General features: G+C 74.8%; 31 protein-coding genes, 2 tRNA genes and 2 pseudogenes. 21 read left to right on the plus strand and 14 right to left on the minus strand.

Annotated elements, in window-relative coordinates; genetic code table 11:
- Nucleotides 1-197 precede the first annotated feature (197 nt).
- The 4 genes from ACFXPX_RS29400 to ACFXPX_RS29415 form a co-directional block, all read right to left on the minus strand.
- On the minus strand, nt 198-872 hold the full coding sequence (locus ACFXPX_RS29400; protein WP_380527219.1) for a nucleoside/nucleotide kinase family protein: 675 nt from the start codon (nt 870-872) through the stop codon (nt 198-200).
- Between the two features lie 39 nt (nt 873-911).
- Nucleotides 912-1,898 (minus strand): LD-carboxypeptidase, encoded by a 987-nt coding sequence (locus ACFXPX_RS29405; RefSeq protein ID WP_375883437.1) that lies wholly within the window; start codon nt 1,896-1,898, stop codon nt 912-914.
- 144 nt (nt 1,899-2,042) lie between these two features.
- Complete coding sequence (trpS, locus tag ACFXPX_RS29410; protein ID WP_380644053.1) at nt 2,043-3,083, minus strand: tryptophan--tRNA ligase; 1,041 nt, start codon at nt 3,081-3,083, stop codon at nt 2,043-2,045.
- A gap of 325 nt (nt 3,084-3,408) precedes the next feature.
- Nucleotides 3,409-4,872, minus strand: a complete 1,464-nt coding sequence (locus ACFXPX_RS29415) for an APC family permease (protein WP_380644039.1) — start codon at nt 4,870-4,872, stop codon at nt 3,409-3,411.
- Between the two features lie 433 nt (nt 4,873-5,305).
- On the opposite strand from ACFXPX_RS29415, the gene ACFXPX_RS29420 reads away from it, so the two are divergent.
- Nucleotides 5,306-6,355, plus strand: a complete 1,050-nt coding sequence (locus ACFXPX_RS29420) for an ABC transporter substrate-binding protein (RefSeq protein WP_380644054.1) — start codon at nt 5,306-5,308, stop codon at nt 6,353-6,355.
- A 138-nt stretch (nt 6,356-6,493) separates the two neighbouring features.
- Nucleotides 6,494-8,050 carry a hypothetical protein gene (locus ACFXPX_RS29425; protein ID WP_380644040.1) on the plus strand — a complete coding sequence of 519 codons (1,557 nt, stop codon included), beginning with the start codon at nt 6,494-6,496 and terminating at the stop codon, nt 8,048-8,050.
- Here the strand turns inward: ACFXPX_RS29425 and ACFXPX_RS29430 are convergent.
- Nucleotides 7,958-8,479 carry an NUDIX hydrolase gene (locus tag ACFXPX_RS29430; RefSeq protein ID WP_380644041.1) on the minus strand — a complete coding sequence of 174 codons (522 nt, stop codon included), beginning with the start codon at nt 8,477-8,479 and terminating at the stop codon, nt 7,958-7,960. The genes ACFXPX_RS29425 and ACFXPX_RS29430 overlap by 93 nt on opposite strands.
- A 135-nt stretch (nt 8,480-8,614) precedes the next feature.
- On the opposite strand from ACFXPX_RS29430, the gene ACFXPX_RS29435 reads away from it, so the two are divergent.
- Nucleotides 8,615-9,673: an ATP-grasp domain-containing protein gene (locus tag ACFXPX_RS29435; RefSeq protein WP_380644042.1), complete on the plus strand. Its 1,059-nt coding sequence runs from the start codon at nt 8,615-8,617 to the stop codon at nt 9,671-9,673.
- Nucleotides 9,674-9,751: 78 nt separating this feature from the next.
- Here ACFXPX_RS29435 and ACFXPX_RS29440 read toward each other — a convergent pair whose 3' ends face one another.
- Both ACFXPX_RS29440 and ACFXPX_RS29445 read right to left on the minus strand, forming a co-directional pair.
- Nucleotides 9,752-13,831 (minus strand): ABC transporter ATP-binding protein, encoded by a 4,080-nt coding sequence (locus tag ACFXPX_RS29440; protein WP_380644043.1) that lies wholly within the window; start codon nt 13,829-13,831, stop codon nt 9,752-9,754.
- A gap of 318 nt (nt 13,832-14,149) precedes the next feature.
- Entirely contained in the window at nt 14,150-14,824 is a 675-nt protein-coding gene (locus ACFXPX_RS29445) for a TetR/AcrR family transcriptional regulator (protein ID WP_380527208.1), read from the minus strand.
- Nucleotides 14,825-14,957: 133 nt separating this feature from the next.
- On the opposite strand from ACFXPX_RS29445, the gene ACFXPX_RS29450 reads away from it, so the two are divergent.
- The 4 genes from ACFXPX_RS29450 (at nt 14,958) to ACFXPX_RS29465 (ending at nt 21,512) form a co-directional block, all read left to right on the plus strand.
- Nucleotides 14,958-16,685 (plus strand): carboxyl transferase domain-containing protein, encoded by a 1,728-nt coding sequence (locus tag ACFXPX_RS29450; RefSeq protein WP_380644044.1) that lies wholly within the window; start codon nt 14,958-14,960, stop codon nt 16,683-16,685.
- Nucleotides 16,686-16,869: 184 nt separating this feature from the next.
- A complete protein-coding gene (locus ACFXPX_RS29455) occupies nt 16,870-19,134 on the plus strand; it encodes a biotin carboxylase N-terminal domain-containing protein (protein WP_380644045.1) in 2,265 nt (754 codons plus the stop codon).
- A gap of 71 nt (nt 19,135-19,205) precedes the next feature.
- Nucleotides 19,206-20,156 (plus strand): hydroxymethylglutaryl-CoA lyase, encoded by a 951-nt coding sequence (locus ACFXPX_RS29460; RefSeq protein ID WP_380527220.1) that lies wholly within the window; start codon nt 19,206-19,208, stop codon nt 20,154-20,156.
- Nucleotides 20,157-20,321: 165 nt separating this feature from the next.
- On the plus strand, nt 20,322-21,512 hold the full coding sequence (locus tag ACFXPX_RS29465) for an acyl-CoA dehydrogenase family protein (protein ID WP_375883416.1): 1,191 nt from the start codon (nt 20,322-20,324) through the stop codon (nt 21,510-21,512).
- Nucleotides 21,513-21,670: 158 nt separating this feature from the next.
- Here ACFXPX_RS29465 and ACFXPX_RS29470 read toward each other — a convergent pair.
- A pseudogene (locus ACFXPX_RS29470) lies at nt 21,671-22,105 on the minus strand (universal stress protein); the annotation flags it as partial.
- Nucleotides 22,106-22,399: 294 nt separating this feature from the next.
- On the opposite strand from ACFXPX_RS29470, the gene ACFXPX_RS29475 reads away from it, so the two are divergent.
- Both ACFXPX_RS29475 and ACFXPX_RS29480 read left to right on the plus strand, forming a co-directional pair.
- Nucleotides 22,400-22,870, plus strand: coding sequence for a hypothetical protein (locus ACFXPX_RS29475; protein ID WP_380644046.1), 471 nt, complete (start codon nt 22,400-22,402; stop codon nt 22,868-22,870).
- A 435-nt stretch (nt 22,871-23,305) separates the two neighbouring features.
- The gene (locus ACFXPX_RS29480; RefSeq protein WP_380644047.1) at nt 23,306-24,565 is read left to right on the plus strand and encodes an HAD-IA family hydrolase; all 1,260 of its coding nucleotides are present in this window, start codon (nt 23,306-23,308) and stop codon (nt 24,563-24,565) included.
- Between the two features lie 14 nt (nt 24,566-24,579).
- Here the strand turns inward: ACFXPX_RS29480 and ACFXPX_RS29485 are convergent, their stop codons facing one another.
- On the minus strand, nt 24,580-25,440 hold the full coding sequence (locus ACFXPX_RS29485) for a GNAT family N-acetyltransferase (protein ID WP_380527198.1): 861 nt from the start codon (nt 25,438-25,440) through the stop codon (nt 24,580-24,582).
- Nucleotides 25,441-26,426: 986 nt separating this feature from the next.
- On the opposite strand from ACFXPX_RS29485, the pseudogene ACFXPX_RS29490 reads away from it, so the two are divergent.
- From ACFXPX_RS29490 to ACFXPX_RS29510, 5 genes and pseudogenes are all read left to right on the plus strand, one after another.
- Nucleotides 26,427-27,435: pseudogene (locus ACFXPX_RS29490) on the plus strand (helix-turn-helix domain-containing protein); the annotation flags it as partial.
- An 847-nt stretch (nt 27,436-28,282) separates the two neighbouring features.
- A complete protein-coding gene (orn, locus tag ACFXPX_RS29495) occupies nt 28,283-28,885 on the plus strand; it encodes an oligoribonuclease (protein ID WP_375883407.1) in 603 nt (200 codons plus the stop codon).
- Between the two features lie 133 nt (nt 28,886-29,018).
- Nucleotides 29,019-29,094 (plus strand) — tRNA-His (locus ACFXPX_RS29500).
- Between the two features lie 165 nt (nt 29,095-29,259).
- On the plus strand, nt 29,260-29,706 hold the full coding sequence (locus ACFXPX_RS29505) for a DUF4442 domain-containing protein (protein ID WP_350504886.1): 447 nt from the start codon (nt 29,260-29,262) through the stop codon (nt 29,704-29,706).
- 110 nt (nt 29,707-29,816) lie between these two features.
- On the plus strand, nt 29,817-30,761 hold the full coding sequence (locus ACFXPX_RS29510; protein ID WP_380644048.1) for a hypothetical protein: 945 nt from the start codon (nt 29,817-29,819) through the stop codon (nt 30,759-30,761).
- Nucleotides 30,762-30,831: 70 nt separating this feature from the next.
- On the opposite strand, the gene ACFXPX_RS29515 is transcribed toward ACFXPX_RS29510, so the two are convergent.
- The 3 genes from ACFXPX_RS29515 to ACFXPX_RS29525 all read right to left on the minus strand — a co-directional run bounded on the left by ACFXPX_RS29515 (nt 30,832) and on the right by ACFXPX_RS29525 (nt 33,019).
- The gene (locus ACFXPX_RS29515; RefSeq protein WP_380594014.1) at nt 30,832-31,287 is read right to left on the minus strand and encodes a GNAT family N-acetyltransferase; all 456 of its coding nucleotides are present in this window, start codon (nt 31,285-31,287) and stop codon (nt 30,832-30,834) included.
- Between the two features lie 117 nt (nt 31,288-31,404).
- Nucleotides 31,405-32,310, minus strand: coding sequence for a spermidine synthase (locus ACFXPX_RS29520; RefSeq protein ID WP_380594012.1), 906 nt, complete (start codon nt 32,308-32,310; stop codon nt 31,405-31,407).
- 193 nt (nt 32,311-32,503) lie between these two features.
- The gene (locus ACFXPX_RS29525; RefSeq protein WP_380644049.1) at nt 32,504-33,019 is read right to left on the minus strand and encodes a hypothetical protein; all 516 of its coding nucleotides are present in this window, start codon (nt 33,017-33,019) and stop codon (nt 32,504-32,506) included.
- Between the two features lie 261 nt (nt 33,020-33,280).
- Between ACFXPX_RS29525 and ACFXPX_RS29530 the strand changes: the two genes are divergently transcribed.
- Nucleotides 33,281-34,924, plus strand: a complete 1,644-nt coding sequence (locus ACFXPX_RS29530; protein ID WP_380644050.1) for a tetratricopeptide repeat protein — start codon at nt 33,281-33,283, stop codon at nt 34,922-34,924.
- 40 nt (nt 34,925-34,964) lie between these two features.
- Here the strand turns inward: ACFXPX_RS29530 and ACFXPX_RS29535 are convergent, their stop codons facing one another.
- Nucleotides 34,965-35,621: a histidine phosphatase family protein gene (locus tag ACFXPX_RS29535; RefSeq protein ID WP_375883391.1), complete on the minus strand. Its 657-nt coding sequence runs from the start codon at nt 35,619-35,621 to the stop codon at nt 34,965-34,967.
- Nucleotides 35,622-35,774: 153 nt separating this feature from the next.
- Here ACFXPX_RS29535 and ACFXPX_RS29540 point away from each other — a divergent pair, with 153 nt between their 5' ends.
- Genes ACFXPX_RS29540 through ACFXPX_RS29550 form a run of 3 tightly spaced genes read left to right on the plus strand, consistent with a single transcriptional unit; the run spans nt 35,775 to nt 40,002 of the window.
- Nucleotides 35,775-37,022, plus strand: coding sequence for a hypothetical protein (locus tag ACFXPX_RS29540; protein ID WP_380644051.1), 1,248 nt, complete (start codon nt 35,775-35,777; stop codon nt 37,020-37,022).
- Nucleotides 37,019-38,641, plus strand: coding sequence for a hypothetical protein (locus ACFXPX_RS29545; protein WP_380644052.1), 1,623 nt, complete (start codon nt 37,019-37,021; stop codon nt 38,639-38,641). Before ACFXPX_RS29540 ends, ACFXPX_RS29545 begins: the two co-directional genes overlap by 4 nt.
- Complete coding sequence (locus tag ACFXPX_RS29550) at nt 38,641-40,002, plus strand: AAA family ATPase (protein WP_380527185.1); 1,362 nt, start codon at nt 38,641-38,643, stop codon at nt 40,000-40,002. The genes ACFXPX_RS29545 and ACFXPX_RS29550 overlap by 1 nt, the downstream gene beginning before the upstream one ends.
- Nucleotides 40,003-40,016: 14 nt before the next feature.
- Here ACFXPX_RS29550 and ACFXPX_RS29555 read toward each other — a convergent pair whose 3' ends face one another.
- Nucleotides 40,017-40,325, minus strand: coding sequence for a hypothetical protein (locus ACFXPX_RS29555; protein WP_380407075.1), 309 nt, complete (start codon nt 40,323-40,325; stop codon nt 40,017-40,019).
- Between the two features lie 284 nt (nt 40,326-40,609).
- Between ACFXPX_RS29555 and ACFXPX_RS29560 the strand changes: the two genes are divergently transcribed.
- The 3 genes from ACFXPX_RS29560 (at nt 40,610) to ACFXPX_RS29570 (ending at nt 41,862) form a co-directional block, all read left to right on the plus strand.
- Entirely contained in the window at nt 40,610-40,966 is a 357-nt protein-coding gene (locus ACFXPX_RS29560) for a hypothetical protein (protein ID WP_375883340.1), read from the plus strand.
- A gap of 187 nt (nt 40,967-41,153) precedes the next feature.
- Nucleotides 41,154-41,720 carry a bifunctional DNA primase/polymerase gene (locus tag ACFXPX_RS29565; RefSeq protein ID WP_380644055.1) on the plus strand — a complete coding sequence of 189 codons (567 nt, stop codon included), beginning with the start codon at nt 41,154-41,156 and terminating at the stop codon, nt 41,718-41,720.
- A 68-nt stretch (nt 41,721-41,788) separates the two neighbouring features.
- Nucleotides 41,789-41,862: transfer RNA gene (locus ACFXPX_RS29570), tRNA-Lys, on the plus strand.
- Nucleotides 41,863-41,896: the final 34 nt, after the last annotated feature.

The following is a 41,896-nucleotide window of genomic DNA, read 5'->3' on the forward strand; positions in this document are numbered from 1 at the left end:
ACGTTTCAAACTCTAGCCGATCCCCGCTCCGAAAAGCGAATCCGGCCGCAATCCGATAAACAGCGCACGCCGAATAAGCACCGAGCCGAGACGCGTAAAAGCGAAACGACCGGCACGAACCGGAAGTGGTGATTCAAGGGATTGGCCGCTCCGGGACCGTCCGCGCCGATGCGTGTCCGGTGCTCCCTGCCGAGCGACTAGGAAACACTACCCCTCTCCGGCATCGGGAGCAAACGGGCCCCGGGGACCGTCCGGGTGCAGAGCGCCCGGCCCTGCTTCACGTACTCGCCGTTGGGGTGGTCGTTGCCGGTGACCCAGCGCAGGGCGGTGGCCTCGTCCCGGCCACCGTCGCGGTGGCGGCGGAGCAGTCGCTCCTCGCGGACGGTGTCGTCGGTGTCGACGTACCAGAGTTCGCGCAGCAGCCGGCGGGCCTCCGGCCACGGGGCGTCCGCGGCAGCGAGGTAGTTGCCCTCGGTGATGACCAGGCGGGTGTGCGGGCGGACGACGTGGCGGGCCGCGACCGGTTCGTCCAGGGTGCGGTCGAAGTCGGGGACGTAGATGTCCTGGAACCGGTCGGCCGCGACCCTGCGCAGCAGGGCGACGTAGCCGTGGGCGTCGAAGGTGGCTGGGGCGCCCTTGCGGTGGGTCAGCCCGAGGCGGTCGAGCTGGGCCGTGGAGAGGTGGAAGCCGTCCAGCGGCAGGTACGCGGCGGTGCCGGGGCCCTCGGCGCGTTCGACCTCGGCGACCAGGTGCCGGGCGAGGGTGGACTTGCCGGCCGCGGGCGGGCCGACAAGTCCGAGGATCGTGCGGGCGTTGCTGCCCGGGCCGCGGAGGAGTCCGAGGGCAAGGGCGGTGAGGCGGTCCTCGTTCATGGCCGCACCCTACTCACCGGCCCGGGGCCGACGGTCGGCTCAGGCGGAGCCGGTTGCGGTGTCGGGAGCGGCGGTGGGGACGAGGGCGGGCAGCTCCAGGGTGAGCGTGCCGGCGTCCGCGTCGAGCAGGGCGGGGACGCCGAGCGGGACGGTCAGGGTGGACGGGCAGTGGCCGAAACCCAGCTCCCAGAGCACGGGCACGCCGAGGCCGCCGAGGCGGTCGGTCATCACGTCCCGGACCCGTTCGGGCCGCCCGCAGCCCTCCCAGGAGCCGAGGGCTATGCCGGCCACGCCGTCGAGGGCGCCGGAGCGCAGGAGCTGGGTCAGCAGCCGGTCGAGCTGGTACTGGTGCTCGTTGACGTCTTCGAGGACGAGGATGCGGCCCGCGTAGGAGGGGCGGGCGGCGGGCGTGCCGCGTTCGGCGACGAGTACGTGGAGGCAGCCTCCGGCGGTGACGCCCCGGGCGCGGCCGGGGACGAGCGGGCCGGCGGTGGGCGAGGTGAGGACGGTGGTGGCGGCCGGGTCGAAGAGGGTCCGGCGCAGGTGCTCGGCGGTGGGGCCGTCCTCGACGAAGGAGGCGGCGGCGGCCATCGGCCCGTACAGGGTGGCGAGGCCGAGGCGCTGGGCGAAGGCCTCGTGCAGGGAGCTGACGTCGCTGAACCCGATGAGGGGCTTGGGGCGGGCGGAGCGCAGGGCGGTCCAGTCGAGCAGGTCGACGATGCGGTGGACGCCGTAGCCGCCCCGGGCGCAGATGACGGCGTCGACGTCGGGGTCCAGCCACGCGTCCTGGAGGTCGGCGGCGCGGTCGGCGTCGGTACCGGCCAGGTAGCCGAGGGTGGGGTGGGTGTCGAGGACGTGCGGGGCGACGGTGACCCGCAGGCCCCAGGAGCGGAGGATCTCGCAGCCGGCGGTGAGGCGCCCGGCGTCGATCGGGCCGCTGGGGGCGACGACGGCGATGTGGTCGCCGGGGCGCAGCTGCGGCGGGCGGGTCAGTCCCTGGCCGGGCGTGGTCGGTTGCTGGTCCATGGACCGGACCTTTCGGGGAAGGGGCGGGCTGTGGGCGGCCTCGGGGGTGTGGTCGAGGCCGCCCGGTGACGATATGCCCGCCGGTCGACCGGCCGATGTCCGCAGACGGGCCCGTCACGGGGCGCCGGTCGGCTTGAGGGCCGTTCAGATCGCGCCCATCACCTCCCGCACCTCGGCGAGAGTGGCGTCGGCGATGGCGTTGGCCCGTTCGGCACCCTCGCGCAGGACCTGCCGCAGGTGGCCGCGGTCGGCGGCGAGCTCGGCGCGACGGGCGCGCAGCGGGCGGAAGTACTCGTTGACGGACTCGATGACGGTGCGCTTGAGGGCGGCCGCGCCGCCGTCGCCGACCTCCCCGGCGATCGCCTCCGGGTCGCGGTCCTGGCAGAGCGCCGCGAGCAGGACGAGGCCGGACACCTCGGGGCGGCCGACCGGGTCGTAGCCGATGCGGCGGTCGGCGTCGGTCTTCGCGCCGCGGATGATCCGGGCGGTGGTGTCCTCGTCGGCGCCGAGGGCGACGGCGTTGCCGCGGCTCTTGCTCATCTTGCCGCCGTCGGTGCCGAGCAGCATCGGGGCGTCGGAGAGCAGCGCCCGGGGGCGGGGGAACACGGCGCTGCCGTCGGCGTGCGGGTAGCGCTCGTTGAAGCGGCGGGCGACGGTGCGGGCGACTTCGAGGTGGGGCAGCTGGTCCTGGCCGACCGGGACGAGGTCGGCCTTGCAGAACAGGATGTCCGCGGCCTGGTGGACGGGGTAGGTGAACATGAGCCCGTTCACGGCGGCCTGGCTGGAGTGGGCGATCTCGTCCTTGACGGTGGGGTTGCGGCTGAGTTCGGCGACGCTCACCAGGCTGAGGAAGGGCAGCAGCAGCTGGTTGAGGGCGGGAACGGCGCTGTGGGCGAAGATCGTGGCCCGTTCGGGGTCGAGGCCGGCGGCGAGGTAGTCGAGGACGAGGTTCTCGGTGTGTTCGGCGAGCCGGTCGGCGATGTCGCGGTCGGTGATGACCTGGTAGTCGGCGACCAGGACGAACATCTCGACGCCCTGGTCCTGCAGCCGGACCCGGTTCTGCAGGGTGCCGAAGTAGTGGCCGAGGTGGAGCGGGCCGGTGGGGCGGTCGCCGGTGAGGACCCGGTGGGAGGACGGGTCGTCGATCCGGTCCTGGGCGGTGAGGTCGGACGTGCCGGCGGTCATGGCCGTGGTGGCGACCGCACCAGCGGTGGTGGTGGCGGCGCCGGTGGTGGTGGCGGTGGTGGTCATCGGGTTTCTCCCTCGGTACGGCGGCGGTGGCGGCCGTCCGGGGCGAGGGGCCCGTCCCGTGGGGAAAACGCGACAGGGCCGTCCATCCCGGACGGCCCTGTGGTCAGGCGAGTGGGGTGGCCGTCCTAGGACGGCCACCAGCACAGGCCCACGAAGCGCTTCACGGCTCCAACGATAGCGCCGGCCCCCTGCACCGGTCACCCGGTTCAGGTCTCCTGCACCGGCCCCCTGCACCGATCCCCGACACCGTGGACCGGCGTCAGTCCTCCACGACCAGGGCCCGGGTGTCCTGCCGCAGCGTCTCGCCGCGGAAGAACTCCGGGCGGATCCGGCCGTACCAGGTCATCAGCGCGGCACCGAGCAGCAGGATGCCGACGCCGATCACGAACACCGAGCCGACGCCGAACACCGCGCCGCTGCCGTAGTCGGGGGACCAGGCGTCGGTCAGGGTCTGGAGGAGGACGGCGCTCAGCAGCAGGCCGCCGAGCAGCGGGGCGACGCCCTTGAGTAGCAGGTCGCGCGGGCTGTCGCGGAGCGAGTGGCGGAAGTGCCGGACGCAGGCGAAGGCGGTCAGCGCGTAGTAGAAGCAGATCATCAGACCGAGCGCCAGGATGGTGTCCTGGACGACGTTCTCGCTGATCAGGCTCATGCCGACGTAGAAGACGGCGGTGGCGAGGCCGGCCGCGACGGTGGCGTAGCCGGGCGTGCGGAAGCGCGGGTGGACGGTGCCGAAGCGCGGCGGCACGGCGCGGTAGGCGCTCATCGCGAGCAGGGTGCGGGCCACCGGGATGAAGGTGGTCTGCAGGCTCGCGGCGGCACTGGCGACGACGGCCAGGAACAGCAGGATGCTCCACGGCGAGCCGAGCACCGGGCGGGCGAGCGCGGCGAAGACGTTGTCGGCCGTGGCCGGGTTGCCGAGGCCGTCGCCGGTGCTGCCGACACCGGCGAACATCTGGGCGGCGACCGCGACCAGCAGGTACGAGCCGACCAGGGTGACCATGGAGACCATCGCGGCCCGGCCCGGGGTCTTGGTGCTGCCGAGGGTCTCCTCGTTCATGGTGAGGCAGGTGTCCCAGCCCCAGTACATGAAGATGGACAGCGACAGGCCGGCGGTGAACGCGCTGAACGAGCCGACCTGGAGCGGGTTGAGCCAGGAGAACGAGAAGCCGATCGAGTCGGGCACGTCCCCGGCGGCGGCCTTGCCGATGGCGATGGCCGAGAAGAGCAGCAGCACGGCCAGCTGGAGGCCGACCAGGCCGTACTGGAACCACTTGGTGGCCGTCATCCCCCGGTAGCTCATCGCGGTGGCGCCGGCGATGAGCAGCACCACCGTGAGCAGATGGACGGCCTTGTTCTGGTCGAGCCCGGCGATCCAGCTGCTGCCGGTCATCTCACCGAGCATCAGGTAGAGGAACTCCGTCGCCACGCCGGCCAGGTTGGAGAGCACGATGATGGTGGCGACGGTCAGTCCCCAGCCGGCCATCCAGCCGACCCGGGGGCCGAAGGCCCTGACCGTCCAGGTGAAGGACGTACCGCAGTCCGGGAAGTCCTTGTTCAGCTCCTTGTACGCGAACGCGACGAGCAGCATCGGCAGGAAGCCGGCCAGGAACACGGCCGGCATCTGGACGCCGACCGCGGTGACCGTCGGCCCGAGCGTCGCGGTCAGGCAGTACACCGGGGCGACGGTCGAGACGCCCAGCACCACGCTGCCCAGCAGGCCCACCGAGTTGCCCCGTAGACCCTTGTCCCCCGCTCCCTCAGCCGTCCCCGGTTCGGGAACGCCACCACTGGTGCCACTGACCGGGGCACCCTGCGGAGCACCGGGCGCCGTTGCCCGGCCGCTGCTTGTGTGCTCTGAGAGCTGCTGATCAAACACCAGCGCACTCTAAGCCGCGCGAAGAAGGTTGAATAGACCAACTCTTGGTGATTTTGTGCACTGATGATGACCTTTGGCCCCTCGGTGCGCACCCCCGTGCGGAGGGTGCGTCCGGCCACGGGATAGGTTTGCCTCACCTAACCTCGACCGTCCGGTCCCGACCGTGAAGGAGCGTCGCGTGGCCCCCGACTCCGACGACCCGAACCTGGCCCCCGCCCCCGCCCTCGTCCCCGCCCTCGTCGCCCGCACCCCCAGCCGGCGCCGCGTCCTCGCCACCGGAGTGACCGGCGCCGCCGTGCTCGGCCTCGGCGGGCTCCTCGCCGCCTGCGGCAGCTCGGGAGGCTCGGGCGGCTCCGGCGGGTCCGGAGGCGGCAGCGGCGCGAAGCCGGGCAGCGGCGGCTCGCCGGACCAGAAGTCGGTGAAGCAGGGCGGCGACGACTACGCCGGTGTCATCGAGAAGATGAAGGGCTTCGGGACCGACGCCGCCCCCGGCGTCTACCCGCGCACCGTCAAGCACGCCATGGGCGAGACCGTCATCCCCGCCAGGCCCACCCGGGTCGTGGTGCTGGACACCGGCGAGCTCGACAACGTCGTCTCGCTCGGCATCCAGCCGGTCGGGGTCGTCCACACCGACGGCTCCAAGTCGCTGCCCTCCTACCTCAAGGACAAGGCGGGCAGCCCGGCCGCCGTCGGCACCATCAACAGCCTCAACCTGGAGGCGATCGCGGCGCTCAAGCCCGACCTGATCCTCGGCAGCCAGCTGCGCGCCCAGGACCAGTACGCCCAGCTGTCGAAGATCGCGCCGACCGTCTTCTCACTGCGCCCCGGCTACCCGTGGAAGCAGAACTTCCTGCTCAACGCCAGCCCCTTCGGCCTGCAGGCGGAGGCCCAGGCGCAGCTCGACGCCTACCAGGCCGCCGCCACCGCGATCGGCGCCGCCCTCGGCGGCAAGCGGCCCACCATCACGCCGCTGCGCTTCATGCCCGGCCGGACCAGGCTCTACGCCGAACTCTCGTTCATCGGCACCATCCTCACCGACGTGCCGCTGCCGCAGCCCGCGATCGAGCAGGTCAAGGAACTCGCGGTGGAGGTCAGCCCGGAGCAGATCGACAAGGCCGACGCCGACTGGATCTTCTACGGCGTGTACGGCAGCCCCAGTTCGACCAACCAGGACGCGGTGCTGGGCGGGGCGCTCTGGAAGACCCTCGGGGCGGTCAAGTCCGGTCAGGCGCGGCCGGTTTCGGACGAGACCTGGTTCCTCGGGCTCGGCGTGACGGCGGCCAACGCGGTGCTCTCCGACCTCAAGGGCTTCGTCGCGTCCGGGAGTTGAGCCGATACGCCCGGTAGGGGCCGCCGCTGATCACCCGGTGGTCACGGCGTGCTCCCGGGCGCCCGTGCGGGAATGACGCTTGGAGCTGGTGGCGCGGTGCGGGAGGATCGTCGGGACCGTCCCCCGAAGGGCCCGCCGATGACTTCGCTCCACCCCGGTTCCACCGACCCCGCCCCGCCCGGACCGTCCGGGACCGCTGCGGACGGTGCCGACTCCTCGCCCCCGACCGACGGGCCCCGCCCGCCCGGCGCGGGGGCGCCGATCTGCTCGATCGCGACGGCGGCCGACGTCGGCGCGCCCGGCGCCCCGGGCGCCCTCATCCGCCACGACTCGGTGCCGCAGCCGCGCACGCCGGAGGACGTCGAAGCGCGGCTCCGGCGCGCCAAGGCGGACGGCACTGCGGCGAACGGCGCTGCGACGAACGGCGCTGCGGCGGATGGCGCTGCGACGGATGGCGCGACAGCGGACGGCGGCGGCGCTGCCGACGGTTCCGCGGACAGCGGCACCGACGACTGCGGCGCTGCCGACGGCGGTACGGCGAGCGACACGACGAACGGCGCGGCGACCACGGCACGGCTCCGGGAGGCGTTCGCCGACCGGCTGCGGGCCGCGCGCGCCGAGGGGCGCTCGCTCGCCGAGCTGGCGGCCGCGTGCCGTCGGCCGGTGGCGGAGGTACGAGCGCTGCTCGGCGAGGCCGAGGAGGCGTCCGAGACGGAGTCCGGGCCCGAGGCCGGCGTCGACGCCGGTGCGGATGCCGGTTCAGGTGCGAGTGCCGGTTCGGGTGCGGGCTCCGCCTACAACCGGACCGGGTCGGGGTTCGTCCGGTTCGAGCGAACCGCAGCGTCCGCCGAGGGCAACCGGCCCGCAGCGGTGGCGCGTTCGGGGCGCGAGGAGCTCCGGAGCCTCGGCTCGCGACGGCCGTCGCCGTCCCGCCGACTGCGTCGGATGCACCCGCCGGCCGGCCCGACCGGGCAGGAGGCGGCCGCACGGGAGACGGCCGCGACCGACCCGGCCGGCACCCGGCCGCCCGGTGCGGGGTGGACGGGTACACCGACCGGTGCAACGGGGCCGGCGGCCGGTCACCCGACCACCGCATCCCTGGAGCCCGGGGCGAACGCCGCGTACCGGGCCGTCAGCGGGCTCGGGATCGGGACCGGAGCGGGCACCGGAGCGGGCACCGGAGTGGGGAGCGGAGTGGGGGTCGAAGGCGCGACTGCTGTCGGCGCTTCCCTCGGGACCGGTACCGAGGCAGCCCGGGCCGAACCACCGCTCGGCATCCTGATCGGCGGCAGCCCGGTCCAGTCGGACGCCGTGGGCCGCCCGGAGGAGCGGACACCGGTCCGGGTGACGGCGGAGCCGATCCGGGTCGGGCGCGGGACCAGCCTGGTCGTACTGCCCTCCTGGCGTCCCGCCATCGCCGTCTCGGTGTCGACCGAGCAGCTGATCATCGAAACCGGGCTCACCGTCGAGCAACTGGCTGGCGCCCGGCTGACGGTGCGGATGAACCCGTGGGCGCTGCACGACCGGGAGCTGGACCTGCACGGCTGGGAGCCCGGCCCGGCCGGGCCGGGCGGACGGGCCGCCCGGCGCGGCCGGGCGCGGTCAGGCGTTCGGGATGTAACCGAGGTCGACGGGCACCGGAGGGCGCCCGTCGACCGCCCAGCCCGCGCGGACGGGCTCCAGCAACTCCGGTAGCCGGGGCGGCCAGAGTGCGTCCGCGTTCTCGTCGGCGAGCTCGGCCGGGGTCCACCAGCGCCAGTCGAGGATCCGGTCCTGGGCGTGCACCGCACTGACATCGCCGACCGGGCCGCGGTGCGGTCCGCGGGTGAGGTAGATGTGCTCGTGCTGGCGGACCGGGGTTCCGTGCCAGGTGAAGTCGTGCTCCCAGGTGCAGAGCAGCGGGCCCGGTTCGAGATCGGTCCAGCCGGTCTCCTCCCACAGTTCGCGCCGGGCGCCGAGCAACGGGGTCTCACCCCGCTCCAGCCCGCCGCCGGGCATCGTCCAGTGGACGCCGACCTCGTCGTTGTCCGAACGGAGCAGGAACACCGAGCCGTCGCCGTCCAGCACCACCGTACGGGCGGCCCGGCGGGGAACGCGTCGGTGCGGTCGCAGCAGTCTTCGCATCGGGACACTCTGACAGCGCCCGCACCGGGCGTCGACCGGATCCGCCGTCCCGACGCCCCACGGGGGAGGAACCGGGGCGACCGACCGCCGCCGGATCGCAGCCGGGAGCGGCCCGCTGGCCTTACCCTGACCGCCATGCCCGTACCCTCGATCCTCTTCCCCGCCGATCCGCTCAACCCGCGCCGGCCCGATCCGCACTTCGCCTGGGAGGCCCGGCTGCTACGGGAGTTGGGCGGTGAGCACCACCTCGTCGACCACGACGCACTGCTCGCCGGACACCCCGAGGAGGCGGTCCGGCGGGTGCCCCGGGACTGCGGACCGCTCTGGTACCGGGGCTGGATGCTCCCCTCCGCCCGGTACGCCGGGTTCGCCGCCGCCCTCACCGCCCGCGGCGGCAACCTGCTGACCAGCGCGCCCGGCTACGCGGCGGCGCACGAACTGCCCGGCTGGTACGGGGTGTTCGAGGGCGCGACCCCGCCCAGCGTCTGGATCCCGTCCGACGGGACGGCGGCACCCACCCCGGCGGAGCTGGCGGACGCCGTGGCCCGGCTCGGCGGCACCGGGCCGGCGATCGTGAAGGACTACGTGAAGTCCCGCAAGCACGAGTGGCACGAGGCCTGCTACGTACCGGAGTTGGCGGACCTGGCGACCGTCGGACGGGTGGTCGGGCGGTTCGTCGAGCTGCAGGGCGAGTCCCTGGCGGGCGGGGTGGTGCTGCGCCGGTACGAGGAGTTCGAGCGTCCCGACGGAACGGGCCGGGCCGCTGACGGTGCCGAGGGAGACGCGAGCGGCGCGGGAGGCGTGGGAGGCGCGGGAGGCGCGGGAGGCGCGGGAGGCGCGGGAGGCCGTGGCGGCACGGGCGGCCGTGGCGGCACGGGCGGCGTCGGCAACGCGGGCGGCCCGAACGGCGCGGGCGGCGACGGGCGGGCGGTGGAGGTCCGGGTGTGGTGGCTCGACGGTCGGCCGATCCTGGTCGGCCCGCACCCGGACACCCCGCACCAGCGGGTCGAGCCCGACCTCACCCACGTCCCCGCGCTGGTGCGAAGACTCGGCTGCCGCTTCGTCACCACCGACCTCGCCAGCCGGGCGGACGGCTCCGGCTGGCGGGTGGTGGAGGTCGGGGACGGCCAGGTGAGCGACCTGCCGCGCGGCGTCGACGCCTCGGGCCTGCTGGCCTCGCTGATCGCCGCCTGAGCACATCGCCCAATCGCCCGATCGTCGGACCGCCGGGCCGCCGGGCTGCCGTCGGACCGCCCGACGACCCGACCGCGGTTACCCGGCGGCGACCGTCTCGGTCGGGGCCGGGTGGCCGTCCGCGATGAACGCCTGCCAGAGCCGGGCGTACGTCCCGTCCAGCGCGAGCAGTTCGGTGTGGGTGCCGTCCTCGACCACCCGGCCGTGGTCCAGCACGACCACCCGGTCCGCGCGTTCGGCGGTGGTCAGCCGGTGGGCGATGACCAGAGTGGTGCGACCGCCGCTGAGCCGGTCCGCGGCCTGGTTGACGGCGGCCTCGGTGGCCAGGTCGAGCGCCGCGGTGGCCTCGTCCAGCAGCAGGATGTCCGGGTCGACCAGTTCGGCCCGGGCCAGCGCGATCAGCTGGCGCTGACCGGCCGAGAGGTTGCGTCCGCGGCCGGCGACCTCGTGGTCGTAGCCGCCCGACAGTCCGACGATCATGTCGTGCGCGCCGACCGCCCGGGCTGCCGCCTCCACCTCGGCCGCCGAGGCGTCCGGGCGGCCGTAGGCGATCGCCTCGCGGACCGTGCCCGCGAACAGGTACGCCTCCTGCGGCACCACGCCCAGCCGGTGGCGGTACTGGGCCAGGTCGTAGCGGGTGAGGTCCACCCCGTCGACCCGGACGGTGCCCTCGGTCGCGTCGTAGAACCGCGCGACCAGCTTCACCAGCGTCGACTTGCCCGCGCCGGTCTCGCCGACCAGCGCCACCGTCTGACCGGCGGGTATGTGCAGGTCGACGGCGCTCAGCACCTCCGGTGCGCCGTCCGCCCCGCCGTTGTAGGCGAAGCCGACGCCCTCGAAACTGATCTCGCCGCGCAGCCCCTTCGACACCGGGACCGGATCGGCCGCCGCGGCCGTGGTGGTCGGGGTGCGCAGCAGCTCACGGATCCGGCCGAGGCCCACCGAGGCCTGCTGGTAGCCGTCGAACACCTGCGACAGCTGGTTGACCGGGGCGAAGAACAGGTCGATGTAGAGCAGGTACGCGACCAGCGCGCCGACCGTCAGCGTCCCCGCGTCCACCCGGGCGGCGCCCACGATCAGCACCAGCGCGGCGGCCACGCTGGAGAGGAACTGGACGAACGGGAAGTACAGCGAGATGTAGAACTGCGCCCGGACCCTGGCCTCCCGGTAGGCGATGCCGCGGGCCACGAAGCGGTCGGTGTTGGTGTCCAGACGGCGGAAGGCCTGGACGATCCGCATGCCGGCCACGTTCTCCTGGAGGTCGGCGTTGACCGTGCTGATCAGGTCCCGGGAGCGCTCGTACTGGTCCTTTGACCTCTTCCGGAACACCAGGGTGGCGATCACCAGCAGCGGCAGCACCGCGAAGACCACCAGGGCCAGACCGGCGTCGATGATCAGCAGGGCCACGAAGATCCCGGCGAAGGTCAGCAGGCTGACCACCGCGGTGACCATTCCGGTCTGCAGGAAGGACGTCAGCGAGTCCAGGTCGGCGGTCATCCGGGTCATGATCCGGCCGGTCAACTCGCGCTCGTAGTAGTCCAGGCCGAGCCGGTTGAGGTGGGCGAAGATCTTGAGCCGGAGGGTGTAGAGCACCCGCTCACCGGTCCGGCCGCTGACCCGGTTCTCGGCGCCCTGCACCAGCCAGTCCAGCAGCACCACGACGAGCGCGGTGATCGAGGCGACCGCGACACCGGCCATCAGGCTCTTGCGGACGCCCTCGTCGATCCCGTGCCGGATCAGCACCGGCAGCACCAGCCCGGCGGCCGCGTCCAGGGTGACCAGCAGGAAGGCGATGAGCAGCGGGGTGCGGAAGGGGCGCAGCAGGCGGCCGAGGCTGAAATCCGGGTCCCCGGCCTCGGCCTCGGCGCGGGGGACGGCGGGGGCGTCGGCGGCCGGCGGGAGGGCGGCGACCTTGGCCAGCAGCTCGGGGTCGGCGGTGCGGGCCGCCTTGGCGAGGGCGGGGGTGGGGAGTGCGGGGGTCTGCGCGGACGGCCGGTCCTTCTCCGCGGCCGGCGCGGACTCGGACTCGGAGCCGGAGGCGTCGGTGGTGGCGGAGCCGGAGGCGCCGGAGTCAGCGGGGGTATCGGCGGTGCCGGTGCCGGTGCTGGTGGCGGTGGCGGGCCCGGGTTGTGGCTCCGGTGCACGGCCGGCTTCCGGGTCGGTGATCAGGGCCCGGTACTGGGGACATCGGGCTTCGAGTTCCTCGTGCGTGCCGAGGTCCAGCAGTCGGCCGTGGTCCAGGACCGCGATCCGGTCGGCGAGTTGGAGGGTCGAGCGGCGGTGGGCGATCAGCAGGGTGGTGCGGCCGGTCATCACCGAGCGCAGCGCGTCGTGGATCTCCGCCTCGACCTGCGGGTCGACCGCCGAGGTGGCGTCGTCCAGCAGCAGGATCCGGGGGTCGGTGAGGATCGCCCGGGCCAGGGCGATGCGCTGGCGCTGGCCCCCGGAGAGGGTCAGGCCCTGCTCGCCGACCTTGGTCTCGTAGCCGTCCGGCAGCGCGCGGACGAACTCGTCGGCCTGGGCGGCGCGCGCGGCGGCGACGATCTGCTCGTCGGTGGCGTCCGGGCGGCCGTAGGCGATGTTGGTGCGGACCGACTCGGAGAAGAGGAAGCTCTCCTCGGGCACGATGCCGACCGCCGCACGGACCGAGTCCAGGGTGAGGTCGCGCAGGTCGTGGCCGTAGAGGCGGACGGCGCCGCCCGCCGGGTCGTAGAAGCGGGGCACCAGCTGGGCCACCGTCGACTTGCCGGAGCCGGAGGCGCCCACCAGGGCGAGGGTCTCGCCGGGGGCCAGCGCGAGGCTGAGCCCGTGCAGCACCGGGGCGGGGTGCTCGGGGTCGTAGCGGAACTCGACCCGGTCGAACTCCAGAGCGACGTCCGGCGTGCGGGGGCCGACGGTGCCGGTCGGGGCCTTGTCCGGGGTACCGGCCGGGCGGTCAGCCTCGGTGTCGGCGGGGGTATCGGCGGGGGTGGTCCCGTCCCTCGTCAGGTCCAGGGTGAGCGCGTCCGGGCGCTCCTGGACGAGCGGGCGCTCGTCGATCAGCTGCAGCACCCGCTCGACGCCCGCCCGGGCCTGCTGGCCGACCGTGATGACCATGGTCAGCATCCGCACCGGGCCGGTCATCTGGGCGACGTAGGTGGAGAAGGCGACGAACGTCCCGAGCGAGACCCGACCGTCGACGGCCAGCCAGCCGCCGAAGGCCAGCACCGCGACCTGGGCCAGGGCCGGGATCGCCTGCATCGCCGGGTTGTAGCGGGCGTTCAGGCGGATCGACCGGAGCCGGGCGGCGAACAGGTTGCGGGAGACCAGCTCCAGCTTGTCCTGCTCCTGCGCCTCCTGACCGAAGCCCTTGACCACCCGGACCCCGCCGATAGCGCCGTCCACCACGCCCGCGACGGCGGCCGCCTCCTGCTGGGCGGCCCAGGTGGCCGGGAACAGGCGCTTACGGCTGCGCACGCTGACCCACCACAGCGCAGGGGCCATCACCACGGCTATCAGGGTCAGCGGCGGGGACAGCCAGACCATCACGCCCAGCGACATCACGAACATCAGCAGGTAGCCGGTCATCATCGGCAGCATCGAGAGCAGGCCGTTGATCAGCTGGAGGTCCGAGGTCGCGCGCCCCACCACCTGACCGGTGTCCAGGCGGTCCTGGCGGTGGCCGTCGAGCCGGCCGAGCGAGCGGAACAGGTCGCTGCGCATGTCGTGCTGGACGTCGAGGGCCAGCTGGCCGCCGTAGTAGCGACGGACCTGGGTGCAGCCGAAGACCACCACGGCGGCGAGCAGCAGCACCACCGCCCACGGGGTCAGCGAGCGGGTGTGGGCGACGATGACGTCATCGATGATCAGCTTGGTGACCAGCGGCACCAGCGCGGTGACAGCCATGCCGACCAGCGAGGCGCCGAAGGCGAGCAGCACGCTGCGACGGGACCGCCAGCTGTAGCCGATCAGGCGACGCAGCCAGCCGTCGGCCTGAGCGGCCGGGCTCGGAGCGCCGTCCGGGCTCGGAGCGGTGGCCGGGCTCGGAGTGGCGGCCGCCTCCGGTGTGGGGCCTGCTTCGGTGGCCCGCGGGCCGTCGACGGGGGCCGCCGGGTCGGGGCCGGGGGCCGGTTGGCCGCTCGGGGATTGCTCCACCATGGATCCGTGAGTCTCGGGCATATTTAGGGATGCTAACCATTTCGTCGGGTGGCCGCCACGGCATTTCCGGCCGCGCGAGGCGATCGGAACTGACTCCGGTACGGCCCGGATCGTCCGGTCCGGCGACTGGGCAACAGCTTGCGGCCTGCGGTGATTCCCGATCGAACACAGCTGCGGCCCGACGGTCCGGCCCTTGCCCCCAGGGTCGCCCGAGAACCCGGCGCGCGCCCAGCGCCCCGGGGGCGGGCAGGCGCCGTCCTTTGGACCTAGGCCCCATCCAGTCGGACGGTACCGGGTCGGCGACGTCGGGAAAGGGCAGCGGACGGGGAGTGAACGGGCCTACGCGGACCCAACCCCCCGGTCGACGCCCGTGGCGTCGGCCGCAGCCACGGAGTCGGCGGCCGCGGCGAAGGCGCCGTGGGCGAGGGTGTGCAGCAGCGCGGCCATGCCGTCGCGCTGCAGACCGGCGCGCTCGCCCTGGGCCGGATCGGGGCCGACGCTGTGCGGGGTCGAGTTGATCAGGCCGAAGACCGCGTGCACGGCGGCCCGCGCCACGGGCTCCGCGCCGGGATCTGCGAGCGGCGGATGGGCCTGCCGGACCACGTCCACCCACAGCTCGACGTAGCCGCGCTGGAGCCGCCGGACGGTACGGCGGTCCTCCTCCTTGAGGTTCAGCAGCTCGCGGTCGTGCAGGGTGATCAGGTCGCGGTCATTCAGGGCGAAGTCGACGTGGCCGCTGATCAGGGCGTCCAACGTGGCGGCCGGGCCGTCGCCACCGCCCGCCCGGCGTCGCCCCTCCTCCAGCAGGCGCTCGCTGATGCCGATCAGCAAGTCGGCCAGCATCGCGTCCTTGCCGGCGAAGTGGCGGTAGAGGCCGGGGCCGCTGATGCCGACGGCCTTGCCGATCTCGTCCACACCCACGCCGAGGAAGCCCCGGGCGGCGAACAGTCGCGCGGCCTCCCGGCGGATCTGGTCGCGGCGTGGGAGCGCGGAGGCTGCGGGGACGTTCGGCATGCCGCCCATCGTAGACAGTCGGGTTATCGGCCGTTAACCTGGGCGCGTAAGTTAACGTTAATTAACGTGAGGATCAGGGGCGCACCGTACTCGGCCCGCCCGCCTGCTGCCGAGGGCAAGGGAGCTCTTGGGAATGGTCATCTCAACCACCGGTGCCTCCTCCGGCGTCCGGTTCGGCGCACCGACCGGCACCGCGCCGGCACCGGGTGCCACAGCACCGATCGCCGCAGCACCGGGAGCCGCCGCGCCGGCACCCCGGCTCGGCACCTCCGCCGACCCGGGCTCCGCGGCCTACCGGGCCAACACCGAGGCGCACCGGGCCCTGGTCGCCGAACTGCGCGCCAAGCTCGATGCCGCCGCCCTCGGCGGGGGCGCCAAGGCGCGCGCCCGGCACACCTCGCGCGGCAAGCTCCTCCCCCGCGACCGGGTGGACACCCTGCTCGACCCGGCGTCGCCCTTCCTGGAGCTGGCGCCGCTGGCCGCCGACGGGATGTACGACGGGGCGGCGCCCGCGGCCGGGGTGATCGCCGGCATCGGCCGGGTCGCCGGACGCGAGGTGGTGGTGGTCGCCAACGACGCCACCGTCAAGGGCGGCACCTACTACCCGATGACGGTGAAGAAGCACCTGCGCGCCCAGGAGGTCGCGCTGGAGAACCGCCTCCCCTGCATCTACCTGGTGGACTCCGGCGGCGCCTTCCTCCCGATGCAGGACGAGGTCTTCCCGGACCGCGACCACTTCGGCCGGATCTTCTACAACCAGGCCCGGCTCTCGGCCGCGGGCATCCCGCAGATCGCCGCCGTGCTCGGCTCCTGCACGGCGGGTGGCGCGTACGTCCCGGCGATGAGCGACCAGGCGGTGATCGTCCGCAACCAGGGCACGATCTTCCTGGGCGGACCGCCACTGGTGAAGGCCGCGACCGGTGAGGTGGTCACCGCCGAGGAGCTGGGCGGCGGCGACCTGCACTCCCGCACCTCGGGCGTGACCGACCACCTGGCCGAGGACGACGCCCACGCGCTCTCCATCGTCCGCACCATCGTGTCCGAGCTCGGCCCGCGCACGCCCAGCCCGTGGCCGCTCACCGCGGCCGAGCCGCCGGCCGTCGACCCGGCCGGCCTGTACGGGGCCGTCCCGGTCGACCCGCGCACGCCCTACGACGTGCGCGAGGTGATCGCCCGGCTGGTCGACGGCAGCCGCTTCGCCGAGTTCAAGGCCGAGTACGGCGCGACCCTGGTCACCGGCTTCGCCCGGATCCACGGCCACCCGGTCGGCATCGTCGCCAACAACGGCGTGCTGTTCTCCGAGTCGGCAGTCAAGGGCGCCCACTTCATCGAACTGTGCGACCAGCGCGGTATCCCCCTCCTCTTCCTGCAGAACATCACCGGCTTCATGGTCGGTCGGCAGTACGAGGCGGGCGGCATCGCCAAGCACGGCGCCAAGATGGTCAACGCCGTGGCCTGCACCCGGGTCCCGAAGCTGACCGTGGTGATCGGCGGCTCGTACGGGGCCGGCAACTACTCGATGTGCGGCCGGGCCTACTCACCCCGCTTCCTGTGGATGTGGCCGGGCGCCAAGATCTCCGTGATGGGCGGCGAGCAGGCGGCCTCCGTACTGGCCACCGTCCGCCGTGACCAGTTGGAGTCGCGCGGCGAGGAGTGGCCGGGCGAGGCGGAGGAGGAGTTCAAGCGCCCGGTCCGCGAGCAGTACGAGCGCCAGGGCAGCGCCTACTACGCCACCGCCCGGCTCTGGGACGACGGCGTGATCGACCCGATGGACACCCGCACCGCCGTCGGTCTCGCCCTCACCGCCTGTGCCAACGCCCCGCTGGCGCCGCCCGCTCCGTTCGGTGTCTTCCGCATGTGACCGCTCCGGGGTGGCCGCCCCGACGCGACCGCCCCGACGCGGGCACTCCGACGCCACCGCTCCGGTGACCCCGCTCTTCCGGGTGTGACTCCTGCGGCGCCGGTCCGACGACCGGGCCGGCGCCGCAACCGCCCACCGCCACCTCCTCTCTTACGGCTCCCCTCGACCCGGAGGAACGCCTCCCATGTTCGACACAGTTCTGGTCGCCAACCGCGGTGAGATCGCCCTGCGGGTGATCCGCACCCTGCGGCGGCTCGGTGTCCGCTCGGTCGCCGTGTTCAGCGACGCGGACGCCGACGCGCCGCACGTCCGCGAGGCCGACGTCGCGGTCCGGCTCGGCCCGGCCGACCGCAGCGACAGCTCGGCCGCCGAGACCTACCTGCGCACGGATCAGATCCTCGCCGCCGCCCGCCGCACCGGCGCCCAGGCCGTCCACCCCGGCTACGGCTTCCTCGCCGAGAACCCCGGCTTCGCCCGCGCCTGCGCCGACGCGGGCCTCGTCTTCATCGGACCACCTCCCGGTGCGGTCGAGCTGATGGGTGACAAGATCAACGCCAAGGAGGCCGTCCGGACCGCCGGCGTCCCCGTGGTCCCCGGCAGCCAGGCCACCGCGCCCACCGACGAGGACCTCGTCGCCGCCGCCGACGAGATCGGCTACCCCGTCCTGCTCAAGCCCTCCGCCGGTGGTGGCGGAAAGGGCATGCGCCTGGTGCGGGACCCGGCCGAGCTGCCCACCGAGATCGCCGCCGCCCGCCGCGTCGCCCGGACCGCCTTCGGCGACGACACCCTGCTGCTGGAGCGGTGGGTCGACCGACCGCGCCACATCGAGGTGCAGGTGCTCGCCGACGCCCACGGCACCACCGTCCACCTCGGCGAGCGCGAGTGCAGCCTCCAGCGCCGCCACCAGAAACTGATCGAAGAGGCTCCCTCCGTCCTGCTCAATGCCGAGACCCGCGCCGCGATGGGCGCTGCGGCCGTCCGCGCCGCCGAGTCCTGCGGCTACACCGGGGCCGGCACCGTGGAGTTCATCGTCCCCGGCATCGACCCGGATGCCCCCGCCTCCGCCGCCGAGGGGGTGCGGGACTTCTTCTTCATGGAGATGAACACCCGCCTCCAGGTCGAGCACCCCGTCACCGAACTCGCCGTCGCCGTCGGTCCGGAATCGGCCCGACTGGACCTGGTCGAGTGGCAACTGCGCGTCGCCTCGGGCGAGCCGCTCTCCTTCGGCCAGTCCGACGTCTCCTTCCTGGGCCACGCCATCGAGGCCCGCATCTGCGCCGAGGACCCGGAACGGGACTTCCTGCCCACCGGCGGTCGCATCCTCACCCTGGACGAGCCCCAGGGCGAGGGCATCCGCGTCGACTCCGGGGTCGCCCCCGGAACCGTCGTCACCAGCGCCTACGACCCCATGCTCGCCAAGGTCATCGCGTACGGGCCCGACCGCCCGACCGCGCTGCGCCGGCTGCGCGCCGCGCTGGCCGACACCCGCATCCTGGGTGTCACCACCAACACCGGCTTCCTGCGCCGACTGCTCGCCCACCCCGACGTCGTCGCCGGCCGACTGGACACCGGCCTGGTGGAACGGACGGCCCAGCAGCAGCCGGCCCTGCTCGTCGCACCGCACTCCCCGTCGAACGCGGCAGCCCCGACCGCGGCGACCCCGGACGCGGCAGCCCCGACCGCGACCGATCCCGCCGACGCCTCGGCATCCGAACCGCCGTCACCTGCCCACCTCCTCTACTACGCGGCCGCGCTGGCACGGCACCTGGACCTCACCCCGGCCGCCGACCCCGGCGGCTGGACCGACCCGTTCTCCCTCCCCTCCGGCTGGCGCCTCGGCGGCACCCCCGCCTGGACCACCCACCGACTCCGGACCCCCGGCCAGGACCCGGTGTCGGTGCGCATCCGTTCGATCACTGCGGGCAACGTAACCGACGCCACTGACAATGCGTCCGGGGCCGCCCGCGAGGTGGAGCTCCAGCTGGACGCCGGGCCCGTCCACCGCGCCCGCGCGACCCTGGTGGCCGAGCGGCTGCACCTGACCGTCGACGGCCTGCAGACCGCCTTCACGCTGGCCACCGACGCCACCCCCGGCCTCCCGGCCGGCCCGGTGACCTGGCTCGGCGTCGAGGGCGACGCCTGGCCGATGCACGCCTACGACCCGGTCGTCGAGAGCGCCGGCGGCGCCTCGGCGCACCACGGCGCGCTGACCGCCCCGATGCCCGGCACCGTCACGGTCGTCAAGACCACGGCGGGCGAGACGGTCCGCAAGGGCCAGCCCCTGCTCGTGCTGGAGGCCATGAAGATGGAACACGTGATCGCCGCGCCGCACGACGGCGTGGTGGCCGAGCTGCGGGCCACCGCCGGCGCCACCGTCGCGATGGAGGACCTGCTGGTCGTGGTCACCCCGGCCGAGGCGGCCGCCGAGCCCGCGGAGGTGCGGTCGTGACGTCCCCGGAGAGCCCCGCCACGGAGACCCCCGCCCCGGGGGCCGCCACCCGCGAGCCCGACGCGCTCGACCTGGGCCTGCCCGACCCGGTCCGCGCCCCCGGCCTGCCCGAGGAGGTCCGGATCCACGAGGTCGGGCCGCGCGACGGGCTGCAGAACGAGAGCTCCCTGGTGCCCGTCGAGGTCAAGGCCGAGTTCATCGGCCGGCTCGCCGCCGCCGGGCTGCGGACCGTCGAGGCGACCAGCTTCGTTCACCCGAAATGGGTACCCCAGCTCGCCGACGCCGAGGAGCTGGTCCCCCGGCTCGCCGGCCTGCCGGAGCTCCACCCCGGTCTGCGGCTGCCGGTGCTGGTCCCCAACGAGCGCGGCCTCGACCGCGCGCTCGCCCACCACGCCACCGACATCGCGGTGTTCGCCAGCGCCACCGAGACCTTCGCCCGGCGCAACCTCAACCGTTCCGCGGACGAGGCCATGGCGATGTTCCGCCCGGTCGTGACCCGGGCCACCGAAGCCGGGGTCACCGTCCGCGGCTACCTCTCGATGTGCTTCGGCGACCCCTGGGAGGGGCCCGTCCCGGTCGACCAGGTGGTCCGGTACGGCGTCCAGCTGCTGGAGATGGGCTGCGCCGAGCTGAGCCTCGGCGACACCATCGGCGTGGCCACCCCCGGCCAGGTCGGCGCGCTGCTGGCCGGGTTCGCGAAGGCCGGCGTGCCCGTCGGCCGGATCGCCGTGCACTTCCACGACACCTACGGCCAGGCGCTCAGCAACACCCTGGCGGCGCTGCGCGAGGGCGTCACCACGGTGGACGCCTCGGCGGGCGGACTGGGCGGCTGCCCGTACGCGAAGAGCGCCACCGGCAACCTGGCCACCGAGGACCTGGTGTGGATGCTGCACGGGCTCGGCGTCCGGACCGGCGTCGACCTGCGCGCGCTGGTCGCGACCAGCGGCTGGATGGCCGGGCAGCTCGGCCGCCCGAGCCCCTCCCGCACCGTCCAGGCGCTGCTCGGCGCCGCCCGGGGCTGACCCGCCCCGCCCGACTTCCCGGCGCCGACCGCCCGAACGGTCCGGCCGGCGCCACCGCACCGCTCTCATCCGTCAACCACACCGTGCGACCGTCACACCGTCAGACGGACGCCGGCCGTCCCGCTCATGCCCGCGGCCACCCCGGCCGGGCACCAGGAGGATCAGATGCTCGACCACCGGCTCAGCAGCGAGTACGAGGAACTGCGGCGCACCGTCGCGGAGTTCGCCCAGGACGTGGTGGCGCCGAAGATCGGCGGGTTCTACGAGCGGGAGGAGTTCCCCTACGAGATCGTCCGCGAGATGGGGCGGATGGGCCTGTTCGGCCTGCCCTTCCCGGAGGAGTACGGCGGCATGGGCGGCGACTACTTCGCCCTCGGCCTCGTCCTGGAGGAACTCGCCCGCGTGGACTCCTCGGTGGCGATCACCCTGGAGGCCGCCGTCTCGCTCGGCGCGATGCCGATCCACCGCTTCGGCACCGAGGAGCAGAAGCGCGAGTGGCTGCCCCGGCTGACCTCCGGCGAACTCCTCGGCGCCTTCGGCCTCACCGAGCCAGAGGGCGGCTCGGACGCCGGGGCCACCCGCACCACCGCCCGCTACGACGAGGCCACCGACGAGTGGGTCATCAACGGGACCAAGTGCTTCATCACCAACTCCGGCACCGACATCACCGGACTGGTCACCGTCACCGCGCTCACCGAACCGATCGCTCGTTCGAGTGAAGAAGGCGAATTGCGCTCGCCCGTGCGGGAGATCTCGTCCATCATCGTGCCCACCGGGACCCCGGGGTTCCAGGTCTCGAAGAAGTACTCGAAGGTCGGGTGGAACGCATCCGACACCCGCGAACTGTCCTTCACCGACTGCCGCGTCCCCGCGGCCAACCTGCTGGGCGAGCGTGGCCGAGGCTACGCCCAGTTCCTGCGGATCCTCGACGAGGGCCGCATCGCGATCGCGGCCCTGGCCACCGGCCTGGCCCAGGGCTGCGTCGACGAGTCCGTCAAGTACGCCGGCACCCGCCGGGCCTTCGGCCGCCCGATCGGTGCCAACCAGGCCATCCAGTTCAAGCTGGCCGACATGGAGCTGCGCGCCCACACCTCCCGCCTGGCCTGGCGGGACGCCGCTTCCCGGCTGCTGCACGGTGAACCGTTCAAGAAGGAGGCCGCGATCGCGAAGCTGTACTCGTCCGAGGCCGCCGTCGACAACGCCCGCGAGGCGACCCAGATCCACGGCGGGTACGGCTTCATGAACGAGTTCCCGGTCGCCCGCTTCTGGCGCGACTGCAAGATTCTCGAGATCGGGGAGGGCACGTCCGAAGTCCAGCGCATGCTCATCGCCCGGCAGCTCGGCGTCACGTCGTGACGATCGGCAGCTGACCGTCGACTCCTGACGGCCGGCTTCCGGTGGTCACCCCGGGAGCCGGGCCCACCGGGCCAACCCACCGCTCCACAAGGGCTGTTGAGGAGTGACCGCGTCGGCGGGTACAGCCGCCGCGGGGACTCCGCGGCAGCGGGCAGTCCTCAAGGGATCACGATCACCGGGCGGTTGGCCCGCCGCGCCAGCCGCCCGGAGACCGAGCCGAAGATCTTGCCGAGCAGGCCGTGCGTCGTGCCGACGACGATCGCGTCGGCGGCGTACTCGCGGCCGACCTCCTCGATCTCGTGGCAGATGTCGCCGCCCCGCTCGATCAGGACCCACGGCACCCCCGCGAGGAAGTCCGCGCAGGCGAGTTCCAGGCCGAGGACCTCCGTGCGGTGGTCCGGGAGATCGACGAAGACGGGAGGCTCACAGCCCGCCCAGACCGTGGCGGGCAGGCGGTTGGCGACGTGCACGATCACCAGGCCGCACTGCGACCGGCGGGCCATGCCGACGGCATAGGCGAGGGCGCGCTCGCTCGACAGCGAGCCGTCGAAGCCCACCACGACGCCGTGCTGGAACACCGGATCGAGGGAGCGCCCGGGCGCGTCCGTCGCCGACGGCTCGGTGTGCCCGCCGAGCGGACCGGAGGCAGTGTCCGGACGTTCGGCGCCGGGGCCGGGGCGGCCCGTCACCGGGGGCTCCCCGGGCCCGGCCGGACGCCCGTCACGGCGCTGGCGCGGCCCGGGACGGTCACGCCTGGAGAGGCCGCCGCGCCGGAGGCCGCGCAGGGCGCGCACCAGGGCGTGGGGTTCGGCCCGCCCAGGGCTCGCGGCTGCGGGCCGCGGCGTCCCGACGGCGCCTGCCCATCCGCCGTCCGGCCCGCCGTCGGGGTGGGCCGAACCGTCGGCACGGCCGCCGACCTCGGCACCGGTGCCGGCACCGGGGTCGAGGTCGAGGTCGAGGTCGAGGTCGAGGTCGAGGTCGAGGTCGGCGCCAGGATCGCGGCCGGTGGCGGCACTGCCGTCCGCATGCTGTTCGGGCTGCCCGCCAGGCAGTTCGCCGCGCCGCTCGCCGCGCTGTTCGCCGATGCGTCGGTCGTCGAGCTCGGCGACACATGGCTCGACACGCTCGTCACGCGCGTCGTCGCGCTCGTTGACGCGGTCGTCGTCACGCACGCCGGACGGGTCGAGGTGGGTGCGGGCGCCGTCTCCCCGGGGCCCTGCGCCCGCACTGTGGGGCGCGTCCGGTTCGACCGGTCGGGAAGGCTCAAAACCAGCCATGGCTCACGGCTCTTCAAGGGAGAGGGGCCGACAGGAGAGGAGGACAACGCTGCCCGGGCAGCAGGCCCGCCCACGGGATGACGTCGGTCGGCGACGCGCAGCACCGTATGTGACCTGTTCCTTTCAGAGTACGACGAGCACGGGGCCCGGCCCAGCGGCGAAGCCCCGGAGCGGCGTTGTTCCCGCGAAAGGAGGATGCGCCCGCCGTGGCAGTGCGCCCTGCCCGCAGGCGATCGCGCCCCCCTCCAGAACGGAGGTTCTAAGGAGCTTGACTGAGCGGGCCCAGTGGCGCAACAGGCCCGCCGGACACCGTGACCGGACTGTCATGGATTGGCGACGATCCGTTGCGGAATGTCGCCAACCGTTACGTCCCACGGATCCCGGCCTGCTCACCGGCCCGCCCAGGCCCGCCCCGTCCATCCGGTGTCCGGGTCCTTTCAGCCACTTCGTACGGCTTCGCGACGCGGTCTGGCATTTGCCAGGTGCATGGGCCGGGCCGCTGGCACCATGCTCGGCATGCCGCTGCTCCTGTTCGACCTCGACAACACGCTGCTCCCCCGGGACGCCGCCTTCCGGGCCTGGGCGCGGGACTTCCTGTCCGAACACCACCTGCCGCCCGGGGACCTCGACTGGTTCGTCACCCTCGACGGGGGCGGCTACGTGCCGCGCAGCACCGTACTGTCCGCGGTCCGGCGCCGCTACGGCCTGGACGCCTCGCCCGAGTTCCTGCTCGCGCACTTCCGACGCGGCATCAACTCGCACATCCACTGCCCGCCCCGGACGGTGGAGGCGCTGCGGACCGCGCGGGCGGCCGGGTGGACCCTCGGCATCGTCTCCAACGGCGGCACCCGGCCGCAGTTGGAGAAGATCCGGCGGACCGGGCTGGGGCCGCTGGTCGACGGCTGGGTGATCTCGGAGGAGGCCGACTGCGTCAAACCGGACCCGCTGATCTTCGAGATAGCCGCCCGGCGGTGCGGCATCCGACCGGCCGGGGACTGGACGGCGCACACCTGGATGGTCGGGGACCACGCGCCCGCCGACATCGCCGGTGCCGAACTGGCCGGGCTGCGCAGCGTCTGGCTGCACCACGGCCGGCCGTGGGCGGAGAACGGCTACCGGCCCACACTGAAAGCGGCCGGGATCCCGGAGGCCGTCGGCCTGGTGCTGTCCGCGCGCAACGCACCCTCCGCACGCAACGCACCCTCCGCACGCAACGCGCCCTCCACGCGCACGGGCGCCCGGCCAGGGGTGCGCGCGGGTGGGTCCGGGCGGCAGCAGGCGGCCACCGTGCCCGCCCGTGCGACGGCGCAACTCGGCGCACGGACCGGCGCACGTGCAACGGCGACCGCCCTGGAGGGTCCGAGTGCGCCCGTTCCCGTGAGCGTCGGGACGGCCGTCGCCCCGGTTGCCGGGGCCGGGCCCGGTGTCCGAAACCGATCAGGCGGGTTTGCCGCGATCGCCGACGGCCTCCAACGCCCGGGAGCGCGCCGGGGGCCGGACGCCGGGGCGGCCGGGGACCTGCGGACGGGCGGTGGGGCGGAGCCGGGCGCGAACCGCGACCGGTCGTTCGCGCCGGGGCGGTCAACCCCCTTCCGCAGCGCGGCTGGTGGGGCGGGTGGAGCCGAAGGTGCTGGTGGAACGGGTGGTACGGGCAGTGCGGGTGGGGCAGGAGATATGGACGGGACGGGTGGGACGGGGCCTGCCCGTACGGTGTTCGCCGTGGCGCCCGCCGTCGCAGAGGTCGTCGCCGTGGTCGCCGCGGCGGTCGCCGGGTAGCGCGGGCCCGCAGGTCAGCCTCTCGGTGAGGTCCTGGTCCACCACCAGGTAGGACCCTGTCCGGTGAACCCGAGCTTGCGGTAGAGCGGTTCACCGACCGAGGTGGCGACCAGGGTGGCCGGGCGGTCCGGGTGGGCATGGGTCAGCGCGGCCTCCAGCACGGCCCGGGCCACGCCCCTTCCGCGCTGGTCGGGCAGGGTGGCCACCCAGTACACCCCGGTGGCGGTGCCGTCGTCGTAGGTGAGGCAGGCACCGGCCGGTGCTCCGTCGACGCGGCCGAGCCAGGCCCGGCAGCCGGGTTCGGCGAGCAGCCGCTCCGGGAGGGCTTCGCCGCGGGTCCAGGGCTGTCGGGCGGGCAGCGGGAAACCGTCCACGACGATGCGTTCCACCAGCGCGAGGGCGTCGCCATCCGATGCCTCATCAACCGTCAGGAGGGCGCCGTCGTGCGCCGTCGAGACGAAGGGCAGCCCGGCGTCCGGGCCGTCGACCGCCGCGCCGTCGACCGCCGGGCCGTCGGCCACCGAGCCGGCGGCGGTCACACCGCCGACCGGTCCGGGCTCCCGGGCCATCACCGGCATGAGCGGCATCAGGACGGCTCCGAGGTGGGTCAGGTCGAGCCCGCCGTACGGGTCCTCCAGGGTGAAGCGGATGGTGCCCCACTCGGCCTGGAGCTCGGCCAACTGCCGTTCCAACACGGCTGGTTCGGCGTAGGGGCGGGTGACCACGAAGCGCTGGGAGTCGTCCGGGGTGCGGGCGCAGCGGACGGCCGTGAGGCCCGGTCTGACGCGGGAGTGCCAGCCGTGCGCACGGGCTTGGGCGAGCCAGAAGGCGGCGGCGTTGTCGTTGGCCTGTTCGAGCCGGCGGTCGGTGTTCACGGCAGGAACGTAGCCGGGCCGCGGGGGTAACGGTCCGCCCGTCCTGGCACTGGCCGGATGAAGCCTGGGAGGCGCACGGCCGGTGCCCGTGCGCCCTCCCGTGCACCGCCGATTTTCGGTCAATTTCGCGCCACGTGCTCCGCCTTGGGCAAATCCGCAGCCCAGACCCGCCGACCGGGCGCCCGGAAGCCGGACACCCCAGGAACCGTCCTGCGACAACCAGCCACCGTTGTACCGGCCCTCTTCCCAGAAGGGTCGACGGGTGCCACGCTTCGTGATCGAATGCATCACGCCAAATTGCCATGTCGACATAGCGTCGGATGGTGAACTTGTCACAACGGCAACGGTCCACCCGATAGATTTCGATCTTGGCCAGCAGTGCCGCACCACCCACACCACACCACCGAGGGGGCTTGAGCGCCTTGAGCAGGGTGAGCAGGAGCGACGCGGGTCCTGACAGCGGCCAGGCGCCGACCGGCACCGCGAGTCGGCCCGTGAGAAGCACCGGCACCTCCGCGATCGCCGCCACCACCCGCGCCTCCGGCATCCCGAGCCCCTCGGGCCACGCCTCGCACTCCCCCTATCCCGCCGTGCCGTCCGCAGCCCCCGGCCACTCCCCGGTCGAGCACGGCGGCCCCGCCCCGTACGGCACGCAGCCGGCCCCGGGCGGGCATCAGAGCGGGTACCAGGGTGGGTACCCGGGTGGCTACCCGAACCCCGCCGGACAGCCCGTCAGCCGAGGCCCCGTCAACCCCGGCCACGGCGCGGCGCACGGCGCGGGCCAGCCCCACGGCGGCCCCGCGCAGCCCTACGGCGACTACCCGGGCTACCCCGGCCACCCGGCCTACCCCGCCACCGGCGCAGCCCCGGGGCTGAACGGTTCCGGCGCCGGCCCGCTCGGCGGCGGCGGCCTGGCCCTGGGCACCGCCCCCGGCCACGGCCCGCTGGGCCACGGCGCCCCGGGCGGCAACGGCTCCGCGGGCGCGCTGGCGACCATCGGTTCCCCGCGCAAGCTGTCCGGCCGGCGCCGCCGGGAGACCGTCGCGGTGCTGATCTTCGGCGGCGCACCGATCTTCGAGAGCTCGATCCCGCTCTCCGTCTTCGGCGTGGACCGCCAGGACGCCGGGGTGCCCCGCTACCGACTGCTGGTCTGCGCCGGGGAGGAGGGACCGCTGGCCACCACGGGCGGCCTGACCCTCTCCGCTCCGTACGGGCTGGAGGCGCTCGCCCGGGCCGGCACGATCGTCGTACCGGCCTGGCGCTCGATCTCCCAGCCGCCCCCGGTCGAGGCGATCACCGCCCTGCGCAAGGCCCACCACGAGGGCGCGCGGATCATCGGCCTCTGCACCGGTGCGTTCGTGCTCGCCGCGGCCGGCCTGCTGGACGGCCGCCCGGCGACCACCCACTGGATGTACGCGCCGACCCTGGCCAAGCGGTACCCGCGGGTGCACGTGGACCCGCGGGAGCTGTTCGTGGACGACGGCGACGTGCTGACCTCGGCCGGCACCGCCGCCGGCATCGACCTGTGCCTGCACGTGGTGCGCAGCGACCACGGCGCCGAGGCCGCCAACGCGCTGGCCCGCCGCCTGGTGGTGCCCAGTCGCCGCAGCGGCGGAGGACAGGCCCAGTACATCGATCAGTCTTTACCGGAGGAGATCGGCAACGACCCGTTGGCCGAGGTCGTCACCTGGGCGCTGGAGAACCTCAACCAGCAGTTCGACGTCGAGGTGCTGGCGGCCCGTGCCTACATGAGCCGGCGCACCTTCGACCGCCGCTTCCGCACGCTCACCGGCAGTGCGCCGCTGCAGTGGCTGATCACCCAGCGGGTGCTCCAGGCGCAGCGGCTGCTGGAGACGTCGGAGCTGTCGGTGGACGACGTGGCGCGCCGGTGCGGGTTCCGGTCGCCGGTCGCGCTGCGCGGGCACTTCCGCCGTCAGCTCGGGGTCTCCCCGGCCGCGTACCGGACCAGCTACCGGGCGCGCCGCCCCGGGCAGCAGACGCCGACCCCGGCGGCCGACATCCGGCTGCCCGGCGCCCTGTCGCACGCGGCGGCCGCGGCGGGCGGCGGGCTGTTCGGCGGCGCGGGGCACGGCGGGCCGCAGGGCCACCCGTACCCGGCCGGTCCGGGCGCCCAGGGGCAGGCCGGCCAGCCGGGCCAGCACGGGCAGCCGGTCGGTCACGGACAGCAGGTGCCGCACGGACAGGCCGGTCCGTACGGTCCGGGGCAGGCCGGGACGCCGGCCGCCCAGGGCTTCCACGGCCGGGCGGGCCAGCCGTACCCGCACCAGCAGGCCGCGCAGCAGCCGCACCCCGGGCAGCAGGGTGCGGCGCGCGGTCCGGTGCGGTCGCCGCTGGTGCCGCCGCAGGCCGGTCCGGGTGCGGGGCGTCCGCCGCGCACCGCCGAGCACGCGGCGGCCGAGGACGGCCACCCCCAGCCGGGGGCGCGCGGTCAGGGCCAGGGGCACCGCAGCGCGGACGGGCGCCCCGGTGACGAGCCGGGCGCGGCCGGACGGGCGCACGGTGCCCCGGGCGGCCGGGTTCCGACGGGTGCCGCCGGTCAGCCGGCGACCGGGGCGGGTGAGCTCCGGGGCCGGCAGGCGCGGGCTCCCCAGGTCCGCGCACCGGGCGCCCGGGTGACCGCGGCGGACGGGGCACGGGCGGCGCGCGAGGCACGCCCCGGGCGGGAGGGCCACCCGGTCCGCACCGGCCGGGAGGGCGAGCGCCCGGACGGCCCCGGCACGCACGACGGGGCGGAGGAGCACCAGGCCGACGGCTGCGCTCCGGCACCCCGGTCGGCTCCTCCGGTCCCCGCGGCGCGTGATCGCGCCGTAGGGTGAGTTGCGTGAATGACCGTTTGGTATGGATCGACTGTGAAATGACCGGCCTCGACCTCGACCGGGACGCCCTGGTCGAGGTCGCGGTGCTGGTGACGGACTCCGAGCTGAACATCCTCGGCGAGGGCGTGGACGTCATCATCCGCCCCCCGGCGGAGGCCCTGGCGAACATGCCGGAGGTGGTGCGCGCGATGCACACCTCCTCCGGCCTGCTGGAGGAGCTGGAGCAGGGCGTGACCCTGGCCGAGGCCGAGGAGCGGGTCCTGGCGTACGTGCGCGAGCACGTGCCGGAGGCCGGGAAGACGCCGCTGTGCGGCAACTCGGTGGCCACCGACCGCGGCTTCCTGGCCCGGGACATGCCGGCCCTGGAGAAGCACCTGCACTACCGGATCGTGGACGTCTCCTCGATCAAGGAGCTGGCCCGCCGCTGGTACCCGAAGGCGTACTACAACAGCCCGCCGAAGGGCGGGAACCACCGGGCGCTCGCGGACATCCGGGAGAGCATCGACGAACTGCGCTACTACCGCGAGGCGGTGTTCGTGCCGCAGCCCGGCCCGGACGCCGAGACGGCGCGCGGGATCGCGGAGAAGTACCGGGCCGCGACCGACTGACCGGGTCGTCGCGGGGTCGGAGGGGGTGCCGCCGTCGGCCGGGACGGAACCCCGGCGCGAGCACCCTCTCGGATCCTGTACAGTTCTTCCTGTCGGAACGGGAACGCGGAAGCGGGAACGGACCGGACAGATGGTGGGTATAGCTCAGTTGGTAGAGCACCTGGTTGTGGTCCAGGTGGCCGCGGGTTCGAGTCCCGTTACTCACCCCAGAGCCCGAGGGGCCGATCTCTTCAAGAGATCGGCCCCTCGGGCGTTTTCGCGTTCTCGCATCGTCTCGCGTTCTCCGATCGGGCGTGGGCTCAGTTGTGCCCGGCGGTCCGGGTTTTCCGGTCCGCCCCTGCCGCAACAAGCTACCGGCTAGTAACATCGTCGCCATGACCACTCCTTCGATCGGCCAGATGCTCGACGCCACCGTGCCGATGGCGCACACCCTCAAGCTCGAGTACCTGGAGACCACCCCGGACCGCGCCGTGCTCCGGCTGCCCGACCAGCCCGCGTACCACAACCACGTCGGCGGCCCGCACGCCGGCGCGATGTTCACCCTCGCCGAGTCCGCCAGCGGCTGCATCGTGCTGGCCGCCTTCGGGGACCAGCTCTCCCGGGCCGTGCCGCTCGCCGTGAACGCCGAGATCGCCTACAAGAAGCTGGCGATGGGCGAGGTCACCGCCACCGCCGTGCTCGGCCGCCCGGCCGCCGAGGTGGTCGCCGAGCTGGACGCCGGCGGCCGCCCCGAGTTCCCGGTCACCGTCGAGATCACCCGCGCCGACGGCGCCGTCACCGGTGTGATGACGGTCACCTGGACCCTGCGTCCCAACTCCTGACCGCCGCGCGGTCGGTGGCCCCGGGGGACAGCGCCCCGGGGCCACCTGCGCGATGACTGTCCGTGACGGCGGCCGTGACCTCACCGCCCGCCCGCTCGTTCTCAACTCACGTGCGAGCCAATCACGCGACCGAGCCCCAGGAACCCGCCGCCCGCGGTGTCGCCGAAGCACGGCGAGCGGCCGCCCGGTGGTTGCCCCGCCCGCGCACCGTCGCCGCCGGCGGGGCCCTGCTCGCCCAGCTCTGGGGCGTCGGCGCCCCCGGCGCGTACGCGGCCACCGCCGGACCCCCCTCGGAGCAGCCCCGGCCGGCCGTCCGCCGGGCCGCGCACGGCGGGCCCGCGCTCGACGGGCCGTCAGCCGTCCGCCCGGTCGGGCCGGGGCAGCACGGCGGCGCGGACCCCGGCCGCTCCCCCGGTCCGGTCGGCGAACCGAGCGGCGGCGAACCGGCCGACGGTGAACGGACCGGCGGCGCCCGGACCGGCGGCGAGCCGGCGGGCAGCCCGACCGACGGGGCCGCGGGGGTGGTCGACGGTGTCCTCCAGGAGCGCATCCGGGCCGGCGGGCTGCCGCTGCCCGGCCAGGGCACTGCCGTCCCCGACGCCTTCGCCCTCGCCTCCGGTCTGCTCGGCGGTGTCCCCGCCCAGGACCGCCCCACCGGGACCCGCGCCTCCCGCGAGGGCGAACCGGCCGCACTGCCGGTCGCCCCCCGCCCCCGGTCCGGCCGCACCACCGGCGCCGACGACCCGAACGCGCCGGACCGGCCCGGAACGGCCGGGGCGGTGGGGACACCCCTCGTCCGGGAAGCCGCGGCGCACGAGGGGCCGGGCTCGACGGCACCCGCAGGAACGGCCGGTACGGCGACCCCCGCCGCGACCCCGACCGCCCCCGCGGGCACCGGGACGCCCGAGGCCCTCGCCCTCGCCGACACCGCGACCGTGACCGCCGCGGAGGACGGCACCGCCACCGCGACCGCCGTACTGGCCCCCATCGCCGCCGGACTGCTGCTCACCGGCGCGGCGATGTTCAAGCACCGCGGCCTGCCGCGCGGGCACTGAGCCGCCCCCGGCCGCGCGGGCTCAGGGTTCAGAGGTCAGGGCCCAGAGGTCAGGGGTCAAGAGTCAGGGCTCAGGGCCCCAGCTCCACCGCCAGCAGCGGGAGTTCACGCCCGGGTATCGAGCCGGACGGCGTACTGCCGATCCGGACGGCGCCCATCGCCAGGTAGAAGGGCTCGGCGTTCGGGTCGGCGTCGACGGTGAAGCGGCGCAGGCCGAGGGCCCGGGCCCGGTCGCGGACCTCCTCGAACAGGGCCCGGCCGACGCCGCGGCCGATCCGGTCCGGCTCCACGTAGAGCAGGTCCAGCTCGCCGGACGGCGGGGCGCCGTTCAACGCGGCGAACCCCAGCACCCGGCCGCCCTCCTCGGCCACCAGCGTCGACGCCCGTTCGACGGCGGCCGCGTCCAGGGTCAACTCCTCCCGGCAGGCGGCCATGAAGGCCTCGTCGTAACCCCAGTACGCCTTGGCCCGCAGGGCGATGGCGGTGAGCAGCTCCGCCTCGTCCGGGCGGGCGGATCGGATGCGCATGCGGCCCCCTCGCGTCGACAGCGGTCCGGCTGCGGCCAGTGTGCGCCGCAACCGGACCGCACACCAACGGATTTACCGCACGACGGACGGCACCGGAGGACACCGGCACCGGCACCGTCAGCGGAAGACGCCCGGCGGCGGCGCCGGGGAGGGCGCCGCGGTGGCGTCCGTGGCAGGGGTGGCGCCGGCCGTGAAGTCGGCCAGGGCGCGGCCGTGTTCGACCCGGCCGAGGGAGGCGTCGGAGGCGACCCGGCGGGTCAGGTCGGCGATCGGGAGCGGGGTGTGGGCGGCGGCCAGGATGAGGTTCCCGAAGCGCTTGCCGCGCAGCACGGCCGGGTCGGCGGTCAGGGCCAGCTCGGGGAAGACCGCGCCGAGGGTCGCGACCTGGGAGCGGGCGAAGGGCAGCGCGCCGCCGTCGGCGATGTTGGCGGCGTACCAGCCGCCGGGGGCGAGGGCACGGGCCGCGAGGGTGGTGAACTCGACCGTGGTGCAGTGGGCCGGGGTGCGGGCGCCGGAGAAGACATCGGTGATGACCAGGTCGACGCTGCCCTCGGGGGTGCGTTCCAGCACGTCGCGGGCGTCCCCGCCGCGGACCTTGATCTGCCAGCCGCGCTCCAGGGGGAGTTCGGCGCGGACGAGTTCGGTGAGCGCGGTGTCGATCTCGGCGACCTGCTGGCGTGAGCGCGGCCGGGTGGCGGCCGCGTAGCGGGCCAGGGTGAGCGCGCCGCCGCCCAGGTGCAGGACGGTCAGCGGGCGGCCGGGCGGCGCGACCAGGTCGATCAGGTGGCCGAGCCGGCGCTGGTACTCGAAGCCCAGGTGGGTGGGGTCGGCGAGGTCGACCAGGGACTGCGGGGCGCCGTCCACCAGCAGCGTCCAGGCGTGCGGGCGGTCGCGGTCGGGGCGCAGTTCGGCCAGGCCGGAGCCGACCTGGCGGGTCAGCGGCCCCTGGGCGTGGGTACGGCCGTCCGCGCCGGTGGCGAGCTCCGGTTCGGGGCTGCGCGCGGCCCTGTTGCTTCGTCCCATGGAGGCCATTATCGCCGGACGGCGACAGGAGCCAGGAGTCGCCGGACGGCGACACGGGCCGGGAGTCGCCGGACGGCGACACGGGCAGGTGTCCGGGCAGGTCACCGCCGAGCGGGCGCCCCTGGTCCGGGGGCGTGCCACGGGGATCCGGTCGGAGGCGTACGGGCCCGGCCTGATCCGCGCGGCACGCCCGCTAGAACGGGCCGAGGCCGCCCGCGGTGAGCGTGCAGGCGGCCTCGCAGAGGGCGGAGCGGAGCACCCAGGCGTCGGTGGGGCGGGTGGCGCGGCCGGTTCCGGTGGGCGGGATCACCCAGCGCGGGTCGGTGGCGCCGGGCACCAGGGCGCCGGCCGTACAGGAGCTGCCGGGCAGGTGCCAGGTCTCCCAGGTGCCGGCCGGGACGAGGAAGGAGACGGTGCTGCCGTTGCGGCTCTGCAGGACGGCCCCGCAGGCGCGGCGCAGCCTGAGGATGTCGACGGCCTCCAGGCCGTGCCGCAGGGCGACCGTCACCGTGTCGCAGCCGGTGAGGAGGGTGTCCTCGGCCGGGACGACGGCGTCCCGGCGCAGTCCGCCGCAGGAGCCCTGGCCGCCCTCGACCGGGCCCCGGCCGGGGAACCGGTCGTCGGCGGGGTCGGGGAGCAGGGCGGGGACGGCGGCGGCGAGCACGCCCCCGGCGACGGGTCGGTGCTGCGGCAGTCCGGTGGCCATCATGGGCCCTCCTGTACCTCGTCGGTTCGGAAGCCCTGCCGCCGGGTGTGGGGCCGCGGGGCGGGGACGGGCCGGGGGGACGGCCTGGGCTTCCACGTATCAGGACAACGCCGCGGGACCGCCGGAGGCCACGGGGCGCATTACAGCAAGGCATGGCATTTCATGGCGGATATCCGACAACAATGCCCGCTTTGCACCGGATTGACCGGAGATATCGCACCAACCGAATGTGTCCGACCGGTGACTCCGAGTACTCTCGGCGCCATGGCAGCCACCCCACCGGCCGAGCCGAACCGACCGTCCCCCAACACCGTGATGCGCGCACTGCGCGGCGACCGCTCACCGGGCGAGTTCGCCACGGCCGTCCGCCGCGCCGCCCGCGAGATCGGCGAGCACGTGTCCTGCGACGCCCGCTACGTCGGACGGGTCGAGTCCGGTGAGATCCGCTGCCCCAACTACGCCTACGAGCGGGTGTTCCGGCACATGTGGCCGGGATGCACGCTCACCGACCTCGGCTTCGCCCCCCGCACCGCCGTCCGCCGCCGCTCGGCGAACGGCGGCGGGGCGTCCGCCGGGGCGGCCGCGCTCCACCTCCCGGTCCATCCACCGTTCCCGCCCCTGCCCGCCCCGCGCTCACCACTCTCCACTCAACTCCCGTACGCTGCCTCGCCGTACGCGGATCCAACCGCTCCGGACGGGCCCCCGTGGCCGATGGCCGGCGCGGTGCCCAGGGGGCCCGATGGATCGCCCTATCTCGACGAGGAGAACGACGACGTGCGTCGCCGTACGTTCCTGGCCGGCGGCACCACCGCGCTGGCCACCGTGATCGGCATCGACCGGCCGGCCGCCGCCGGCCCGGCCGCCCCTGCCGTCACCGCCACCGGCCCCGGCTTCGGCCCGGCGCCCGGCCGATCCGCCTTCCCCGGTGCGGAGTTCACCGCGCCCGCACTGCACGGCGCCGATCCGGTGGTGTTCGGGCGCCCCGGGCCGGTGCCGCCGCTGCGCAAGGTCGGCGCCGCCGAGGTGTTCGGCGTCGAACAGGCCGTCCGGGACATCAGACTGGCCGACGACGCCCACGGCGCGGACGCCCTGTACGAACTCGCCGGACAGTCCCTGCGCACCGCCTACGTCCTGCTCAACGAGGGCGAGTACAGCGCCGAGACCGAGCGCCGGCTCCAGGCCGGGGCCGGTGAACTGGCCATCTCGGTGGGCTGGTTGGCACACGACTCGAACCGGCTGGCGGACGCCCGCTCGTTCTACGCCGAGGCGCTCGCCACCGCCCGGATGGCCGGGGACTCCGCCCTGGAGGCGCACGTCTTCTGCAACAGCGCCTTCCTCGCCCGGGACGCCGGACGCCCGCGCGAGGCGCTGCGCGCCGCACAGGCCGGGCAGTCCGCCGCCCGGGAGGTGGACTCCGCCCGGCTGCTCGCCCTGCTCGCCATGCGCGAGGCCGGCGCCTGGGCCGTGCTGCGGGACCGTTCCGCCTGCGAACGCGCGATCGGCCGGGCCTACGCGCTGTTCGACCGGGGGCCGTCGGAGACCGACCCGGAGTGGATGTCCTTCTTCGGCGAGGCGGAGATCGCCGGGCTGCAGTCGCAGTGCTGGTCCGCCCTGGAGGACTGGGACCGGGCCAGCGAGCAGGCCGCGCTGGCCATAGCGCTCCAGGAGCCGCACTTCGTCCGCAACCGGGTGCTGTACACCGCCGAACTGGCCCACGACCGGCTGGGCCGGGGGGACTTGACGGGGGCGGCGCACCACGGCTCGGCCGCCGTCGCACTGTTCGGCGAGGTCCGCTCGGCCCGGATCCGCAGCATGCTGGCGGACACCGCAGGGCGGCTGCGGCAGCACGCCTCGGTCGCCGAGGTCCGCCGCTTCCTGATCGGCTACGACCGGGCCGCGGCGGCCTGAGCGGACCGACGACCGCCGTGACGGGTCGTCACCACCGGCCTCAGTGGCCCGCGTTCAGCCCCTCCAGGTGGGACAGGTCGTTCCAGACCTCCACCGCCGGGGCGCCGTACTCCCAGGACAGCACGCACAGCGCCGCCGTACCGAGCTTGAACCGCTGGGCGAACTCGGGCGGCAGGCCCAGCCAGCGGGCGGCCAGGATGCGCAGCAGGTGGCCGTGCGCGAACAGGACGACGTCCCGGTCGGCGCAGTGCATCTCGGTGGTGTCCGACTCCGGGACGCCGTGCTCCTCGTTGAGTCCGGCCAGGAAGGCGTCCACCCGGGCGGCGACGTCGGAGAGCTTCTCGCCGCCGGGCACGCCGTCGCGCCAGATCAGCCAGCCGGGGTGGTCGGTGGCCCGGATGTCGGCGCCGGTGCGGCCCTCGTACTGCCCGTAGTCCCACTCCAGCAGTTCGGGGCGGTCGACCGCGCGGTCGCCGAAGCCGGCCAGCGCGCAGGTCTCCTTCGCGCGGCCGAGCGGGCTGGTGTAGACGAGCGCGTCCGGCAGGCCGTTCCAGGGGGCCTCGGCGAGTCGGGCGCCGAGCGCCCGGGCCATCGCCCGGCCCTCCTCGGTCAGCGGGATGTCGGTGCGGCCGGTGTGACGGCCGGTGGCCGACCACTCGGTCTCACCGTGGCGGACCAGCACGATTCGGGCGGGCATGGCAGGCTCCTCGCAACGGGGCGGTCAACGGTCGGTCTCACCCTTGAGCACCGGGCTCCATGATCCCCCACCGGCACGGCGGCCACGATCGCGGGCCCCGGCCGCCCGGTCCGCACCGCGTTGTCGGACCCGGATGCGACACTGGGCCGCACCATGAACGTCTCGACGAACGTCCCGCTCGGCGGGCCCGCTGAGCCGCTCGCCCTGCGGCTCGCCGAGCTGCGCGGACCGGCCCCGCAGCGCAGTCTGAACGCCCGCTCCCTCGCCGCCCTGGCCGCCAATCCGGGCTGCCACCGCCGCGCCGTCCTGGACGCGGCCGGAGTGGACAAGTCGGTGCTGGCCGCCCGGCTCGGCCGCCCCGCCCCCTTCGGGCAGTCCCCGTTCGCGATCGCCCGCGGCCTGGTCTTCGAGTCCCGGCTGAAGGCGGACGACCACGCCGCCCTGCTGGAGCCGCTCCGCGCCCACCTCGGCGTCCCCGCGGACGACCGCACCCCGCTGCTGGTCCCGGACCTGCTGCACCGCTCCGGCCCGGCCGTCCGCGCCGACCGGACGGCCGAGGCGCTGGCCCGGGCCGCCGCCGACCCGGACGCCTGGACGCTGCTGGACCACCCGATGCTGCGGCTCGCCGTCGCCGGCAGCACCGCCTACCTGGAACCGGACGCCCTGGTGGTGCACGGCGGGCGGTGCACGGTGGTCGAGATCAAGTCCTTCCCGGTGCTGGACGGCAGTGCGGACCCGGCCAAGGTCGGCGCCGCCGCCCGCCAGGCCGCCGTGTACGTGCTGGCGCTCCAGCACGCCGCCGCCGCGGCCGCCGGGCTGCCGCTCGCCGACGACCCGTACACCGAGCAGCGGCTGCCGGGCAGCCCCCGCACCACCGTGCTGCTGGTCTGCCCGAAGGACTTCGGCAACCGGCCGACCGCGGTCGCCGTCGACGTCCGCCGCGAGCTGGCCACCACCCGCCGCCAGTTGAGCCGGATGACGGGCATCGGCCGGCTGCTGGAGGCGCTGCCGCCCGGCACCGACTTCGACCTGGCCGCCGACCAGGACGGCGCCCCGGCCCGCAGCACCGAACAGCTGACCGCCTCGGTCGAGGCGGTGCCCGCCGCCTACAGCCCGGACTGCCTCTCCACCTGCGAACTCGGCTTCCACTGCCGCGCCCGGGCCCGCCGCGACGACCGGGTCGAGCAGCTCGGCCGGGGCGTGCGCGGCGAGCTGGGCGACCTCCGGACGGTCACCGAGGCCCTGGCCGCCGCGGCCGGCGCCGGGGGCTCGAACGGCGAGGACGGCGAGGCCAGCGAGGACAGGAACGGGGACGGGGACGGCGACGGCGCGCACGAGGCGGCCGCACGCCTGGCCTACGCCGCCGCCCTGCGCGCGGAAGCCCTGGGCGGGACCGCATGAGCCTGCTGACCACCCTCGCCCGGCTGGAGGCCGTCCGCAGCGGGCAGGCCGAGCCGCTGGCCACCGTCCGGCACCGGCACCTGTCGGAGCGCCCGATGGTGGTCGTCCCGCTGACCGCCGCCGGTGAGGCCGGCGCGCCGCTGGCCGTCCTGCTGGGCACCGACCGGGACGCGCCCCGGCTGCACCTGGTGCCGCAGCCGCTCAACCGCACGCTCCGGTTCGACTACCTGGCCGCGCTCGCCGCCGACCTGCTGCCCTACCTGGAGTCCTTCGGCACGGACGTCGAACAGATCGAGGGCTCCGAGAAGGACCCGGAGAGCGGCGAGAAGACCCAGGTGTTCCGGGAGTTGTGCACGGACGCGCCGCAGCTGATCGTGCCCAACGGCGGGGGCGTGCACCACCTCGCCCTGATCGGCCGCTCCACCCGCTTCCGCCGCACCGCCGAGGACGCCGACCCGGGCCCCCACCCGGCACCGCTGCGGGTGCCGCTGCTCGGCCGCTGGCTGACCCACCTCACCGACCGCGCCCAGGTGCCCGGTTCCAGCCTGCTGCTGCCGATGACCGGCCTGCTCGCCCGGCACTGGGCCACCGGCCAGAGCCACCTGGAGGACCAGCACCTGGCGGCCCGGCTGGCCTGGCACGCTCCGCCGCCGGGGCTGACCGGGGCCGGGGCGGCCGAACTGGCCGAGTCCGCCCGCGACGAGCACGGCCAACTCGTGCACCCGCCGGCCGGTCCGGCCACCGACCCGGCCTTCGACGAAGGGGTGCTGGCCCCGGCGATCGCCCGCTACGACGCGGCCGTCAACGCGCTGCAGCACAGCACCGAGCAGCGCGACGAGGCCGCCGCCGAGCGCGCCCGGGCGGCCGTCCGCGCGGCGGTCGAACAGCTGGAGCGGGCGCTGTCCGCCGTCCTCCTCCCGACCTGGCGGGACGTCTGGCGGGGCCTGGACCTGCTGCGCGCCCTGCCGCCGGCCGGCCACCTGGAGGAGCGCTGGACCGGCGACCGCTGGTCCTACACCAGCCACCGGGACCGCCTGGCGGCCGGCGAGCCCCCGCAGCCCCGGCAGGACGACGCCGTCACCGCGGCCCGCAAACTCGCCCAGCGCGAGCGCGAGCAGGCCCGGCTGGACGTCCAGGAGGCCCTGGACGACCCGCTGGCGATGGCCGAACACCGGCTGTCCGGCGAGGCGTTCAGCGGGGTGGTGACGGAGGTGGTGCCGGACTACGACACCACCGGCCGCTCCCCCAAGCCGCGCCCGCTGGTCACCCTGCGCACCACCGACCGCCCGCACGCCGACCTCGGCCGGGAGGCGCACCGGGTGCACGGCCCTACGGCGCAGAAGGCGCGGATCGTGGCGGTCGACCCGGCCGAGGGCACCATCACACTGCGGGTGCTGTCCGGCATGGGCCGCAAGAAGGAGCCGGAGCCGGGCAGCCTGCCCGAGCCCGGCGAACCGGTCACCTTCACCCTGTTCGAGCTGACGGTCCGCCAGTCCGCGCCGCTGCCCGAACCGGACGACACCCCGTGGACCCACGGCGGCCCGCCGGGCGCCTCCCCGGCCCCGCCGTCCACCGCACCGTCCGCCACCGCCGCTGTCGCCGTCGAGGAGTGGGAGTGATGGCCGAACCGATCGACGCGCAGTCCCCGGGGGCGGCCGCCGACGCCGCCGTGGCCCGGATCCTGGCGGCCACCGTCCACCCCGCGGTCGGCGCGCCGCGCGGCGTGGTGGTGGACTCCCCGCCCGGTGCCGGGAAGTCGACCCTGGTGGTGCGGGCGGCCCGGGAGCTGGTGGCGGCCGGCGAGCGGCTGATGGTCGTCGCCCAGACGAACGGCCAGGTGGACGACCTGGTCGGCCGACTGGCCGAGAAGGCACCGGACTTGACGATCGGCCGACTGCACGCGGCGGACTCCCGCCCCGGCCCGGAGGTGCTCCGGCACGCCAATGTCACGCCCTCCGACAAGGTCGCCGACCTGGTCGAGCACGACGTGGTGATCTCCACCGCCGCGAAGTGGCAGTGGGTGCGGGCCGAGGCGCCGTGGCGGCACGCGATCGTCGACGAGGCGTACCAGATGCGCTCGGACGCCCTGCTGGCGGTGGCCCGGCTGTTCGAGCGGGCGCTGTTCGTCGGCGACCCGGGCCAGCTGGACCCGTTCACCGTGGTCGGCACCGAGCAGTGGGCGGGCCTGTCCTACGACCCCTCCAGCAGCGCGGTGGTGACGATGCTGGCGCACAACCCGCAGATCGAGCCGCACCGGCTGCCGGTCTCCTGGCGGCTGCCGGCCAGCGCGGCGCCGCTGATCTCCCGGGCGTTCTACCCGTACACGCCGTTCCGCTCCGGCACCGGCCCGGACGACCGCGGGCTGACCCCGGCCGTCCGCCCGGACGGCTCGGCGCTGGACGCGGTGATCGACCGGGCGGCCGAGCACGGCTGGGCGCTGCTGGAGCTGCCCGCCCGGCACACCGTGCGGACCGACCCGCAGGCGGTGGCGGCCGTCGCGGCGGCCGTGCGGCGACTGCTGGAGCGCGGGCTGACCGCCCGCTCCGAGCAGGGCGAGGCGCCGCTCACCCCGGACCGGATCGCCGTCGGCACGGCGCACCGGGACCAGGCGGCGGCGGTCCGGGCGGCCCTGCTCAAGGTGGGCGTCCCGGTGGACGGCACGGTCGGGCCGGCCGTCACGGTGGACACCGCGAACCGGTTGCAGGGCCGGGAGTACGACGTCACCGTGGTGCTGCACCCGCTCTCCGGGCGCCCCGACGCGACCGCCTTCCACCTGGAGACCGGCCGGCTCTGCGTGCTCGCCTCCCGGCACCGGCACGCGTGCATCGTGGTCGCCCGGGCCGGGATCGCCGAACTGCTGGACGAGCACCCGTCGACCGAGCCGGTCCAGCTCGGGGTCCCGGTGGCCTTCCCGGACGGCTGGGAGGCCAACCACCAGGTCCTCCAGCACCTCGGCGGCCACCGGGTCCGGCTGAGGTAGCCGGTCGTGGACGGTCAGTCCTCGGTCTCGCAGACCGCGAAGGCCACCACGGACCCGTGCGCGGCCTGGGCGCTCCAGCCGGTGGCGTCGGCGGTTGGCCCGCTGGCGCGCACCGGGCCGTCGGCATCGGGCTGGAGCCGGTAGCCGCCGCCGGTCAGGTGGGTGCCGTTCGGGCAGGTGGCCGTGGAGGTGCCGCCCGGGCTGCTGGGCGGCCCGGTGACGACCTTCGCCGTCTCCGCCGCGGCGGCCGGGGCGGCGGGGACGAGGACGGCCGGGACGAGGACGGCGGCGGCCAGCAGGAGGCCGGTGGACAGTGCGCGCATGGGGTACTCCCGGTTCGGTGGACGGTGCTGCTCGACGGCCGCCGCTCGGCGGGTGCTTCCCGGCCCGCCGGGCGGCCGCCGTACCCGGTACAACCGGTTCGCATGCGACCTGGAAGCGCGGCGCCCGGGTCACCGCCCCGGCGCGCGCCCGGGAATAGCGCCTGCACGCGCACCGTTCCGCTACCGGCCGCCGCCGCGAGACAATGGACGACGGCCACGACCGGGCGGCGCGGCCCGGAGCAGCCCGCCGCCCTCCCTCACCGAGACCCCGGAGGTGTCCGTCCATGCCCGACTCCCCCGCCGAGACGCCCGAGCCCACCAGGCGCCTGCGCCCCGCGCAGCTCCTGTTCGAGCCGCAGGCTGCCGAACCGGAGCCGGAACGATTCTTCGACCTGGAGTCGATCGACGACCCCGCCGAGCTGCTGCGCCGCTCCACCGAGCTGGCCCTGGCCTTCCGGGCCGCCGCCGAGCGGGCCACCGACTTCCAGGCCGTCGCCGCCGCACAGCTGGCCGACCCGCGCCGGTTCGACGCGCTGTCGGACACCGAGGTCGCCGAGCGCGCGGACTGGACCCCGGACTACGCGGCCAAGATGATCGAGTACGGCCGAGGCCTGATCCAGCCGCGCCGCCACGAGGACTGACCCAGCCCCTCGAACCCCGCCCCTCGAACCCCGCCCCTCGAACCCCGCCCCTCGCGTCCCGCCCCGGCCCCTTCCGCAGACCCTCCCCGGCCGCTGGCATATGCCAGCGGCGGAGGGTACGCGATCGCCCGTCACCCTGTCCGGCGAACGGGGCTTTCCACCACGCCGGGGGCGCGCACGGCGCAGGCTGCTGGGCGTGGACATCTGGACGCACCAGTCGGTGGAGTACGTCACCGTGGCCGGGGAGGCCTGGCTGGCCTCTGCCAGCGAGTACCCGCGCAGCATGCGCGCCTTGTGGGAGGCCCGCCCGTGGGCACCCTCCGTGCTGCCCTGCGGGCGGGCCTTCGACGTGATCAGCATGCCGTCGCTGTTCGGCCGCCGGGTGCTGGACGAGCTGTGGGCCTCCGGCCCCGGCTGCGGCCCGGTCGCGGCCTACCGCGGGCGCACCCTGCTGTTCGTCCGGCCCGGCACCGCGCCCCGGCTGCGCCGGCTGCTGGCCTGGGAGGAGTGGGCCCGGGACGTGCCGCCGCTGCTGTGCCACGGCAAGGGCGACGCGGTGACCGTCCCGCCGTTGCAGCGGATGGTGCACGGTCCGGACTCCCCCGGCCGGGGCACCGGCCGCTGGATCGTCGCCCCGGAGGAGCGGGAGCCCTGGCTGCCCGGGGCCTCGGTGGTGCTGTGGGCCTGTGTGCGGGCGGCGCGCGAGCCCGGTACCGGCGCCGTGGCCGAACCGGTCCTGGTGACCCGGGGGTGAACGGAGGGCGGCCGGTATTCGATTTTGGCTCGACCGCCGGCCGCTGCTACAGTTTTCTCTGTCAGCAGGCGCCGCTAGCTCAGTTGGTTAGAGCAGCTGACTCTTAATCAGCGGGTCCGGGGTTCGAGTCCCTGGCGGCGCACAGACAGCCGGAAGGCCCCTTGCGAGAGCAAGGG

The sequence above is a fragment of the Kitasatospora sp. NPDC059146 genome, assembly GCF_042786665.1.
Taxonomy (GTDB): domain Bacteria; phylum Actinomycetota; class Actinomycetes; order Streptomycetales; family Streptomycetaceae; genus Kitasatospora.

Excerpts from the sequence above, each read along its gene's own strand:
- ACFXPX_RS29405 (WP_375883437.1), bottom strand. The coding sequence starts at position 1,898 with ATGGACCAGCAACCGACCACGCCCGGCCAGGGACTGACCCGCCCGCCG.
- ACFXPX_RS29435 (WP_380644042.1), top strand. The coding sequence starts at position 8,615 with ATGCCCGTACCCTCGATCCTCTTCCCCGCCGATCCGCTCAACCCGCGC.
- ACFXPX_RS29440 (WP_380644043.1), bottom strand. The coding sequence starts at position 13,831 with ATGCCCGAGACTCACGGATCCATGGTGGAGCAATCCCCGAGCGGCCAA.
- ACFXPX_RS29425 (WP_380644040.1), top strand. The coding sequence starts at position 6,494 with ATGACTTCGCTCCACCCCGGTTCCACCGACCCCGCCCCGCCCGGACCG.
- trpS (WP_380644053.1), bottom strand. The coding sequence starts at position 3,083 with ATGACCGCCGGCACGTCCGACCTCACCGCCCAGGACCGGATCGACGAC.
- ACFXPX_RS29430 (WP_380644041.1), bottom strand. The coding sequence starts at position 8,479 with ATGCGAAGACTGCTGCGACCGCACCGACGCGTTCCCCGCCGGGCCGCC.
- ACFXPX_RS29535 (WP_375883391.1), bottom strand. The coding sequence starts at position 35,621 with ATGCCCGCCCGAATCGTGCTGGTCCGCCACGGTGAGACCGAGTGGTCG.
- ACFXPX_RS29480 (WP_380644047.1), top strand. The coding sequence starts at position 23,306 with ATGCCGCTGCTCCTGTTCGACCTCGACAACACGCTGCTCCCCCGGGAC.
- ACFXPX_RS29400 (WP_380527219.1), bottom strand. The coding sequence starts at position 872 with ATGAACGAGGACCGCCTCACCGCCCTTGCCCTCGGACTCCTCCGCGGC.
- ACFXPX_RS29545 (WP_380644052.1), top strand. The coding sequence starts at position 37,019 with ATGAGCCTGCTGACCACCCTCGCCCGGCTGGAGGCCGTCCGCAGCGGG.
- ACFXPX_RS29455 (WP_380644045.1), top strand. The coding sequence starts at position 16,870 with ATGTTCGACACAGTTCTGGTCGCCAACCGCGGTGAGATCGCCCTGCGG.
- ACFXPX_RS29445 (WP_380527208.1), bottom strand. The coding sequence starts at position 14,824 with ATGCCGAACGTCCCCGCAGCCTCCGCGCTCCCACGCCGCGACCAGATC.
- ACFXPX_RS29465 (WP_375883416.1), top strand. The coding sequence starts at position 20,322 with ATGCTCGACCACCGGCTCAGCAGCGAGTACGAGGAACTGCGGCGCACC.
- ACFXPX_RS29520 (WP_380594012.1), bottom strand. The coding sequence starts at position 32,310 with ATGGGACGAAGCAACAGGGCCGCGCGCAGCCCCGAACCGGAGCTCGCC.
- ACFXPX_RS29505 (WP_350504886.1), top strand. The coding sequence starts at position 29,260 with ATGACCACTCCTTCGATCGGCCAGATGCTCGACGCCACCGTGCCGATG.
- ACFXPX_RS29555 (WP_380407075.1), bottom strand. The coding sequence starts at position 40,325 with ATGCGCGCACTGTCCACCGGCCTCCTGCTGGCCGCCGCCGTCCTCGTC.
- ACFXPX_RS29515 (WP_380594014.1), bottom strand. The coding sequence starts at position 31,287 with ATGCGCATCCGATCCGCCCGCCCGGACGAGGCGGAGCTGCTCACCGCC.
- ACFXPX_RS29530 (WP_380644050.1), top strand. The coding sequence starts at position 33,281 with ATGGCAGCCACCCCACCGGCCGAGCCGAACCGACCGTCCCCCAACACC.
- ACFXPX_RS29560 (WP_375883340.1), top strand. The coding sequence starts at position 40,610 with ATGCCCGACTCCCCCGCCGAGACGCCCGAGCCCACCAGGCGCCTGCGC.
- ACFXPX_RS29450 (WP_380644044.1), top strand. The coding sequence starts at position 14,958 with ATGGTCATCTCAACCACCGGTGCCTCCTCCGGCGTCCGGTTCGGCGCA.
- ACFXPX_RS29525 (WP_380644049.1), bottom strand. The coding sequence starts at position 33,019 with ATGATGGCCACCGGACTGCCGCAGCACCGACCCGTCGCCGGGGGCGTG.
- ACFXPX_RS29550 (WP_380527185.1), top strand. The coding sequence starts at position 38,641 with ATGGCCGAACCGATCGACGCGCAGTCCCCGGGGGCGGCCGCCGACGCC.
- ACFXPX_RS29540 (WP_380644051.1), top strand. The coding sequence starts at position 35,775 with ATGAACGTCTCGACGAACGTCCCGCTCGGCGGGCCCGCTGAGCCGCTC.